We start from the raw sequence: 57,671 nt of genomic DNA on the forward strand, positions 1-57,671 counted from the left end.
GCATACCTTTGTGACTATTTTCTTCACGTGTACCGGGATTCTTATAATCCCCTTTATTATAGTCTATACAGCAACAATTACCGACTATGAATATGTGTATCCGGTCTTTGGTATCCTGCTGGTTGTTGCACATGCGCTCTATTGTATTCGGCTTCCATACAACCAACTTGTGCTTGCTGCAGGGCATTTCAAAGAGACCCAGACAAGTGCAATTATTGAAGCCAGTATAAACATTGTAATCTCGATTGTATTAGTACAAGCATATGGCTTGATTGGTGTTGCATTAGGAACTCTTGTTGCAATGCTTTACCGAACAGTCTATCTGGCCTGGTATCTCTCAAAAAATATTATAAAGCGCACATTAAGGCATTTCTATCTTCACATAGTTGTAGATGCTATATCTGTAGTGACAATGGTATGTGCTACCCAATGGATTACTCTTTCAAGTATTTCCTTCTTTGCTTGGTTTGTTATGGCTCTCAAAGTAGTCCTAATTTGTTCAATTGTTTCTTTCTTGGTAAATGCGGTGTTTTACCCACGATTACTTAAAGCAATACCGAAGGGAATTATGCGTTGATCTTTCTAAATACTGCAGTTTTAAGACATTCCCATACTGTCGCCAATGGTGATGGAATATGATAAGCTCAGACGAAACATGCAAGAGTTTGTGTAGTCGATAAAGAGGTTTGTTGTGACGTCATTTTTATATACTGTTATCGTATATCCGATAGAATTACTTGTTGAATTGCTTTTTGTCTTCTTCTTTAAAGCTTTTGATAGTACCGGGTTTGCCATAGCTGGAATCAGTCTGATGGTAAGCTTGCTTTCTCTTCCCCTCTATCATATTGCCGATCAATTGCAGAAGAAAGAGCGGGACATGCGCATACAAATGCAGAATGGAATCCAGAGAATCAAATCAACCTTTAAGGGCGATGAGCAATACATGATTCTCTCTACTTTCTACAGGCAACACCATTATCATCCTGCATATGCTCTTCGTAGTTCTGTCAGCCTTCTCATTCAGGTTCCATTCTTTATTGCTGCCTATCAGTTTCTTTCTCATCTTCCCCATTTGCAGGCTGAAAGCTTTCTTTTCATCAAGGATCTGGGGCAACCTGATCATATGTTCATGCTCGGTTCTCTTCCAATAAATGTACTTCCATTGATAATGACCCTAATCAACATAGCAGCCGGTGCAATCTATACAAAAGGATTCCCTCTGCGAGATAAAGTTCAGTTGTATGGTATGGCTGGGTTATTTCTTATACTTCTGTATCAGTCTCCAGCGGGGTTGGTTTTCTACTGGACCCTGAACAATGTTTTCTCATTGGTAAAAAATATCTTTTATAAAATGAAGCAACCCTTGAAGGTGTTGTATGTTACGGCTGTCGTTGCAAGTGTTGGATTAACAGTAGCCATACTTGTTATAAAATCAAATTTCCCTCTTAGCAAACAGCTGGTACTTTTTGCAGGTTGTGGAGGGATAATTTCCCTTCCATTTCTTGTAAAAATCGTGGGATTTATTGAGAAAAGGTATCTCTCTACCTTCTCAATGAAAAGATCAAGCGTTTTCAATGTCTATATTTTATCAATCCTGCTTCTATGGTTCCTTAGTGGCATTGTGGTGCCATCAAGCCTGATACTTTCTTCTCCTATCGAATTTGCATTCACTGGAACCGTTGAGAATCCTCTTTCCTACATGTACCATACTGCCTCATTTTTCTTGGGTTTATGTGTGGTCTGGCCTTTGTTTTTGTATGCAATGGCCAGTAGAAAAATGAGAGGGTTCTTTTCAATTATCTTTTTTATACTTTCTCTAACAGCAATAATTAATCTTTTCATCTTCAAGGGCGACTATGGCCTTGTAAGCAAAGTATTATTGTACGATGAGCCGGCACGTCTTTCCGCTTCCTTGATCCAAACGGTACTTCCCATTTTCATAACTATTATTCTATCAATCGGCACATTTGCTTGTATTCGAAACGGGTGGTCAAAGGTGCTTACCAGTATACTCACGATTCTCATCCTTACTTCTGCGGGAATGGGTGTATATGCTGCAGTGAATATCCAAATAGCTTATACTGCCCATGCTAAGAATGTGGCAGAGAATGTGGATAAGAGTACTCTTCATGAGATCAATCCAGTGATTCCTCTCAGCAAAACTGAAAAGAATGTAGTCGTCCTCTTTCTTGATAGAGCTATCAACTCTTTCTTGCCAATCGTATTCGAACAGTTTCCCGAGCTCACTGAGCAGTATAGAGGATTTGTCTATTATCCCAATACTGTTTCTCCTGGAAGGGTAACGCTTTCTGGTTCTCCTCCAGTTATGGGAGGATATGAGTACACTCCGGATGCAATGAACCTGCGTAGTACCGAACGTTTGGTAGACAAGCACAACGAAGCTTCATTGGTGCTTCCAAGAATTTTTTCCGAAGCGGGATACCGTGCTTCTGTATTTGATCCTCCAATGCCTAACCATAAATGGTCAAATGACTTTACAGCCTTTCGTCCGTATCCAGAAGTACAGGTTCGTGGCTTGAATGGTGTATATTCCTATAAGTATAAAATGGAGCATCCTGAGAACGAATTATGGGGACCTGACTACGAGAGCAGAATCATCAAGCGTCGTCTTCCTATGTTTTCATTTCTAAGAACCATTTATCCTGCAGTTCGAAGTCTTTTGTATTACGAGGGCACATACTTCCTGATGGATGAGAATACGCAAAACACCAACAGTTTTATTAATGCATATTCTGTGCTGTATTACCTTCCCCAGCTTACTGCGATTGATAGCGCAAAAGGATCATATGTCTTTCTTGTCAATGATACTCCACACGAACCAATTTTCTTACAAGCCCCAGAATATGTGCCAGTTGTAAAAGTAACAGATATATCGAACCCTCTCCAAGCTGATACGTATTACGATCAGAAAGCTCAGATACATTATCATGCCAATGTAGCGGCACTACGAAAGGTAGGTGAATGGTTGGAATTTCTCAAACAAGAGGGAGTATACGACAACACGAGAATTATCATTGTTGCTGATCATGGGAATAATTTGAAAGCACCGGTTTTCAAAGATTTTGAGCAACTAAAAGAGGTCCTTGCGGCATACCACCCATTGTTCATGGCTAAGGATTTCTATGCATCCGAAGAATTTTCTACTGACACTCAGTTTATGACAACTGCGGACGTTCCTGCCATGGCTATCAAGGATCTACCCGTTTCAACCATAAATCCTTTCACTAAAAATGACTTGTTTTCTGTTATTGAGAAAGATGTAGTTAATGTGTACTCATCCTCTTCAGAGCCAAACAACAATAGGGGTAACACATTTAGTTTTAATTATTCAGAGAGCTTTTCTGTACATGATTCAGTGTTTGATGAGGCTAATTGGAAGCACATTAGTCCAAAATGAGCAAAGGAGACTTAAGTAGATGATACTTTTCTATATAGACCCCGGTACAGGGAGCATGCTTTTTTCCATAGTCATTGGTTTGGTGACTATGCTCTATTTTCTTGGAAAAGCAGCATTCATTAAGGTAAAGTTTATTCTCTCTGGAGGAAAAGCAACCACTTCGAAAAATCATTATCCTTTGGTCATTTATTCTGAAAGCAAGCGGTATTGGAATGTTTTTAAGCCAGTTCTAGATGCATTGGAAAGAAAAGCTATTCCAACTGTGTATTACGCATCATCAGAAGACGACCCAGTCTTCTCAGTAGCATATAAACATATTACAAGTGAGTTTATTGGGGAAGGCAACAAAGCTTTCACTCGATTGAATTTCCTTGAGGCAGATGTGTGCTTGATGACTACTCCTGGTCTGGATGTCTATCAGCTCAAGCGCTCAAGAGGCGTTAAGCACTATGCCCATATCCTGCACTCAGTTGATGACGCAACAGGATATCGACTTTTTGGGTTAGACTATTTTGATTCTGTACTCCTTTCTGGCGAATATCAAAAAGCGCATATTCGGCTTTTGGAAACACAAAGAGGTATCAAAGAAAAAGAGTTGGTAGTTGTTGGATGTCCCTACCTTGATGAGCTGCAAAAGAAAGTAGCAGATCTGCCTAAACGAAAGAATGAATCCTTTACGGTACTCGTGGCTCCTTCATGGGGAAAAAGTGGGATTCTGAGTAGATATGGAGCATCTCTTCTTGATTCCTTGGTACAAACAGGATTCTCAATTATTGTGAGACCTCACCCACAATCGAAACAATCAGAAAAAGAGATACTTGAAGCTCTAGAAATGCGATACAAGGCCGCTCAGAATCTCGAGTGGGATTATTCTAATGAGAATCTGAATGTCCTTTCTCGGTCGGACATCATGATATCTGACTTTTCAGGAGTTATCTTTGATTATGCGTTTCTCTTTAATAAACCGTTTCTTTACGTGAATAGTAATTTTGATGCTCGACCGTATGATGCATACGATCTAGAAGAACAGCCGTGGAAATTCCGGGTCCTTCCTGAAATTGGAGTTGAACTTCAAGAAAACGACTTTGGGAGAATCGGTCAACTTATTCTTGAAACAAGCAAGAGTTCGATACTTGAGGAAAAAAGAAAGAATGCCAATGCTACAGCATGGCAATACAAAGGGAAGAGCGGCGAGATGGTTGCCGATTTCTTGGTTGGTGTTCTTGCTGGACTGAAAGAAAGCAAGGATATGTAATAAGTGTAGCCGTGCACTATACTGCTTATAGACTTGGAAGTATAAATAGTAATAGAGGTTGTAAAGAGCTCTGTTTCTTGTAATACTCTCCTATACTTAGGGGAGTATTTTTATGTCTAATTCTCGTTCTATGGACCTCTTTGACCATATATGTGATGCCTCACTGTTAATCTTTTTTCCTGTTTTGGTAGTTCTTGGAACAAATGCCAAGAAGTTTTTTATACCGGTAGAGATTCTGTTCTTGTCGGTTTTTACCATTAGGTTCTTTGTAAAACGGTCTACACTCTCTTTATATACTATTTGGACAATAGGGCTTTCGCTGTTGGCGCTAGTCTCTACAACGTATGCACCAAACCAAACAGCTGCTATGCGTTGGGCTATTTCTGTTATACAAGTTGTAATCTTTGGCAATTTGCTGGTCCCCTATTTTCGAGACGATAAAAGAAATGTCCATGTTTTCTTCCTTTCGTTTATACTTTCTGCTGTCGGATTAGGATTTCGCTTGTGGATGTCAGCTCCTCCTGAGCAATTGATGAATACTCGTCTGGGTGAATCAATTGGTTTTAACGCAAATTTTGTGGGTTTCATATTTGCCATTGCGGCACTTATAAACTTGTATTACGTTATTCTGGAAAAACGCTGGATAGCTCTTCCTTTGTTTTTTGTGTTAAGTGTAATTGGTTTGTTCTCAGGTTCACGTAAAACCATGATAATTCTTTTTGTTGGTATAGTTCTCTTGTCAATTTTATCATCTCGAAAACCACATACAATTTTCATATCGATGATTCTTAGCTTGTTATTTGTTGCTGGGTTTCTCCTGATATCCTTTCAATGGGAGCCATTGAAAAATATAATTGGATATAGAATTCAAATTTTCTTAACAACTTTTACAGGCCAATCGATTGATGCGAGTGCAAATGAACGAATAGAGATGATTCGCCTCGGGATTGATATGATCAAGCAAAAACCATTTTTTGGTTGGGGCTTGCATGCATTTTCAGACTTAGAGAAATTTGGAGTATATTCTCATAATAATTATATAGAAATTGCTGTCTCTTGGGGCATGTTTGGCCTAATTTGGTACTATCTATTTTTGGGTTATGTAATTATAAAAGGAATCGGGATTCTGCTTTCTCGACATCGTACTAGCCTTGTGGTTTTCTCTGTGATGATGCTACTCATTCTTTGCTTGGATGATTTCGGTCGTGTTCGTTTTTATGATGAGGTTTCACACATATTATATGCACTTTGTTATGCAATTATTGTTATGCATCTTCCACTTAGAGGTATCGATATCATTAGCTTGTTGATCAAACCTTTCCAGCGGTTTATTCATATAAAATCCCTCAGACAAGAGTAATTTACTCAAATTCCCGTCCCAGTTATATCTAGGGATTAGATAATTCTTTTAAATAGTTGCAGATAATGTCGGAAAGTGCGTGACAAAAGCTCCAAACATAGGTATAATTGTATCTATGATAGATGCCAATGCAAAACCGATGAAAATCATCCGTGTCACCAACAAGAAGAACGGTGTCACCTACCTCTACGAGGACCAGGCCTTCTGGAACAGCGAGAAGAAGCGCGGCGAGCACAAGCGAAAGTGCATCGGCCGACTCGGTCCGGATGGAAGCGAGATATACAACGATTTCTACCTGGCCAGGAAGGAAGCCTCCAAGGCCGAGAATCCGCTTGTCTCGAAAACCACCCTGATGGGACAGAACCTCATCCTGGACAAGGTGGTCAAGGACGTCGGCATACAGCCTGTTCTGAAGGAAGCCTTCGGAGCCGACGATGCCGATGCCATCCTTCAGCTTGCACGGTACAGCGTCTGCGAGGGCAAGGCCCTCAGCAGAGCCGAGGACTGGCTGAACGATCGTGGTTTCAACGGCAACGCTCTTTGCTCGCAGCGGATCAGCGAGCTGCTTGCCTCCCTGTCCGACGACAGGCGCAACACCTTCTTCAAGCTTTGGATTGCCAAGCAGGCGAAGAAAAAGGCACTGCTTTTCGATATAACCTCGATTTCGTCCTATGGAAAAAACAACACCTATGTGGAGCGGGGGTACAACCGGGACCACGAGAACCTGAGGCAGATAAACCTCGGCCTGCTCAGCGCCCACTCGTCGAACGTCCCTCTCTGGTACTCGGAATTGCCCGGGAGCATGTCCGATTCACTCGTCCTCGACCATGTGCTGCGCAGCCTGGAAAAGCTCGATGTGAAGGACATCAACCTGGTCGGCGACCGGGGCTTCTACAGCGAGGCGAACCTCAGGAACATAGCGGATAAGGGACAGAAGTTCACCATCCCCGTCCCCTCCAGCCTCAAGTGGCAGAAGGAATTGATCGACAAGGTCAGGCCCTCAATCCGAAGACCCGCCAACATCATCCGCAATCCCGAGGACGACAAGTCCTACATCTATGGCGTCACCGACTACAAGACCGAGTCCTACGGCAGGACCTGGAGGCATGTCTACTTCGACCCCGTCAGGAAGGAGCAGGACATCGCATCGCTGATGCTCAAGCTGAGAAAGTGCGAGGAGGAGCTTGCAGGCGGGGATGCCTTCGAGAAGCACAGGAACCTGTACGACACCTACTTCACCGTCAAGGATACCCCCAAGCGGGGAAGGAAGGTCAGCCTGAACGAGGAGGCCGTCAATGCCTACATCGACGGCTACAGCGGGTTCTGGATCATCCTCACCAATGCACAGAAGGATGCATCCAAGGCCCTGGGGCACTACAACCGCAGGTGCGACATCGAGCTGCACTTCGACGACATGAAGAACCTCTTGGACTGCAACAGGCTCAACGTGCACACAGAGAAGACCATGAAGGGCAGGCTTTTCGTCAACTTCATCACCCTCATCCTGCTCAACGACCTGAGAGGCAAGGTCTCGGCCATCAAGCCCAGGAACAGGAAGTACTGGGATTTCAAGGACATGCTGAACAAGGTGTCGACCTATTCCAGAATCCACTTCACCGGCACCTACAAGGACCTGTGGACGGTGCCCACCAAGGCCCAGAGGCTGATCTTCAGCCTCTTAAAGATAGAGTACCATTGGAAGGGAAAGATAGTGAATCTTGAGAAGCCAATGGAGTCTGAAGAAGATGACGAACAGGAAGACGAGGAGGCCTAGATATAATTAGGTCGGGAATTTGAGTAATTTACAACAAAGTAATAGAATGCCGAGGTGTAATACGTTCGTTATTAAAAATGAATCAAATATTTCACATTTGTGTATAATGCATGTATGGATGACTCATGTCCGAGTTGTAAATTGATAGCAAGGAGATATAGTCAATCAACAATTTCTGTTGTACGACTGGTGATGTATGCAAGGTATTTCTATTCTGATTCTCTCCAACGACGTTGACTATCTCTATACGCTGCGTTTGGAGACCATTGAAAGACTTCTTCAATCAGGGGCTTCCGTTGCTCTCTCCGCACCATACAACGACCGTGTTGAGTTCTTTGAGAAGTTGGGATGTACGTTTCATCCTGTTGAATTTACTCCAAGAGGGAAGAACCCTTTCTCCAATCTTGGAGTTTTGCTCAAATACTTCAGGCTGATTAAACAGACTAAGCCTGATGTTGTACTGACCTATACCATTAAGTCCAATATCTACGGTGGCTTGGTTTGTAGAATACTGAAGGTTCCTCAGATAGCTAACATGACAGGTCTTGGTAAAGCTCTGATGGATGAGAATCTCGTCCAGAAAGTAGTGTTAACATTGCTTCGTGTTGCATTTAAAAAGGCACGGACTGTATTTTTGCAGAATGCAAGAGACCTGCAGTATTTTCTTGACCACCGCATCACCACCAAAGAGCAGTCGGTTCTTATCCCAGGTTCAGGCGTCAATCTCGCCCGCCATCCGTTGGAACCGTATCCAGAAGATGATGGGTCGATTCGTCTCATCTATATTGCCCGTATAATTAAGGACAAAGGGATTGAGGAGATGATGGCAGCGGCAAAGGCCATTCATCAGAAGTATCCTTACTTCAGCTGCGATATAGCAGGTTTTATTGGAGAGGCAGTGTATGAACCTCAATTGGCTGACTACTCAGCCTCAGAGGCTGGAAAGTACTTAGGATTTCAGAAGGACATTCATAGTCTGATCAAGAAAAGTCATGCAGTGGTACTGCCTTCCTATCACTTGGAAGGTATTGCCAATGTTCTCTTGGAAGGAGCTTCTGCAGGAAGACCTGTGTTGTCAACAGACCATATAGGCTGTCGTGATACATTCGATGATGGAGTATCGGGCATTATGTTTGCCCCGCGCTCTGTAGAAGCCTTGGTTGAGGCGATTGAGAAGTTCATTCATCTTCCCTACGACCAGAAACAAGCTATGGGTCTGGCTGGAAGGAAGAAAGTTGAACGAGAATTTGACCGCGAGATTATTGTGAATGAGTATATGAAGGCTGTAGCGAAGATTGTAGGGCAGAAGGCGGAATGATGTGAACAAAAGCCAAATGAGTAATCAACCCATTCGAGTCCTTCAGGTACTAGGCGGCCTGTTTCACGGTGGTGCCGAAGCCATGATTATGAATCTGTATCGCAATGTCGATACCCGGGTTGTGCAATTCGATTTCCTTGTCCACACAGATCAAGAAGGCGTCTTTGACAAAGAAATACTTGATCGCGGAGGGGTGGTCCATCATGCTCCAGCATATAAGGGAATCAATCATTTTGCTTATAAGGCATGGTGGAAGACATTCTTAAGACAACATCCAGAATATGGGTGTATTCATTTCCATATCCGCGGTACTTCGGCCATTGCAATTCCGATTTGCAAGCGATTAGGTAGAACTACAATCATTCATGCCCACAGTACTTCAAATGGGAAGAGTTTAGTTTCGTTCATAAAAGGGCTTTTCCAATTGTCCTTACGAAGAGATGCCGATTACCTCTTTGCCTGTTCCGAACCCGCAGGAAGATGGTTGTTTGGGCAAAAGACCTTGCAAGCTCCCAATTTCCATCTATGGAAGAACGCGATTGATACAAGTAGGTATCAATTCTCCCAAGCCACTCGAAATCGAGTTCGTTCAGAACTCGGACTGGAAGATTCCTTTGTTGTAGGACATATTGGACGTTTTATCGATGCAAAGAATCATGGATTTCTCCTGGAGATCTTTCAGGAGGTTCTCAAGCGAGAGCCTCATGCCAGGTTATTGTTAATCGGTGACGGCCCAAACCGCAAAGCGATTGAGGATAAAGTGGAACTACTGAGATTGGGCCAGGCGGTTATCTTTGCCGGATTCCGATCTGATGTTCCTGAAATGCTTCAGGCAATGGATGTATTTTTGTTTCCTTCTCTGTATGAAGGGTTACCAGTTACTTTGATTGAGGCTCAAGCAAGTGGATTGCCAAGTGTTGTATCAGATACGATTGCAAAAGAAATTGAAGTGACCGATTTGATTCAATTCGTTTCACTTGAAAGTGTTGCAAAAGCATGGGCTGATATAATTTTTACGATATCGAGAGACAATATTCGCAAAGATACCAGTAAGTCAATTATTGAAGCAGGGTATGATATCAAGCAATCGGCGAAGGAATTGCAAGCTTTCTACCTTTCGTGTGACATTTGTTAATAAGATATTCCGTAGATATTTTTCGCAAGACTTTGAGATGCTAGTAGGTATATATCAAGAATGAGAGAATCTAGAGTATGTTTGACGTATTACCTTGAGGAATGCGAATAGGAGGAGTGGGTGATGCAAGCAATAATCTTGGCTGCTGGAATGGGTAAGCGATTAAAAGAGTTAACCAAGGATAATACAAAATGTATGATAGAGGTGAATGGAGAGACACTCATTGAGAGAATACTCACCCAGCTTGATAGTTTGAATCTCGAACGTATTGTGCTTGTGATTGGATATAAAGGTGAAAAATTAGCATCGTACGTAAAATCTCTTCCCATCAAAACTGAAATAATTTTCATCACCAACCCGATTTATGATAAGACCAATAATATCTATTCTCTTTACTTGGCCAAAGAATATCTTCTTGAACAGGACACCTTGCTACTTGAGTCGGATCTTATTATTGAGGATGGAATTCTTAATGTGTTGATTCAGAACCCAGATCCCAATATTGTTCTGGTGGCGAAGTATGAAAGTTGGATGGATGGTACTGTCGTCACGCTGGATGAAAGTCAACAGATTAAAAGTTTCCTTGGTAAGAAGGATTTTCATTTTTGCGATACCATGACTTATTACAAAACAGTTAACATTTATAAATTCAGCAGAGCTTTTTCTATGACTCATTATGTCCCATTCTTGGAAGCATATTGCAAAGCTTTGGGGAACAACGAGTACTATGAGCAAGTGCTAAAAGTCATTGCACTGCTGGACAATCCTGGAATCAAGGCATTGGTTTTGGATACGGAAAAATGGTATGAGATTGATGATATCCAAGACCTTGATATCGCCCAGACCCTGTTCGAAAAGAACAAGAATACAAGATTTGAGAAAATGAACGCACGGTATGGAGGATTTTGGAGATTTCCTCGACTTTTAGATTACTGCTATCTGGTGAATCCGTATTATCCTCCTACCAAGTTGATTGACGAAATGCAGGCGAGTTTCACTAGTTTGATAACACAATATCCATCGGGACAAAAAGTAAACAATCTTCTTGCAGCCAATTATTATGGACTTCATAGAGAGAATGTAATTGTCGGTAATGGTGCCGCTGAGCTGATCAAAGCAATTATGGAAAACACTGAAGGAATCATCGGAATACTTTCACCTTCGTTTGATGAGTATAGAAATCGTGTATCAGGAAATAGAATCTCACTGTTTACCGTACAATCAGATGATTTCTCGTATACTGCCGATCAGATTATTTCTCACTTTCAGAATAAACCAATCTCAACCTTGCTACTGATAAATCCCGATAACCCATCTGGAAACTACATAGAACAGCATGATGTATTGAAACTCGCTTCTTGGACACAAGAGCGAGGTATCATATTCTTGGTCGATGAATCGTTCAGCGATTTTGCCTTGGCAAAAGAACCAAGCTCACTCTTGGACCAATCTACTCTAGAAAGGTACACAAATTTAGTTGTAATAAAGAGTATTTCCAAATCATTTGGAGTTCCTGGCGTTCGTCTCGGCCTTTTGGCAACAACGAATAAGACTATTCTCTCAAGTGTGTCTAAAAATGTCTCCATCTGGAATATCAATTCCTTTGGAGAATTCTATATGCAGATTTGGGGAAAATATCGTGCAACCTATGAGCATGCATTGGTGATGCTCAAGGATGAACGAGATCGTTTAGCAACAGCATTGAATCAAATTGATTATCTTACGGTGTTTCCTTCACAAGCCAACTATATTATGTGTGAGGTAAAAGGCCCGAAGAAGGCCTATGACTTGGCAGTAGAATTATTGGATTCTCATAATATTCTTATTAAGGACTTATCGAGCAAACGTGGAATCTCGCCACGGCAGTGTATTCGAATTGCTGTTCGCAACAAGGAAGATAATGATGCATTGATTAATGCTTTGAGAAGTCTTGTCTAAAATATTCCTGTTCATAATCGAATATTTCTACGGGGGGAATCTGTCATCAGGTTCCCCTTTCCTGTCTTCAACCCTTACTACTCTTTCGGGGAATCAACTTCGACTGCAGTACATGTTGGCTCTTGGAGTAGATGCCGGTGTGGATCACCTGCTTGAGAAGGCTTACCCCCAGCATACCCATCTCCTGTAGCGGTAATTCAAAGGTGGTGATGGGCGTATTCCAGAACTCTGAGAAGTCGCGGTTGTCAAAACCAACCACTCGTACCTGGTTCGGAATATGGATGTTCATTTTTTGGAGTGCTGAAATAGCACCGGCTGCAATATAGTCATTGGCGCAGAATATGCCATCGGTTTGGGGATGGTCGTTCATCAGTATTTGGGCAGCCTCAAAGCCATGATCGAAGTCATAGTTGCCGTAATAGTTGTTTTGTGGCATCTCAAGCTTCAGTTCTTTCGTTCTCTGAGAGAATCCCTTCAGACGATCCTGTACACTCAATCGATCCTCAGGACCACAAATCATCGCAGGGTGGCGCATTCCGCATCCATACAAGTGTTCCGCCGCCTGATAACCCCCCGTAGTATTGTCTACTACCACGCTGATCATCTCCTGGGCCGCCATATTGATTGAAACAATCGGAATGTCTGAGTTCTGCGTATCGAGATTGAACTCCTTCCAAATAGGAATATGGTGACAGAATAGAATTCCCTCGACCTTATGGCTCTTTAGGAAGTTGTACGCCTTCTTCAAGTCATTGCCAAACTCAACACCGCTGACGAAGAACAAGGAGTACTGGCCACCGGACAGGCCATGCTCGATACCCCGCACTATCTGGTTTACGAAGGTCTCGGTGATATCGGCTGCCAAGCACCCAATAATCCCGGAGTTCCCCCGCTTCATGCGTGACGCACTCCAGGAAGGAACATAGCCAAGCTGCTCGATTGCCTCGAGCACCTTCTTGCGGGTGGCTTCACCGACCGGGCGCTTGCCGTTGAGGGTATGCGTAACCGTAGCAGGGGAAACCCCGGCAGCTTTCGCTACATCTACGATTGTCACTACATCACGCATACGCCCTCCTCTTGGCAAGTGTAAAGCCTCTAACAGCCTTTGTCACCCGCTTATTGCAACTACCATACTTTCGCCTACCTTGAGAGAGTCAGGATCGAACGAGGGCTGTGAGACGGTATACCCTTCAGGCACCTTGATGGTAAAGACTCGTTGCTTTTTAATGGCATCAACCTTCTTGGTAATCACCAGGGATTGGTCGGTTACTTGGAACTCCCAAAGGTTATATTGCTTTCCGGCAAGCTCACTGCTTCCATCATCCTCAAAGTAGGAGGAATGTATCTCTTTCCCTGTTGTTTTACAGGGATGGACTAGAAGCTCCACCTTCTCAAACACACCGCTTTGGAGGTGTGTCAGCCCAGGAGCGGTCGGGATCACCGACCCCTCCTTGGCAAACCAGAGGCTCTCACCGTCAGGGGGATAGGGGAGTTCCAGGTTTATTCCTCCCTCGAACGCTGTTCCATCCTTGCTGTACCACCACAAGCCCTGAGGGAGGTAAACATCAGCGTTGGTTTTTCCCTTTTCGGTAACCAAGACCTTCAGAATATGCGGTCCGAACAGACTATTGATCTCATCACCCTTGATATTGTTATCATCGGGAAACTCCAACAAGAGAGAGCGTTCGATCGGCGTACCCTCGGCAGCCGCCTCAAAAGCACAGGTATAGATATAGGGCATGAACCGGTAGTGCTCGAGAATGAGAGAGCGGATGTGAGGCAAAGCACTCTCATACGACCACGGCTCGGTGGGATTACCGTCCTCACGCCAGGAGTGAATCACAAAGCGACCCTGAAACACCGCCGACTGGGCTGAGCGTACCAACAGCTCTTCCTCGGGAAACGCCCCGAAGAACCCACCCAAGTCATGGCCGAAGTAAGGCAGTCCTGAAAGACTGAACCCCTGACCCATATACTGGTTGTACTTCAGTGTCTTCCAATCGCTCACATTGTCTCCCGACCACGTCCTGGCAAACCGTTGCATGCCTGCATAACCGCTTCGGCTGTAGATCCAAGGACGCTTCCGTGGTTGCTCCTGCTTGAACGCCTCGTAGGAAGCCTCTGCCATCCGAATAGGGTAGAGGGTCTTCGTCTTGAAAGCCTCGAGCTCAACATCCTCAAGTTCCAGTTCATTGTTGTCATTCCAAATCCCGGTGCATCCGTGGTCGAGATACTGAGCCTTGAGCTGGCTCTTCCACCACTCTTTAGCCTCGGGGTTGTTGAAGTCGATGAAGGAGGCCTCCCCTCCCCAGAAGAACTCCTGATACGGCCGGCCGCTCTGGTCCTTGATGAAGTACCCCTTCTCTGCCAACTCTGTATACCACGGATGGCTGGTCAGGATTCCCGGCTTGATGTTCATGCACAAATTATATCCACGCGCCGAGAGGGAAGTCAGAAACGCCTTGTGGTCGGGAAACTTCTGCTTGTTCCAGAGAAACGCATACCGCTTGCCCTCGGCACTCTTCAAATAGCCTGAGGAGACATACATCCCCTCACAGGGAATCTGGTGCTCCTCAATGGTGGCAAAGTAGTTCAGGATTCTCTGTTCTGCATCATCGGGTTCGGCATAGTTCATGGAAGAGCCGAAGAACCCAAAGCTGAACAGCGGTGGGAAGGCGGGAAAACCTGTAACCTTGAAGTAATTCTTGAGAACCTGGTGGTAGGAATCGCCCAAAAAGGTTACATAGCTGTACGGCCCGCCTTCCACCTCAACGGAGAAGAAAAACGGACTCTCCCGACCCAGGTCGAAGAGCTTGATCAAGCTCTGGTCGAAGAGCAGCCCGCACATGGCGCCGGTTTGCGCATTACGCTTGATCATAAAGGGAATGGACTTATACAGCGGATCGGAATTGGAAGCATCGTAGCCGAGGGAGTCGCGGTTGTACATGGAGAATCGTCTTCCCCTTCTGTTGGGTAAGCCGCTCTTATCCCCGAGGCCGTAGAACTCATCCGCCTCTGAAAGCGGGAAGTTGAACCTGCTGAAGGATTCCTGTGAACCTTCCTTGGTAAAGCAGCGCACCTGGTAGGAGGGCAGCACCGTGTCAGCGGTTCCCACCCGGCCACCGTGCTGCAGGATTCCCGCATACCAGATGCTGATAAGGGCGTACCGCTTCTCAAGTACCACCCTACTCAGACCGCAGGTGAGAATAAAGGCCTCGCTCTCTTCCTTTATGCTGATCTGCTCGTCCAATTGCAGAGACTTGGAAGGGCTGGTGATGTACTGGCTCGCCTTGGCGAACGTCTCATGGATGGATACGTGGTCGAACTGATAGCTGACCTTCACAATCTCGGAGGTGAAGAACTGTATATGTATTTCACCACCGACGCCCTTGGCGATAACCAAGGAAGGGGAGTGAAAACGACATGCAGACAGAGAGTGAATGATATGTTTCATGCGTTCAACCTTTAACCGATCCTGCAGCGATGCCAGAGAAGAAGAACCTCTGGAAAGCCAGGAAGACTATGATGACGGGAATTATGGCGATGGTGGTCATGGCAAGCAGGTCCGACCAGTTGATCTGCAGCTGACCGACGAAGTTCGCCAACGCCTGCTGGATGGTCTGCTTGCGGTTGTCGGTGATGACGATCAAGGGCCAGAGGTAGTCGTTCCAACGCCACATGAAGCTGAAAATGGCGATGGTGGCGACAATGGGCTTGCTCATGGGAAGAATGAGGCGGAAGAAAATGGTATGTTCTCTTGCCCCGTCGATGCGGGCAGCCTCGATCAGTGAGTTAGGCAGTGTCACCAAATACTGACGGGCAAGGAATACCCCTGTAGGAGTAGCTGCCGGTGGAATGATGATTCCCCACAGCGAATTCAGCATTCCAAGGCTTTTCAGCTGAAGGAAAATCGGGATCATGATGACCTGCAACGGAATCATGAGGGTTGCGATCATCACCGTGAAGATGATGTCCCTGCCGGTGAAAATGTATTTGGCCAAGGCATAACCTGCCATCAGGTTTATCAATACCGTAAGAGCGGTGGAAACAACCGCAACGAAGACCGTATTTGAGAAGTATACCGGAAAGTTTCCTGCCGCAAGGCTGGAAACATAGTTCTCAAGCGTCCAATCCTGGGGGATGAAGGTCAGAGGAACCCGGAACAGCTCGCTCTGGGGCTTGAAGGAGGAGAGAACGACCCAAAGCACCGGTAGCAGGGTTATAAGGGAGAGCAGGATTAACACGGTGTAGTGCAGTGTTTTGGAAATAGGTTGCTTATTCATGTGATGCCTCCCTTCCGCTGAGTTTGAACTGCAGGACGGTGAAAAGGGAGATGATGAGCATCAACACGATCGACATGGCGCTTGCATAGCCCATGCGATCCTCCAGGAAGGCCACCTGATAGACCTGTTGGACGATGAACTTGGTAGCATAGCCAGGTCCTCCCTTGGTCATCACCGAAATCAACTCATATGCCTTGAAGGAGGCGATGGTGGCAAGCACCAACACCACCAGCAGGGTGCTGCGCAGTAGCGGCAGTGTGATGGATGTAAAGGTCTTGGGAGCCGAGGCCCCATCAATTTTTGCAGCCTCGTAGAGCTCGATGGGAATGGCCTGCAGTCCCGCGATGAGGACGACCATATAGTACCCGGCCTGTGCCCAGATTGAGACGCCGATAATGGAAACCATGGCCAGCTTGCTGTCGGTCAGCCAACGGACTCCGTTGCCTCCAGCGGCGCGAAGCAGATAGTTGATGATTCCCATCTCATCACCAAGGATGAAGCGCCAGGCAATACCAACGGTTATCATGCTCAAGAGCGACGGTATGTAGAAGAGGGAGCGAAAGAGTTTCTCGCCCTTGATGGTATTCTTATAGAGCAGCAAGGCCAAGGCCAATGCATAGACCATGATCAAGGCAACGGTGAAGAATGAGTAGACAATTGTATTGCTGAAGGTTTTCCAGAAGACTTCATCACCAATGAGTTCGATGAAGTTATCAAAACCGATGAAAACCGGAGTGGTGAACACACCCCACTCGGTGAAGGACATCCTCAGACCTTGGATGGCTGGGATAATGATGAATGTCCCGAAAATGAGAATGTTGGGAAGCAGAAAGAGCAGCGGGGCTGCTGTCTGATGAAAGTTTCCCTTGGTATGTCGTTTCATAGGAATCCTGAAAGGCAGGCAGCCCTGCCGGTCTGAAGGATCGGGCTCCTCCTTGGTGGAGGAGCCGATATCCATAGTGCAGGTTACTTAAAGAACGTTGCGCCTCTGTTGTCAACATTGGCCACAGCCTGTTCGGCGGTGATGTTGCCAAGCAGCACTTCCACGATCTGCTCGCGGATGTAGGTGGTGACCTTGCTCAGGTTGGTATTCTTCCACTCGTTTGCGGTGTAGGCCGGGGTGACCTTCAGCTCTTCGAGGAAGACCTCAAAGTCTCCGCTGTTGGAAGGATAGGTGACCTGTGCATCGTTGCGTGAAGGGATGTTGAAGGTGTCGCGGCTGTACATCTCGTTGTGAGACTTGTCAGCAAAAGCGGCCATGAATTTGAATGCCTCTTCCTGGTTCTTTGCTCCCTTGAAGGAGGCAACGAACTTTCCACCGGGAACGGAGGAGTTGATCGCGCCCTTGGGCATGCGTACAGCCTTCCATTCAAAGTCCTTCACGTTCTTGTTGTAGGTGTTGATGTTCCAGCTGCCGCCGATATGACCGGCAACAAGTCCTGCTTGGAAGAGCTCGGCAGGGTTCTCGGAGCCGAGCCATACGCTCTTGGGCACCAGACCTTCGTCGTGCAGATGCTTGAACCACTTCAATGTTGCAATGGTACCGGGGTTGTTGAACTTGATGTTCGACTGGTCCTCATTGAGGAAACGACCGTTCCACTGGTACATGAGCGTAGAGAAGCGGTGCGGGGTGAAGTCAACGGCAAGACCGTACTTCATTGCAGGATTGGCTGCGATGACCTTTTTGACGATGGTTTCCCATTCACTCCATGTCCATGTCTTGCTGACCTCATCCACATCGATGCCGGCCTTGTCGAATGCAGTCTTGTTGACCAGCATGCCGTTGGCTGTTGCTTCGGTGGGGTAGGCGATGAACTTGCCTTCCTTGTTGGTGGCGAATGCCACCATGGAGGGCAGGTACTGCTTCTTCACCGCCTCGACATCGGCGACGTGATTCTCGATTGGCTCCAGGCTGTCGACAACCACCGACAAAGTGTTGGTGGTGATACGTGCAAGGTCGGGAGGGTTGCCGCCGCTGATCATCAGCTTGAGTTTCTGGTCATACTCGTTGTAGGCGACAATCTGGAGGTCCAACTTCACATGCGGGTTGGCCTTCAGGTACTCATCCATGGTCTTCAGAAAGACATCGGACTCATTGGCGTCATTGAACCACAATACCGAAAGGGTCACATCTTTTTTCGCACCCTCTTCCTTGGTTCCCGCTGCAAACATAGCCGTAGTGGCGAGCAACAGGATCATCAATGTCACGATTACTTTTTTCATGCAGATCCTCCTTATTTGGATTAGCAAATTTACGCAAAACGTTTTTACTTTTTTAGTATAGGTCCACGTTTCTTCATTTGTCAAGGATTGGTTGTACAAGAAGAACACGATGAACGCATGGAAATATCGGATGATTGCAACAAAGGGGAAGCCTCATCAGCTTCCCCTTTGTCATGTAAACACACAAAGAATACGGTTGCAAATCCTAGATTAATTCCAATGTGGCCTCAAACTCCTTGTCCAGCGGATACATCGGCCTGGGAAGGTTCTTGTAGGGAAGCCGCTCGAATAGCTCGTCGGAGGAACCTGTGGTAAGTGCCATCATCGAGCGCTTTGCGATGGCGCGGATCTCCGGCTCAAGGTACCCAAGCTTCACCACGATCGCCTTCCTCTGCTTGGGCTCGGCTCCCAGGACCCTCATCATCTCGGGGTCGTAGCAGCCCACATGCTTGCTCGCCACCACCACATCGACACCCTCTACATCAAGAAGGGCGAGGTCGGCGCCGTTGGCCCCCTCCCACTGTTCTTTCAGTGCTTTTACGGTTGCCTTCGCTCTGACTGGTTTACTCTTGACGGTGTCGAACTTCGCTCCGAGCAAACACTCAAAGCTTGCACCCACGCCTTTCTCGAAAGCTTCCCTGACCACCTGCGGGTCGTAGAAACCCTGGTAGAGCAGGGGTGGGTCGAGCTTGGAGAGGACGGGGTCGGAAAGAATGAGTGAAAGGAAATTGGTGACATCGCCGCTGCTTCCTGCAGTGGGGTTGTCCCCGCTGTCGCTGATGACCACCGGGTATACACCGCTCTCAATCGATTCTCTGGTTGCCTTCAGGGCATCGGAAGGCATCCTCGTCTCGTTGTAGAAGCCGAACTCCTTCTTTCTGGACCAGAAGATCTGTGCAAGCTCCTTTGCAAGGCGGTCTGCTTTGTCTTGGTCGTCCTGGGTCACCACCACCGCATGCACCGCGTTCTCCTTCCCGTCGGCCCAGGGGAAGCCCAAAAGGTAGGAGCAGGCGAGTACGCCTTGCTGTTGTTCCCTTGATCGGAGTTCTTTGATCAGGCTCTTCATCGGCTCGACCGAGGTCTCGCTCTGCTCGCCTGCGATGAGCATGGGGATGCGCACCGCCGCCATCGTCGGCTTCTTTCCCATCTCCAGGGTGCGGATGACCATCAGGGCTGCATGGATGCCCGTCTCGTAGGTGTCGGTGTGGGGGGCGCACTTATAGCCGACGAAGCCGTCTGCTGCATGGCGCATCCGCTTGGTCAGGGTCGCATGCATGTCCAGGCTGGTGAACAAGGGGGTGGCCGGATGCACTTCTCTTATGGCCTGGAGCAGGTCCTGCTCGGCCTCCCCGAGATTCTGCACGCGCATGCTGCCGTGCAGCGACAGGCAGATGGCATCGATCGAGCCGGCTTCCTTGAGCTTCTGCAACAACTCAGCTTTCAATTCCTGGTAGTAGTCATGGTCCCACACCCCGTTGGGCACCGCACGGGCGACCAGACTGGGGATTACCTCATATCCAGCAGCCACGAGGGTGTTGATGATGCCGCTGTACGAGCTCTCTCTTTTAGTGAACAAGTCCGCTCCCCTGGTGACCCAGATCTCGTCCCTGCCGGTGATGATGGGGTTGAAGGTGTCGCTCTCGTGGTGGAGCCCTCCTACGAATACTCGCTTTTTCATCGCTTTGCCCCCACGATGGCTCCCACCCGGCCGGCATCGGTGTGGCTGATGCTGAACTCGGCCTGTCTGAGCATGCCGCCCATGTAGATGTGCTCGGGGCGGTAGGTCATCTTCGACTCGTAGGCGCCCGGGACGAACACGTGGTACTCCTTGGCCCCCACCTGCTGCTGCAGGTAGGCGAAGTTGCGCTCGGTGATGCCGCAGCCGGGCATGACAATGATCCTGTCCCCGGCCTGCCTCACCAGCATCTTCAGCGTTTCGAGTCCCTCGATGACCGTGGCCTCAAGACCGCTGGTCAGAAGGCGGTCGACTCCCAGGTCGATGAGCGTCTCAAGAGAACGACTGGCGTTGGGAGTCATATCAAAGGCACGGTGGAAGGTGACCGAACAGGGCCTGGCAAGGGCGATGATCTCCTTGCTCCTCTGTACATCAATCTCACCATCGGGGGTGAGGATGCCGAAGACGATGCCGTCTGCCCCCGCCTCCCTGAAGAGCCTGACATCCTCCTTCATCGCCTCGAACTCGAGGTCGCTGTAGCAGAAGTCGCCTCCACGCGGCCTGATCATGACGTTCATGGCAATCTTGCTGTGCTTTCGGGCTGTCTTGAAGGCCCCAAGAGACGGGGTGGTGCCACCCTCGAAGAGGTCGGCGCAGAACTCGACGCGGTCGGCTCCGCCGGCTTCGGCTGCCAGTACGCTCTCAATCGATTCCAGACAAATCTCAATCTTCATAGTGTTTCTTCCTTTCTCAGTACCAGTCGTATGGTGGTATCGACAAGCTCGCTTCTCTTCAGCTCATCGCCGATTGTATGCAAACAAATTTCATGAGTTCCTTTCTTCAGCTGTAAACCAGTGATGAAAAAATCAGAAGTGCGGCTCTTTTGGAGGGAACTGCAGTAACGATTTCCTCCAACCTCAAGGCAGAGCTTTTGCTCCTTGGCAATGCCTTGCTCACTCAGCCACCCGATGGAAAGCCTGGTGTCCTCATCCTGCTCAAGGGTCCAGCAAAGGGTGGTGGGGATGGGGCGGTAGGAGTAGTACTCTGTTCCCGTATAACGATGAAGCATCAAGGGCTTGGGACAGGCTTGGTCTGGGAGTACTCTTGGAAGGGTTCTCTTCATCGTCTCTCTTCTCAGCGGCTCTTTGGCAAGCTCGTCTCCAATCCCCTCAAGCACCTCCTGCTCAAAGCCCTGGATGGCGCCATTTCCCATCAGACCGATGTTGAGCAGGTAATTGCCACCTTCCTTCACGACACTGCGGGCAGTATTGGTTAGTTCCTTGATTTTCTCATCCCTGTTTCCACGAACCTGCCAGCTGCGGTATCCCCACGTCTCCTTATAGATGGATGCCGGGGTCTGCCACGGACAATTCAAAGGGACGGTGGGTAGCTGGTTGTCTCCCATCGTCAAGAAATCCTGCTTGTCGTTCCAGATTCTCCCATTGACCATGCAGGTGGGCTGCAATCTCTGTACCAGATCGTAGACTTCCTGGCTTTGCTCGTCTGTGGGAGCTCCCATATCCATCCACAGCTCACAGATGGATCCGTAGTTGGAAAGAAGCTCGGTAAGCTGGGCGATGTTCAGCTTCTGGTGAGATTCAGGGATTTGGTCGCTGTTATGACTGCTGATGGGCAGGGCATCGGCGAAGTGCCAATCGATCCAGGAAAAGTAAATTCCGAAGGCAAGCCCTTGTTTCCGACACTCGTCGCTGAGGTCCTTCACGATATCGCGCCTGCAGGCGGCTTTGGTGCTGTTGTAGTCGGTGGTGGCGGTGTCGAACAAACAGAATCCATCATGGTGCTTGCTTGTAATAACCAGATACTTCATTCCAGCCCGCTTTGCCGTAGCAACAATATGCTTTGGATCAAACTCCGGAAGGTTGAACTGGCTGGTCAAAGCCTCATAGTCGGCCTGGGGCAGGTAGCCGTGGGAGAGTATCTGCTCGGAGTAGCCCCGGGTGATGGGTTTTCCCTTCCACACCCCGCCGGGAAGAGAGTAGAGCCCGAAATGAATGAAGAGGCCGAACTGAAGGTCGAGCCACTGTTGTACTGCTTCGCGTTTCATCGCTGTGTCTCCTTGATGACAGCTTAGCGTGAGCCGGGGCGGTACAACAGGGTCAAAGTTTCCAAGGACCTTCTTGTATTGCGTCATTTTTTCAAAGTTCGACCTCTCTTGCAAAAAATGACGCCTGAGTGTGAAGCTAAGCTGACCGAGCTTTGGAAACTTGACTCTTATGCATATCTGACTTCCATGCGACGATTTTGTCATGAAGAACGCACTCAACCAACCACGACAGCTCAGCCTGGGAAGAAAGATGGGCAGACACTGGCAGTTCTATGTCATTGTTGCTCTTCCCATGCTCTACTTCATCATCTTCAAGTACGTTCCCATGTATGGCGTCCTGCTTGCATTCAAGCGGTACCGCGTCAGCCAAGGGATCTGGAACAGCCCCTGGGTGGGCTTCTATCAGTTTGAGAAGTTCTTTACGAACCCCTCGAGCCTGAAGATCATGTTCAACACCTTCTCGCTGAGCATGTACGCCCTGGTCTCATCCATTCCGCTGGCGGTAATTCTAGCCATAGCCCTCAACGAGACCGGCTCGAAAATCTGGCGCAAGAGCGTGCAGATGGTCACCTATGCCCCCTACTTCATCTCCACCGTAGTCATGGTAGCCATCCTGATGCAGTTCCTCGACCCCGCCTTGGGCCTGTTCAATGCGATCAGGGCGGCATTCGGCAAGGATTCGATCAACTTCATGGGTGAAGCCCATATGTTCAAGCACATCTACGTCTGGTCGGCCCTCTGGCAGAACACCGGCTACAACGCGATTATCTACCTGGCCGCCCTCACCGGCATAAACCCCGAGCTTTACGAAGCTGCGAAGGTCGACGGAGTGAACAAGTTCCAGAAAATCTGGTACGTGGACCTGCCCTGCATCAAGAATACCATCGTCATCATGTTCATCATGAACATGGGCTTTGTCATGAGCCTGGGTTTTGAAAAGGCCTTCCTCATGCAGAATCCTCTCAATTTGCAGACCGCCGAGATCATGTCCACCTACGTCTACAAGATGGGCTTGATCAACAGTGACTTCAGCTACTCAACCGCCATCGATGTGGTCAACTCAATCATTAACATCGTCCTGATTTTGACTTTCAACCGCATTGCCAAGAGTAAAAACAAGGAAGGAGGGCTGTGGTAATGCACTACAAACGAAAAGAACTTGCAACAGACCGAGTGTTTTCATTGGTAGTGAACAGCTTTCTGTTCATAAGCCTGGTCATCGTCCTCTATCCGCTGCTGTATATCGTCGCCTGCTCGTTCAGTGAGCCGCAGGCAGTGATGGCCAAGAAGGTGTGGCTCTTTCCCGTCAATTTTGATTTGGTAAGCTACAAGGCAGTCTTTACCAACAAGCAGATTGGAACCGGCTATATGAACAGCCTCTACTATATGGTGACAGGGACTGTGGTCAGCGTGCTGCTTACCATGTTGCTCGCCTATCCGCTTTCGCGCAAGGAGTTCTACGGGCGCTCGGTGGTGACCAAGCTCATCCTCTTTACCATGCTCTTCACCGGTGGAACCATCCCCCTGTACCTGGTGGTGCGCAACCTCGGCATCTACGACTCCAGGTGGGCGATCATCCTTCCCAACGCCATTACCGTTTGGAACGTCATTATAGCCCGCACCTTCCTGCAGGAGAACATCTCCGATGAGCTGTACGAAGCAGCCGAAATCGATGGCTGCTCGGACATTCGCTTCCTTATCTCGTTCGTCTTCCCCCTAAGCGGTGCGATAGTGGCCGTCCTTGCCCTTTTCTATGCAGTAGGGCAGTGGAACAAGTACTTCGATGCCCTGTTGTATCTGCAGAAGCAGGCCCTCTATCCCCTGCAGATTGTGCTGCGCAATATTCTGATCATCAACCGCAACACTCCCTCAATGACCGTCGATGTCGAGGCCGCCATCAGGGCTCAGGGCCTCAGCGAGACGATCCGCTATGCAGTCATCGTTGTAGCCAGTGTTCCGCTTCTGGTAATCTACCCGTTCGTGCAAAGGTTTTTCGTCAAGGGAGTCATGATCGGCTCCGTCAAAGGTTAGGAGTACACAGCTTCCCTGTGGAGGCTGCATACAATAGGAGGAATCCATGAAGAAAACGTTGTGTATCGTATTGCTGGTCGCTCTTTTGCTGCCGGCCTCGCTGGTTGCCCAAGGCTCGAAGGAGAGTGCTACGGCAAAATCTACTGTTGAGTATACCCCTGTCGGGACCTTCCCGATCGTGAAGACCCCCATTACGGTGGACATCATGGTCGCTCAGCCCCCCTGTGTCGAGGATTACAACACCAACCGGTTCACCAAGTACATGGAAGAACTGACCGGTATCAAGGTGAACTACATCATGATTCCCGAGCAGGCCGCAACCGAAAAGCTCGCCTTGGTTCTGGCAAGCGGCGATTACCCCGATGCCTTTCTTGGCTTTGGTGTAAACAATACTTTGGAAACCACCTATGGTGCTCAGGAAGGCCTCTTCATGCCGCTGAACAAGTTCTACTCCAAAGAGTGGATGCCCAACATGATGAAAGCTTTTGAAGAGTTCCCCGGCGGTATCGGGTTCATGACCAATATCGACGGAAACATCTACTCGCTTCCCCGCCTCGAAGGTTGCTACCACTGCTCCAACCAGGCAAAGCTGTTCGTCTACCAGCCCTTCCTTGACAAGCTTGGCATGAAGATGCCCACCACCACCGATGAGTTCTACCAGGTGCTGAAGGCCATGAAGGAACAGGACGCCAACGGCAACGGCAAGGCAGACGAAATTCCACTCGCCGGCTCCATCATCGGCTGGTCCGACCAAGTCGAGCGCTTCTTGCTCAACTCCTTCATCTACACCGACCTGGACACCAACATTAACGCCAACGCCGATGACAACGTAGGCTACATGATGAACAACGGCAAGGTCGACACCGCTGTGAACAAGCCGGCTTTCCGTGAGGGTCTTGCCTTCATCAATAAGCTGTACAAGGAAGGTCTGCTCTATAACGGATCCTTCACCCAGGATTCCAGCCAGCTGACCCAGCTCGTCGAGAGCTCAGCCCAGCCGGTCGTCGGTTTTGCAGCTGGTGGTTGGAGAGGCCAGTTCGCCACTATTGGTGGAGAGCGTTTCAACAACTTCCGCGCCATTGCCCCCCTGAAAGGACCCAAAGGCGCACAGTACTCGGTTGCTTTCTTCCAGAATCCTGAAATCGGTGAACTGGTGCTCAGCAGCGACACCAAGTATGCCGAAGCCATCATGCGCTACTTCGATTTCATGTACAGCCCCGAAGGCACTCTTCTGCAGCGCAACGGCTTCAAAGGTGAGGCTTGGGATTGGGCGAAGAGCGGCCAGGTCGGTCTCGATGGAAAGCCTGCCGTTTGGCAGCAGCTGAAACTTTGGAACGACAAGGATCCCCAGAACGACACCTGGATCCAGACCTACACCGCAGCCATGACTCCGTCCTTGAAGAACGGCTTGGCCTCCAAGCCCATGACTCAGGACAATCCCGAGTACTACCTGCCGGGCAACAATGAAAAGACCCTCTTTGACGAGACATTCAACCTGTACAAGCCCTACGAGGACACCTCGGTGGAAGTTCCCGTACTGAAGTATACAGCCGAAGAGAGTGAGAAGTTCTCAACCGTCAAGCGTGAGCTTGCCAATTACATCCGCCAGAGTGCCGTCAAGTTCATGGTTGGTTCGTTGGATGTCAACGACGACAAGGTATGGAACGAGTACGTTGCAAACCTGGAGAAGCTGCAGTTGAAGTCGGTTCTCGACCTCATGAACACTGCCTACGCTCGCCAGTACAAATAAGCATCACAACACTGCATAGGGCCCTTGAGGCCCTATGGTGTAGATAGGGAGGAGTGGACAGGTGCGAAAGAAGCCGAACATCGTCTATATACTTGCAGATGATCTGGGCTACGGTGATGTCTCATCACTGAATCCCGATTGTCCTTTCGTCACCTCCCACTTCGACCGTTTGGCACAACAGGGCATGTGCTTCACCGACGCCCATGCCACCAGTGCCGTCTGCACCCCCAGTCGATACAGCATCATCACCGGGCGCTATAACTGGCGTTCACAGCTGAAGAGCTATGTGCTGGGTGGGTTTTCTCCGCCCCTTATTGATGAAAACAGAAAAACTGTGGCCCAACTCCTCAAACGAGGCGGGTACGCCACCCATGCAGTAGGCAAGTGGCATCTTGGCATGGACCTTCCCAAACAGGAAGGGTTTGTTGAGGCCTCTGAGTTCGGTGACAGCCATCCCATCGACTATACCAAGCCCATCAAAGGCGGACCTATCAGCGTCGGCTTCGATTCCTATTACGGGATCAGCGGTTCACTGGATATGCCACCCTACGTCTATATCAAGGATGACATGTTCACTGCAGTTCCCACCAGGATCACCAGAGGCACAGGCAAGGGTTTTTGGCGCGAGGGTTTGACCGCCGATGATTTTGTCCATGAAGAGGTGCTTGACCATCTCACCGACAAGGCCTTGGAAGTGATCAGGGAGAACAGGCAGCGACCGTTCTTTCTCTACTTTGCCCTCCCGGCCCCCCATACTCCCATTCTTCCCCATCCAAGGTTCAGGGGAAAGTCGAACACCAATGCCTATGGGGATTTTGTCCTTCACTGCGATGATGTGGTGGGTAGGGTGCTCGATGAGCTCAAAGAGAACGGCATCGATGAGCACACCCTGGTCATCTTCACCAGCGACAACGGTTGCTCGCCGATGGCCGACTTTGCAGAGCTTGCACGGTTCGGGCACAACCCAAGCTACCACTTCAGGGGTATGAAATCGGACATTTTTGAAGGTGGACACCGGGTGCCGCTTCTGATGCGCTGGCCTGAGGTGATAGCGCCGCATTCAATTTCCAACCACCTTGTCTGCCTATCCGATTTCTATGCTACTGCCGCCGATATTCTTGGTTTCGGCTTGGCCGAGGATGAGGCGGTGGATAGTGTGAGCCTTCTGCCGTTGCTCTCAGACACTACTCACCCTGAAGTACGAGATTCATTGGTCCATCAGAGCCTTGACGGTTCGCTATCCCTGAGAAAAGGAGCATACAAGCTTGAGATGTGCAAAGGCTCGGGCGGGTGGTCATACCCTTCAAGCGGAAGCGAGGATGCACAGAATCTTCCTTCCGTGCAGTTGTACAACCTTGAGTGCGATATTGCAGAGACGGTGAATGTGCAGGCCGAGCACCCTGATCTGGTAGCTGCCATGAGACAAGAACTTGCCTGCCTCGTAAGGGAAGGCAGAAGTACATCCGGCCCCCGACAGCTCAACGACGGGGTTGCTGTTTGGGAGACGGTTGCCTGGCTTGACGACTGATACTTTTTCCCGTGAAAAGGGGTTTCCCTATGGTATACTGACTGCACCTATGAGAAAGCCTGAGCATAAAATTCCTGCATCCAGAACACTGCTGTTGTTCCTTCCCGCCCTCATACTCTGTTTTGTCATACTCATTCTCGCCCAAAACTGGATGTTGATGACCGTGCGCAGGGACAAGCAGGAGCAGACCTACTCGATGCTCCACCTCATTCGTTCCACCACCGACCTTTCGCTGGACCAGATGTACAAGCTCAGCCAGATGCTGCTCTTGGACAACGATATCGCCAAATTCATCTACCAGGGAGAGATCGAGAGCGGTTCGGTAGATATTCAGACCCTCATCGATGCAAAAGGCGTCCTGCCTACGGCAACAAACATCAATGCCATGCTGGCCGAGGTCTACATATACTCCAACCGCAGCGGCTATATCCTCTCTTCTCAGAATGCCTTCCTGGAACCTGAGAAAATGTACCCTTCCATGTTCGCCTTCGAGGGATTGAACTACCGTCAGTTCCGCAGCAAGTACCTGACACCCGCCTTCAACCGTTCCTTCTTTCCCCAAACCGATGCCTTGGTGCATGGGAGAAATCGGTCGGTCATTCCGTTGGTCCAGACGTTTCCTTTGAATAATCCCGCAGCCAATGCGGGCAAGATCATGCTGCTGCTCGACAGCAGCTACATCGTGGACTTGCTTTCGCAGCAGATAGAGGGGGCGAGCCCCACCGTCTATGTCACAGACAGCAAGGGAACCGTGATCACCTACTCGGGCGACCCCGCCTTCATCCTGGGGGATGGGTATGCCGACGGTCAGCATCGAGTGTCCATTGAAGGCCAGGAGTATGTGCTCTCGGCCCTTTCCTCGAACGCAAGCGGTCTGAGGTTTTTCAGCCTGCTCTCGCTCAAACAGATCAACGCCATGCTCAATCCCATGTGGCCTTTGCTGGTGATTCTCAGCATCGGGATGTTCCTGCTGCTCTCCTTCTTTGCCGTCTATATGCTTGCACGCAGCAACCGCCACTGGACCGAGCTGCTCGGCTTGGTCGATGTAAGCGGGAAACCGCTTCCCTATGAGCAGGCGGTCGGGTACATCAAGAATATCGTTGAGGAGGACCGAAGCAAGGTACGCCAAGCCGGTGGCACTCCCTTTATCACCGACACATTCTTTCGTCGATTGATTCACGGGAAAATGCTGGGGACAGCCGAGATTCAGGCGATGCTCAAGCAGGTCCAGAAGGATATCGATTTGAACTCTCCCAACACCTTCCAAATGGTGCATATCGCGATCCACGATGTGCAGGATTTTCTATCCAGTGATCGGCTGGAGGACATCGACTTCACCCGAATTGCGGCCCAAAAGCAGGCGATGCGTGCGTTCGGCCAGCAGTACTACCTCTACATGGACTTCTCATTCTCGATTTGGATCATGCTCTGGCATGGTGACGGCCGCTTTCTGGATACACAGATCGATCAGTTCTATAAGGAGTTCATCCAAGTCTCGCCTTGTATCACGAGCATGGCGGTCAGTTCGGCCAAGCACAGTCTTGATGAGATTTTCTCGGCGACCAATGAGTGCAGCGAGGTCCAGCAGAGTCTGCTCAGTGAGAAACAGGTGGAAATCATGCGCCGTTATACCGAGTTGAGCCTCAAGCGTGAGCCGTACCACTACAGCCTCGATATGGAGCGAAAGCTCTCCGTTGCCGTCATGAAAGGGGAGCGGCAGGCCTTGGAGGAGATCCTGAGGACCATCGAGCAGGATAACTTTGTTGCCAGGAATCTGGGGCCTGAAGAGCATGCCAATCTCATGAAGGTTCTCTATGCGACGGCGATCAAGCTCAGTCAGAGCCTCAGGCTGACACTCCACCAGTCGGTGTTTGAGTCGTATGCCGAGGTCAAGCAGTTCTTTCTCTCCCAGGCGTTGGCGATCAACAGGGCAAAGAGTGATAAGGATGAGGTGCTCGTCCAACGGATTATTGGCTATATACACGACCATTATGCCGACCCGGGCTTGAACCTCTCCAATATGGCGGGTGACTTCGGCTTGAAGGAGAGCTTTCTCTACCACTTCATGCAGACCCGCATGGAGACATCGTTTGCCCAGTATTTGGAGGCGTACCGCCTTGAGCGCGCTCTTGCCCTGTTTGCCGAGAAGCAGATGACGATCAGTGAGATCACCTCCTTCTGTGGGTACTCCAATGCCCAGACCTTCCGCAGGGCGTTCCAAAAGCGTTATGGCATGCTTCCCTCCGATTACCAGAAAACGGTTCTGTATCAGAAGAAGTAGGGGACTACAAATGGATATCATCAAGCTGTAGTGTGATATACTGATTAGCAATGAAGCATGGGAGCCCTCAATGATACCTGCCAAGTACATCTGCATGCATAGGGATGATGAGGTCGCCGTATTGGAATTCAATTCGGAGGACGGTTATCTTCTTCGTGTCTTGGAAATAAGAAATATACATTTGGTCCCCTACCGGGCACACATCAACGTTGAAAATTTTGCTGCATGGTGGCGAGATCGGGCGGTTCCTAAGACCCAAGGCTATATCCTGGAGGTTTTGCGGCAATACAATATCCCAACCACTCAGAGCTTCTTGCTTAGGAATCTAGGGTTGAGCTTGAACGACCATTACTGGGTCAAGCCGCTTGAGAGTTCTCTGCATTGGGATGAGGTCAGTCTATTTTCCAACAATTTCAGCGAGAGTTTCTCAGTATTGCAGGACACCAACCGGTTCAGGTCCTTTTCGCCTTCTGCCTCTACAGGGGGTGATCTTCCAAAGAAATGGGTGATCAAGGGTGGAATACGATACCTCATAAAGGATAGTGTAGGGCTTTCTGTTCAACAAAGTTTGAATGAGGTGTTTGCGACAGCTATTCACGCATCGCAGCAACAAAGTGGCAGGTATGTGCCTTATGAATTGATACAGGAGAAAACCAATGGTCGACTTGCCTGTTCGTGTGCCTGCTTTACTTCCAATGTTTTGGAGTTCATTCCCGCATGGGACTTGGTTGGCAGCGAATCCTTGGCCAAGAGCTCTCCTTTGTTTAGCCGGTTCATAGCCAAGGCAATTGAAGGTGGTTTGGGAGAGGATGTGGTGTATTCTTTTCTGGATTATCAGATTGTCACCGATTTCCTGCTTTCCAATGTCGACCGGCATTTGAATAACTTTGGTGTGCTAAGGGATACATATTCCTTGGATTTTGTTGGTATGGCTCCTATATTCGATTCAGGAAATTCAATGTTTTATCAGAATCCTCTTATGGCCAAGTCTGCAATAGAACTCTTGAAGTTGCAGACCCGTGGTTTTTTCACAACCGAACGACGACATGTCGAACATGTGAGAAATCTTGGCTGTGTCGATGTTTCTCTCTTGCCTATTGAAGAGGATGCGAAGCTTCTCTATGCGCAGGACAAGGTTCTTCATGCAACCGGGTATGACGCCATTATTGCTCAAGGATATCGCTGGAAAGTAGCATTTCTTGAGGAGCTGCAGAGTGGAGTCAGCTTTGGAACACTGTACCAGAGAATATGCTCAGAAGTAAGGAATGGGCGCATGTATTGAGTTTTCAGCTTTGAATGGTTTTCCCTTGTTTCACATTCCGTGCCCTATTTCAGACATGAAAACCTACAAATTTGTTGCTGGTTTGCAAAAAATCGTATAATCGTTGACCGCCCTATGTGAGCATGATACCTTCAAGTGAGGGGTTGTCCCCGAAAAGGAAGGTTTGCATGAAACACACACAACGTGCTTTGGGTTTTCTCTTGATTATGCTGCTTGTTCTCGGCTCAGTCTTTGCCGCCGGTTCGAAAGAAGCTGCAGCACCTGCCAGTACAGCCTTGGAGGACAAGGTCTCCATGTATGCCAGTATTACCTCCATTGAGCCGATCATCGAAGCATTTACTGCCGATACCGGGGTTGCTGCAGAGAACACCCGACTATCGACTGCACGCTTTGTCTCCACCGTGCTCACCGAGTTCGAAGCCGGCAAGCTTGCCGCCGACGTACTGCAGGGACCGCTTCCGGTGCTGGAAATCCTCAAGGAACAGGGCGTGATCGCCGACTACGTCTCCCCGATGGGCGAGACCTATCCCGAGTGGGCGAGAAGGGACGGCATCTACCTCTTTGGCATTGAATATGTCGCACTCATCTACAACACCGAGCTCGTTGCTCCGGCCGATGTTCCCAAGCGCTATGAAGATTTGACCGATCCCAAGTGGAAGGATCAGATTGTCATGGCAAACCCTGCCAGCCATGCAACGACCATCAGCTGGCTCGTAGGTTTGAAGGAACATGTCTTTGCCACCGAGAAAGAGTGGTATGACTTCCTGCGCGGTCTTGCTGCCAACAACCCGATGTTCGTCGCATCCTTCAGCCCGACTCCCGCCCCGATCGAGAGCGGTGAGAAGAAAATCGGCATTTCGATGCCCAAGTACATCGTAACCAAAGCTCCGGCTCCGCTGGCGTGGGCACAGGTATCGCAGCCGATGCTCGGCAGCCCCCGAGCCATTGCCATCACCAAGGACGCCCCCCATCCCAACGCTGCGAAAGCATTCATGGAGTACTGGCTTTCCAACAAGGCCATGGGCATGCTGGCAAACGAAGTCGGCGAGTATGTGCTGACTCCGGGTGTCTACCCCCCGATCAAGGATATCGAGAAGGCTGAGGTCATCGCCATTCGCGAGCTTTCCGACGAGGAACTGGTGAAGTGGGGTGCTGAGTTCGAAAAGATTTTCGAAAAGAAATAACCGATACGGAAAGCAGGAAGAAGCGGATGGAAATTCAGATCAGCGGCGTCAAGAAGTACTATCATTCCGAGGGGAAAATCATCAAGGCACTGGACGGGGTGAACCTCACCATTCCAGCGAATAAGATTTTTACCCTGCTTGGTCCCAGCGGTTGTGGTAAAACCACGCTGCTTCGGAGCATTGTCGGCCTGGAAACCCCTGATGAAGGGGAGATTCGTATCGGGGACACCATTGTGTGGTCAAGTGAGAAACGCATCGATGTCCCTACCGAGAAGCGGGGACTGGGTATGGTGTTCCAGACCTACGCAATCTGGCCGCACATGGATGTATTCAACAATGTTGCCTATCCGCTTCAGAACATGAAGCTTCCCAAGGATGAGATCGTGCGCAGGGTCGAGAAGACCCTGCAGTTCGTCCAGCTTGAGGGCTTCGGTAGTCGTCCTGCAACCCGTCTTTCGGGCGGTCAGCAGCAGCGTGTCGCCCTTGCGAGGGCGCTCGTTGCCGAGCCCAAGGTCATTTTGTTCGATGAGCCGCTCTCCAACCTTGATGCCAAGCTTCGTGAGGAGACCCGCAAGGAGCTGCGCAGCTTCCTCAGTGAGCTGCAGATTACCGCAGTGTATGTAACCCATGACCGCATTGAAGCGCTGGCTCTCAGCGACCAGATCGGTGTCATGCGGGCGGGCAATATTATTGAGATTGGAGACCCGAAGAAGATTTACTTCGACTCCGAGCATCAGTTTGTAGCCGATTTCATCGGTCGTTCCAACCTGCTTCCGGTGACCATCCAGGAGCAGGGGAAGGACTTCACCAAGGTTGTTTCCGCCATTGGAACGTTCACCTGCAGCAAACGGGAGTTTCCTGCAGGCAGTGAGATTACCCTCTGTATCAGGCCGGAGTTCGTCGACCTGATCGATCCGGCGGATAAGGGGAAGCATCAGAATACCTTGACCGGAAGAATGCACACCATGGTGTTTGTCGGAGAGGTGTATGAGAGTGAGATCATGGTCGGCGATCAACTGATAATGGTGAAAGTCGATCCCGATTCGAAGGTGAAGGAAGGGGATGAGGTGGTGGTTTCCATCGCAGCAGAGCACTGTCTATTGGTAGCAAGGTAGGGCTTCTATGGCAAAAACACGGCATACAAAGCTTACCTATCTATTGATTCTTATTCTCGTTCTGCTCACCATGGCCCCGGTGGTCATGTTGGTGATCGGAAGCTTTTCGAAAGGGCTGCGCAACGTAGGCGCCTTTACCTTCGACAAGTATATCTCCGTCTACACCGACCCCGCCTTGTTGGCGGTCCTTCTCAACACCGTGGTGTTCGTAGGCGGCTCTGCACTCTTTGCGACGGTTCTCTCACTTTTTCTGGCATACCTGAACAACCGGACGAACATCCATTGGAAGTTCTTGTTCAAGGTCCTTTCGGTAGTGCCGATGATGATCCCCCACGTATTGTTTGCCGTCAGTTGGGCGCTCTTGCTCAATCCCTCCAACGGGATTCTGAACCTGTGGCTTCAGCAGGCTTTTGGTTTGGCAAAGGCTCCTTTCAACATCTATTCTCTTCCGGGTATGATCATGGTGGAAGGCTTGCTGGACTTGCCGATTGCCTATCTGATCATCTCTCCCGCCATGGCCTCGTTTGACGTATCGCTTGAAGAATCCTCCAAGGTCTTCGGCGGAAGCAACATGAAGACACTCTTCAAGATCACCCTGCCTGTGTTACGTCCTGCCATCCTGGCCGCCTTCATTTTGTGCGTAGTGCGCTGTCTTGCCTCCTTTGCCGTTCCTTCGGTTTTGGGAATGCCAGGACGTGTATACGTTCTTGCGACCTACATCTACCGAACGGTCAACACAGGCTTTATCGCAGACTACGGCAAGGCTGCAGCAATCGGGATGAGCATTCTGGTACTCTCCATCTCCCTCATTTATGTCTACCGCTATTTCACCCGCAGCAGCGAGAAGTTCGTCACGGTCTCAAGCCGCGGCTTCAAACCGGTGGTAATCGAGCTCAAGAAGGCGAGGATTCCCTTGTTCATCGTCCTGCTGCTGGTCTCTTTCGTTTTGATCGTCCTTCCTGTTCTGGTCCTGCTCTATACCTCGTTCGTCCCGTATTCGATGGTCCCGAGCGCAAGAGCGTTCTCCATGATGAATCTTGAGCACTGGAAGACGGTCATGAAGGACCCGATTTCCCTGCTCTCCTTGAAGAACAGTCTGTTCCTCGGAATCGTGGGGGCGACCTTGGGTACGGTCCTTTCGCTTTTTGTCGCCTATGTCATCGTAAAGGTGAAGAGCAAGGCTGCTGGTGTGCTTGAGTCGCTTAGTTTCCTCTCCTTTTCCTTCCCTGGTATCGTCATCGGTATCGGGTTCATGTGGTTCTTCATCAAGACGCCGCTCTATGCAACCATCTGGGCTCTCTTGATCGGCTACATCGCCACCTACCTGCCGTATGGCATTCGCCCGTTGACCAGTGCATTTGTGCAGATTCACAGCCACTTGGAGGAGTCCTCGGCTGTGTGTGGTGCAAGCCTGCTGACCACCATGCGACGCATCGTGGTCCCTCTCCTGGTTCCAGGCATTGTCTCCGGCTGGGTGTTGATGGCTACGATGTTCCTGCGCGAACTTTCCCTTTCGGTGGTGCTCTCCCGTCCTGGTACGGAGGTTCTGGCAGTTCAGATTCTTCGTTTCAGCGAGGATGGGCTGTGGGGCAGGCTCTCTGCCTTGGGAATCATCATGATATTCTTCTCAACACTGTTGGTGGTGGCAGCCAACTTGGTGGGTAACCACTATAAGCCTGCTCATAACTAAGAACGTATATACTCAATACAGGCCCCTTCTTGCGGATGCAGGAAGGGGTTTTTACAATCAGGATACACAACTATCTGGGTGTCTCTGATCATTTCTTGAATAGGTATCACGAGAAGTGTCGGAAAATCACTTGAAATAATCCGATAATACTAGCTTTATCGGATAATATCGGATAATATCAGATATGGAGGATGCCATGCGATATGAATCAATCGAGTCAAAAATCCTGGAATTTAAGGAACGGTTAGATGACTACTCCCGACTGCTGGAGACAGTCACAGCCTTCGCAAACACGCAGGGAGGAACAATCATCATCGGTATCAGGGATAGTGATCGGCTGATTGTCGGTTTAGACAGGGACGATATTGAACGCTATAGCCAAGAACTACCTCAGGCTATCGTAGATGCCGTATCACCACAAATTGCGGTAGACTTGTACGAACAGCATATCGGAGGGAAGACCTGTGTAACAATCCGTGTATTTCCAGGCCCGCAGAAACCTTATTTTCTGAAAAGAGTAGGGTATCCCCTTGGGGTGTTCATCCGTTTTGGCGCTCATAACAGGGTTGCTGATACCTATGCAATCGAGCAATTCTCCCAGAGCCGTAGTGGGGTACGGTACGAACAGCAACCCTGTCCAGAGATTTCCTATGAGGATCTCTCGAAAGATTTGCTTGGGAATCTGTTCACCGACTATGACCAATCGATACTCATTGGAGCTGGATATGCTTTAGCAGAAGTATCGGGCAGGACCATCCCAAATGTTGCCGGAACGCTGTTATTCTACCCTAATCATCAAAAAATCATAGCAGAGTCAGGAATTGCGGTAAGTGTCTATGCAGATGATGATAAACGGTATTTGATCAAGAAAGAGGATTTTTCTGGTGGGCTCATTCCCATGGTTGAGCAAGTGTACGCTTTCATCATGAGTCTTCTGGGCTCACACTATGAGCTGGATGGATTGGTCAAGCGTCCGGTAGCGTATGACATACCGCAAACTGCCATTCGTGAAGCACTTGTCAATACAGTGGCACATAGGGCTTACGACTATGAGGCTCCTACGCGGATTACTCTTTTTCCGGATAGGATTGAATTCTTGAATCCGGGTACGTTCTATGCTCCCATCAATCCAGAGAATCTCAAGGAAGGCCTTTCTCGATACCGAAATCCCTTGATTTCCGATGCCTTGAGGAAGAAAGGATATATGGAAAAGCAAGGTATAGGTATCAACCTCATCATAGCAAGTTGCCTTGAAGCTGGTCTCGGGGAGCCTCAGTTCATCGAGCTTGAGCATCATGTGAAACTGGTCATGTTCAGAAGGCAATCAAGCGCCGATTATGTTTCTGATGCTCCAGAGTATCCCTACGACATTCCTGTCATGAAGCGATATTTCTCAGCAAAAGGATTCTTTTCCTCCAAGGAATTCGCCCAATACATTGGTAAATCACTATCTATGGCCAAGAAGGTACTGTTTGATTTACAACAGCAGAAGGTGGTTGAAATGGTTGGTAAAGGTCCTGCCACGAAGTATCGGTTTATCAACTAGATGAATCGGCCTGCAGGCACATCGAACAAGGATCCCAGCTTAAGGGCCATAGCCCTGCTTATGGGTTTGATCCCGTTCTCCATGTTGGATACAAACTGCTTGGAGATTCCCAGCTTGCTGCCAAGCTCGGTCTGATTCATATGGGCAAGCCTCCGGTAGAAACGCAAGTTGCCTCCTGGAGTCTCTTCGGCCTTCGACTCCTTGTACCAAGCCATTTCTTGAACTTCCATCAAGGTATCTTCTTCCTCCTCAAATTCTATATGCATATAGTTTTTATATTCAGAGGAGAGAGAATCCAGAAGATGTTTAGGAATTTTCCCCGAGACAGTGAAATTAATAGGGGGCTTTTTCACGACTACCAACATATAGTACCTCCACAATCCATGTGTCTTTTTCACATCGCCAACATGCTACCCAATGATACGCAAGATGGCAATGATACGTTTATTTTCCCAATGCACTAAAATTATGATACTTCGGTTGCACCGGGCCAGTCTCCTTAATATCGTCAATCAAATGCCGTAACGTTTCTTTGGCATTTTTTGGCATTTCCCTAATTACTTTGCTGAACTTGGATGACATTTTTATGATGTAGTTCACACATAGATAGTACTATAAAATATATTACATTGCAAGTGATTTCCCATAGCTTGACATATACCCTCAGGGAATGTCTTTTTTCACATCCTAAGATGAAAGCATATTTATAAATTCCCTATCGAGTACTTATCAGAAAGAAAATTGATTCCTTACATTGCTAAGAGTTAATGTATCATTCATAGTGGAATCTCACCGTTCTGGTATCCTCTTCCTTCCCTGTTTTCTCTGAGAGAGGGGAGTAGAGCTCGGGCCTGCGGGCCTTCATCCATCGTCTGCCATTGCTTGAGGGAAGCAATGAAGCATCCAACTCAGCAATAACCATATCCTGCTCGATCGCTTTTGACTCTGTAAGTATCTCTCCGTAGGGGTCGAGGATCATGGCATTGCCGGTACGTACCTCATCGTCATCCCTTCCAACCCCGTTGCTGAAGATTAGGAACATGCCGTTGTCATGGGCACGGGAGGGAAGCCAGCGCATCAACCACTGTCGGCCCTTAGGGCCTTGGAACTCAGAGAGGAGCTCTGCTTCTTTTGTTGAACGCTCCTCCCACAGTGCAACATCGATTCGCTTCATACCCTTCGGACTAGCAGAGTTGCACCCGCCTGTCTGGTGGGGGGCGAGCAGCACCTCAGCCCCCAGAAGGGCCGTGATGCGGGCATTCTCCACGATGTTGTTATCGTAGCAGGTAAGTACTCCCAACCTCACTCCCTCTGGAATGTCGAAGACGGTGTAGGAGGACCCGCTTTGCATATGGGCGCTGATGAAGGTATGCAGTTTTCTGTGTGTGTGGACAGTGCCGTCGCTGAGCGTCACGACATAGGAATTGTAGAGCTCGCCTTGCTCTGAAATTTCAATCAACCCCGCTCCGATGGTCATGCCATATTGCAGGGAAAGACTCCTCAGATAGTGGACCGATGAACCGGATGGAACTGGTTCTGCAAGGTCTATGATCTCTTCTTTGCTGAGATTGCGCACATGCCAGTAACCGGTGATGCACATCTCGGGAAAGACGATGAGGTTGACTCCTTTGTTTGCTGCCTGCTCTACAAAGTGTGTAATGGTCTTCAGGTTTGCCTGCTTGTCCCCCGCCTTATGCCGGAACTGTACGCTCGCTGCCTTGATGTTGTGCATGAAATCCTCCGCAAAAACTATACCACGGAATTGTTGCCACACTTCATTGTAAAATCCAAAGAAGGTGGTAGGCTGAAGGGCGGAGGTGAAAACACCATGCTTGGCAAATGTAATCTTCATTCTCTGGATACAAGAATCAAGGTCCCATCATACGATCGAACAACGCTCGAGCCGCATATCGTGCATCTGGGCCTCGGGCACTTTCATCGCTCGCACTTCTGTTACTATCTGCACCAACTTTTAGAGCAAGGAGTGACGGACTGGGGCATCGAGGAGATTGATCTTGTCCCCTCCCATACAGACGAGATTGCTAAAAAGCAGGAGTATCTGTACACCCTCTGCAGCAGAGACCCTGCCGGAGGCCGACAGATGACGGTCATCGAGTGCATCCTTGGCTATACCAAGGGGTGGGAGGACAAGAGACAAGCCATCGCTCTGATGAAGCGGCCTCAGACAAAACTCATCACACTCACCATCACTGAAAAGGGATATTGCTACGACAACCACACCCAGGCCCTGGACTGGCAGCACCCCCTGTTGCAGCACGACCTGCATAGTCCCCAGGATCCACAGTCGGCGATAGGATACCTTTCGCTCGCCCTGTTTGAGCGTTGCCAAGAGAACAGGGAGAAGCTCACCATCGCCTCGTGCGACAACATTCCCTCCAACGGGTATGTGTTGAAACGGTGCATCCTCCAATATTGCTCCAAGGCATTTCCATCCATTGTACCGTGGATTGAACAAAAGGTTGCTTTCCCTCTATCCATGGTGGATAGGATTACCCCCAGCACCAAGACCGAGGATATTCAGTTTGTAGAGAGGGAGTATGGTTTGAGGGATGAGTGGCTGGTGGTCAGTGAAGACTTCTTGCAGTGGGTGATCGAGCCAAGAGGCTTGGATGGGCTCCCTCCCTTTGAGAAGGCGGGTGCCTTGGTCACCAAGGATGTTGAGGCCTTTGAGACGATGAAGATCAGGCTGCTCAACGGCAGCCACTCCGCCTTGGCGTATCCGGCCCTCCTGTCGGGGTATGCCTATGTGGATGAGGCTCTCGCTGATGCAACGCTCCGGTCGTTCATCCGGGATCGCTACATGTGTGAAGTAGGGGATACGCTGCTTCCCATCCCCGGCTACGACTTCGAGGCATACAAGGACCAGCTGATCGAACGCTTTTCCAATCCGTATTGCAGCGATACGCTGCTGCGCCTTGCCCAGGACGGTTCCAAGAAATTCGCCAATGCCCTGGTTCCAGCACTCAGGATTGCTTTGGAGAAAGGCCTGCCTCACAAGGTGATGGTCTGTACGCTCGCCCTGTGGGCTCATTTCCTACGTAGGCATGCGTCGTTGGTTGATGACCAGGCTTGTGAAGCTCTTATAAAGGCCGTTTCACTGCTGGATTTAGACGTGAAACCGTTCTTTGGCCTCATCGGGCTTGCAGGTGAGCAGTATGATGTCCTTCAGCCTTTGTTTCAGTCATATCTTGCATTGATTGAAACCGAAGGAGTGAAGCATGTATTGACTCACTTTCAAAGTTAGTTTTGATTCGCTTGGAAGGTGTTGCAGAGAACCGGAAGCTGTGGGACAATCAAGGGAGTTTGGGGGGACAGACATGCATTTGACCATTGCGGGAACCGGGTATGTAGGATTGGTGGCAGGCGTGTGCTTTGCCAAGGTAGGGCACCATGTAACGTGTGTGGATATCGACGAGAAGAAGGTGGAGATGCTGAACAAAGGCCTCAGCCCCATCTACGAGACTGATTTGCAAGAGTATCTGCAGGAAGGTCTGGAGAAGGGCCTTTTGCACTTTACCACCAACTACCAAGAGGCGTATAGGAATCCCGATGTCATCTTCATCGGCGTCGGCACTCCCGAGCTTCCCGACGGATCGGCCAACCTGAGTTACGTAGCTTCAGTTGCCCGCCAGATTGCCGAAAACGTCGAACGAGACTGCCTGGTCGTTGTGAAGTCCACCGTTCCGGTTGGCACGAACGACAAGGTCGAGCAGTTCATCAAGGACTCCTTGGTCCATCCGGTGCGTATCGAAGTTGCCTCAAATCCTGAGTTCCTCGCCCAGGGCACCGCAGTGCATGACATGATGCATGCACAGCGCATCGTCATCGGGGTGGAGGACAAGCATGCAGAAGGATTCCTGCGTGAACTCTATAAGCCCTTCAACCTGCCTGTGGTTGCAGTCAGCAGACGCAGTGCCGAGATGACTAAGTATGCAGCCAACGACTTTCTTGCATTGAAAATTTCCTACATGAACGATTTGGCGAACCTTTGTGAACTCGTCGGAGCCAACATCGAGGACGTGGCATTGGGCATGTCCTATGACGAACGCATCGGCTCACGCTTCTTGAAAGCCGGCATCGGCTATGGCGGCAGTTGCTTCCCCAAGGACACCAAGGCGTTGCAGTATCTGGCAACCCAGTACGGCTACAACCTCAGGACCGTGAGTGCTGCAGTGGATGTGAACAACGAGCAGCGCTACAAGCTCTATCGCAAGGCCTGCAATCGTATGATCACCTTCAACGGCATCAAGGTGGCGGTGCTTGGTTTGGCCTTCAAGGCAGGTACCGATGACCTGAGGGAGTCGCCTTCCATCTATAATATCCCGCTTCTCTTGGATCAGGGCGCGTTAATCACTGCCTTCGACCCTGTTGCAGAGGAGAACTGCAAGCGCCAGTACCAATTTGAGATGCAGTATGCCTCGAGTGTCGAACAAGCGCTTACCGGTTCCCAGGTCTGCTTCATCTTTACCGATTGGCCTGAGATCCGAAGCCTTTCTCCCTCGGTCTTCAAACAGCTCATGCGCACACCTCTGGTCTACGACGGAAGGAACCTCTTCAACCCCAGGGCCATGTTGGAAGCCGGGGTGGAGTATTACAGCATCGGGCGCTGACATGAGTGAGAATACGCGACCCTTTCATGGAGTAATAAGCTCTATTCAACCAAGAATAAGGCTCAATCGGTCCTTTGACCAATCTTGGCACAGCTACCTTGGCTATGCCCTGACCATCGTTGAGGCAGAGGGAACTCCCTTGCTGGTAGGCATCAGTGAGAAGCTACAGGAAAAGCATCAGTTGAGGGTTGGCATGGCAGTATCAGGCTGTTGCAAGCCAGTGGAAGACAGCAAGTTGGAGAGCGTGGACTACTACCGGGTAACCGGCTTCAAGGTGTTTGAAGCCGAATCAGAGCAACCTGTTCCTCCGTCGTTGGAGAACTATCGCCAGCGGGGTCCTAGACGCCTTGCTGCCAAAACGTACGAAACGGCATGTACATCTTGTATGTGGGGTTGCAGGATGGCAGTTGAAATCATCGTCGACCAGTGGAAGCCCTGGATCCGCAAATATCGCACGGAGACCTTCTGTTATGGTCCCAAATCATGCAAAAACTACCGTCCCGGTCCCAATCGCCGTGTAACCGGAAGAAACAAAATGGTGTACATTGAAGAGGATTGGGTGGATGAGATGCTGACAGAACACAGAGGTGAGGACGAATGACAAAGAAAAGGGCCTCTCGCCTGTGCGAAAGACCCTTGTTTGTCACGTCTCTTGTATAGTGCATTATCGCAGTGCAAACTCCACCATGTGCTGTTTTGCTCCAGCGATATTTCCCTTGCTCATCGCCTTCTTCACCTTCAGAAGAATTTTCCTTCCTTCAGCTTCGGAGAGCGTGTTGCCCTCAAGCGTCTGTGCCAGATTGATGCTCAAGTCCAGTACGCCGTAGGCAGCTTCAATATTTCCCCGCTGGATGTTCTCGATCAAGGCTGAGTCGAGCATATCAAGCAGGAAAGGGGTGGTGACCAATGTGTGCTCTTCCTTGAGCAACGTTGCATCGTGTGGTGTATATCGTATCATAGGCTGGTATCCTTTATCAGGGGTTTCATTTTCCCTTTACGGTAATATCGCCATAAACGCTTATATTTTCAAGTAGTAGCAGTGCGTGTTGCTCTCCTCTCCGACCAGCGTAACCATTTCACTCTGTCCATCGCGGCTTTGGGAGTAGCTGATGGTAATCGGCAGCGCATCCCCCTCATAGTACATTGCAAAGCCTCCATCCTCGTCAAATACAAGTCTACCGAACAGGACGGCCCGATTGGTTGCCGTCAGGGTCATCTCAAGCTCACTAGCCTGTACAACGGCATTGCCGAATGAGATTTCCTTCAAAGAGAGGCCGAATAACTCCGGCAGGACCGGAATTCCCTCGGTGTCATCGATCTCCCATCGATTGCCCGCAAGACGGGAGACTACATCGATTGCCTCTTCGATGGTAGGCTCCTCGAAGACAGGTTGGTAGCTGCAGCCGTAGCACCCGAAGGTGAAAATAAAGAGCAACACCAAGGCAAACGTGGCCAGGATTGCAATCTTGGGTTTTGAGAGCTTCTCGTTCTGTTTCTTTTCTTCCATAGAGTCCTCCTATTCGACCAATCATCAGTATTTCTGCTTCGGGCGGGGTTCTCCAGTTGCAAAGCGAATCGATAAAAGACAGTTGCTCCGCTTGGCAAGGTCGTGGTAGGGTGGAGCCATCGGGAGATGCATGCCATGTATGAATTCGACGTCTCAACGCTGCTATTTGCCTTTGGGTTGACGGTGTTTGCAGGCCTTGGTACCGGTGTAGGTTCGTTGATGAGTTTCTTTTCCAAGAAATTCAATCCGAAGTTCCTCGCCGCCGCCCTCGGATTTTCTGCAGGCGTCATGATTTATGTCGCCATGATCGAGATTTTTGTGAAAGCACGGGAGTCATTGGAAGGTGCTTTGGGCGCAAAGGCCGGGTATACACTGACCACCGTAGCCTTCTTTGCCGGTATAGCCGTCATTGCCATCATCGACAAAGTCATACCCGACTACGAAAACCCCCACGAAATACAGGACCATGGCTCTGAGACCAAGCCCTATGTCGATTCCAATGACTCGAAGCTCATGCGCATGGGCTTTTTCAGTGCCCTGGCCATTGCCATCCATAACTTTCCCGAAGGCCTGGCCACCTTTATGGCCGCCATCAGTGAGCCGAAGTTGGGTATCAGCATCGCAGTGGCCATAGCCATCCACAATATTCCCGAAGGCGTAGCCGTCTCGGCTCCCATCTACTATGCCACCAAGAGCCGCAAGAAAGCATTCTGGTACAGCTTGCTGTCAGGCCTTGCTGAACCGGTAGGAGCCTTCATCGGCTTCTTTTTGCTCAGGCGCTGGTTCAACGACATTACCTTCGGGTTTGTTTTCGCCGCAGTTGCCGGCATTATGGTCTATATTTCCCTTGATGAACTGCTGCCCACCGCCGAGGAGTATGGCGAACACCATGTCGCCATCACCGGCGTCATTGCCGGCATGATCGTGATGGCGGTCAGCTTGGTCATGCTTTCATGAAGCATGTGATCGAAACCTCCAGATTATACCTCAGGGAACTCAATCAGGCAGACTATTCCTCTCTTGCGGCCATCGTCCAGGATGAACAGACCATGTATGCGTACGAGGGGCCCTTCAGTGATGCAGAGACCCAGGCATGGCTGGACAAGAACATTCTTAGGTACAAACAGGACGGATTCGGCCTGTGGGCTGTCATCCTGCGCGAGAGCGGGGCTATGATCGGGATGGCGGGCTTGACCTGGCAGTCCATCGAGCAAGCAACGGTGCTCGAGATCGGCTACCTGCTGAACCGACGGTACTGGGGGATGGGATTTGCTATAGAGGCGGCTAAAGCCTGCAAAGAGTATGCATTCTCTGTATTGGAAGCGAATGAAGTCTATTCGATCATCCGCGATACAAATATAGCCTCGATGAATGTAGCCATTCGCAACGGCATGCTTGTACGCGGTAGATTCGTCAAGCAGTATCGCGGTGTCTCGATGCCCCACCTGGTGTTCTCTGCCAAACGAACTACCTGATTCCCAAACAGTATTCTTTTCTCTCAGTTCCCATTCTCACCGGAATTTCTATTCCGATTCGTCAGGCTTCTCGTAAGAAGAATTTTTTTTGTTGACGGATTGTAGGCTAGGATATACGATACAGGTACTGATTAAATGATTAATCAAACAATTAAGGAGGAATGTATGAACTTGAAACACACCAAGGGGGTGGTCCGTGCCCTCGCCCTGTTGCTTGTTCTTGTGTTGAGTATGCCGATGGCATTTTCACAGGGAACTTCCGAGACAAAAGCCCCTGCAGGACCCGTAGCCATGACCATTGCCACCTGGACGAGCAACCCCGACCAGATTGCGCTGCTTGATTCCTTTGTCCAAGGCTTTGCCAAGGAGAAGGGCATCGAAATCAAGGCAACCTTTGAATCGATTCCGTTTGCAGAGTACAACACCAAGCTCTCCCTGGAGCTGCAAGGCTCAAGTGGTCCTGATTTGTTCTGGGTCTTGGAAACGGCAGCCCCGGCTTTCATTCAGAGCGGCCTGCTTGCCAAACTCAACGACGGGATGAAAGCCTACGACCCTGCCGACATCTCCGCCGATGCTCTTGAGCTGTGGAGCAAGGGCGGTGATGTCTACGCGATTCCCTTCTCGACTTCCCCGTTCTTCATCCTGTACAACAAGGATCTTTTTGCCAAGGCCGGCCTGAAAACTCCCGAACAGTATGCCGCCGAAGGCACCTGGAACTGGGATGCCTTCAGAACCGTCAGCAAGACGATCAAGGACAAGACCGGTGTGTGGGGCCTGCAGACCGTTGACGGACAGGGTTACGACGCACGCATTCTGCACAACCTCGCTCCGATGGTCCGCTCCTACGGCGGTGACTTCTGGACTGATGACGGAAAGGTTTTGATCAACAGTGCGGAATCGGTGGCAGCGGTAACCTTGTTCCATACCATGGTGTACAAGGATGCCTCGGTGGTACCTCCTGGAAACCAGAGCGACTTCTTTGCCGGCAATGCTGCGATGACCGTCGGACAGATTTCCCGCGTATCGAAGCTTAATGAGGCTGCATTCGCTTGGGGTCTTGCCCCGATGCCTGCAGGGCCCAAGGGAGAATCTCCTGTGATCGGACAGGCTGCCATTGGTGCAAATTCCAAGGGCAGGAATGTAGAGCTGGCAAGCGAACTTGTCGGCTACATGACCAACAAGAGCTCGGTAGCCGCCATGGCAGGCATTTGGCCGCCGGCCCGCAAGTCGGTGCTTGAGTCCGAAGCCTTCCTGACCTCCAATAAGAGTGTGACCAAGGAGCAGATGCAGAGAGCCGTCGCCGACTCAATCAAGAGCGGTCGCGTACTTCCCAGCCATGTGAAGTACCCCCAGATTGAAGTAGAATCGAAGATGGTCTTTGATAAGCTGTGGAACGCAAATGCCAACGTCAAGGCGATTCTCGACGAGGTGGCTGCAATCTACGCAAAGCACACTAAATAACTATTTTGATAGGAGAGGGGACGAATGAGGATGCAAACCCTGAAGGCGAGTCATCGAAGGGAAGCAGTCATCGGCTGGGCGTTCATCGCCCCGCAGATGGCAGGCTTTATCATCTTCGTCCTGCTCCCGTTGGCCTCGGTATTTGTGTACAGCATGCAGGAGAAGAATCTGCTGTTCGGCACCAGCCTGTTCACCGGACTTGAGAATTTCCGCCTGCTCGCCAAAGATCCGCTGTTCGCCAAGTCATTGGTCAATACCCTGATCTTCAGCGCCGGGGTCGTTCCCCTCAACTTGGTATTCAGCCTCCTGCTTGCCCTCTACCTCGGTGGGGGCAGGACCGGGACTCGGTTTGTCAGGGGAATCATCTTTCTGCCGGTGGTGACGTCGGGAGTTGCCTGGGCGATTGTATGGAAGTACCTGTTGCAGGGTGGGGACGCCGGCCCTGTCAATGCCTTTCTCTCGTTCTTCGGCATCACCGGGCCGAACTGGTTGTTCGAGAAGGGGTGGGCGATGAGCAGCGTCATCGTCACTCGGGTGATGAAGAACCTGGGCATGAACGTGCTGATTTTCATGGGAGCGGTTTTGAACATGCCCGGTGATGTCATCGAAGCCGCCCGCATCGATGGAGCCAAACGCTTCACCTTGTTTTTCAAGATCAAGCTGCCGCTCTTGATGCCCACCGTCATGATGGTGACCATCGTCACGATCATCGGCTCGATGAGGGTCTTCGATACCATCAAGCTTATGACCGATGGAGGTCCTGAAGGGTCGACCATGGTCATGGTTTATTACATCTACCACCAAGCCTTTCGGATGTTCGACACCGGCTTTGCCTCTGCCTTGGCCGTAGTACTCTTTTTGATCGTGCTGCTTTTAACGGTAATCCAATGGGTTACCCGTAAGAGGATCTCCTACTATGAAAACTAATACACACCTTAAACAGATCCCTTACTGGCTCTTGATGCTCATCCTGACCGTTCTCTTCGTCTATCCCTTCTGGTGGATGGTAGTGAACTCATTGAATGTAAGTGCCGAGATTTTCGGCGCTCCAAAGCTTCTGCCTACCTCGTGGGCGTTTTCAAACTATCGGGACATCTTCACCGTCCAGCCTTTTGCCCGCCACTACGCCAATACGCTGGCAGTGGCTCTGCTGGGGACATTCGGCAATGTGCTCTTGTCCGCCTTGGCGGGCTATGCCTTCGCCCGCATGCACTTTCCCTTCAGAAATGCGGCGTTTCTCTTGCTGCTTACGGCATTGATGATGCCCATCGAGGTCACCATCATCCCCCTGTTTTTCCAAATGCGCAGTTGGGGGGCGCATGATACCCTTACGCCCTTGATTCTGCTGGCGATCTTCGGCAGCCAGGGGGCTTTCTCCACCTTCATGCTCCGTCAGTTCTATGTGACGGTGCCCAACGAGCTTGAGGAAGCCGCCCGCATCGACGGGCTCAATCCGCTCGGGATCTTTGTGCGGATCATGCTGCCGGTCGCAGTTCCTGTACTGAGTTCGGTAGCCATCCTTGCCTTCATCGCCGTCTGGAACACCTATCTCGAACCTTTGGTATTTCTCAGCTCGCTGGAGAAATTCACTCTCCCGCTCTCGCTGACGAATTTCAACGATACCTACGGTCTTCCCCAGTGGCATCTGCAACTGGCGGCGACCACCTTATCCATTTTACCCATCATGGTTGTCTATCTCATTTTCCAACAGAAGGTTTCCGACTCCATGGTCAACTCTGGATTGAAATAAGAAGGAGCACTCTATGCAAAGCAGTACCCATACTCACTACGATCTGGTTGTTGTCGGAGGCGGTATCGCAGGATCGATGGCGGCCGTTGCCGCCGGCCGTGAAGGCCTTCGAGTCCTGCTCATCGAGGAGGAGGGCTACCTGGGGGGAAGTTTGACAGCCTGCGGAACGGGCCCGATGATGACCTTCCATGCCGGGGATAAGCAGGTCGTACGCGGCCTTGTCGATGAGATGATCCAGCGTTTGGTACAAAAAGGCTTGTCGGTCGGCCACATCATCGACTCAACCGGCTATACCTATACCGTCACACCGTTTGACAGCGAAGGAATGAAGCGTGAACTTGAGCTGATGTGCCTTGAGGCCGGGGTGCAATTGCTCTATCACACCTCGGTTGTAGTGGCGAAGGTAATTGATGGAAGGTTGGGTACGATTACCTGCCTGTGCGCAGGCAACCTCTTCAGCGTCGAGGGCACCTATTTCATCGATGCCTCCGGTGATGCCGACCTCATCGCCATGGCAGGCATTCCGTTCGAGCAGGGAAGGGAGAGCGATGGGAAAGACCAACCGCTTACCATGAACTTCAAGCTGGTGGATGTCGATCTCTCGGTTATCCGCAACCTTATGGACAGCGATGTAGAACTTTTCCCGTTCCTTGCCCCCAAGGCCGGCTTGCAGCATCAGGCGAGCCGGCTCTCCTTCTCAGGTTTCCAGCAAATCATGGGCGAAGGCATACAAAAGGGTGAGATTACCTTCGACCGCGACATCGTGCTCTGCTTTGAGACCAATGCAAAGAATGAAGTAATTGTGAATATGACGCGGGTGCTGGATAAGAATCCGGTCAAGCCGCTTGAGCTCACCGAAGCCGAGCTGGAGGGCAGGCGACAAGTCTGGGAGCTGTATGGCTTTCTCAAAACCCATATACCCGGCTTTGAGAAGGCCCGGATGACCTATAGCGGGCCCAGGATCGGGGTACGAAGTTCACGTCGACTGAAGGGTGCCTATAGGATCACTGCACAGGATTTGCTGAATGAGACCATCTTTGAAGATGCAATCTCAGCCTGTGGATATCCAATCGACATACACTCTCCCGATGGGGCTGAAACTGACTCGACCTTCCTTCGCGAAGGCGGCTACTATACCATACCACTGAGGAGCCTGCTCAACGAGCAGGTACCCAATGTACTGGCGGCGGGCAGGAACATCAGCTGCGAGTTTACAGCCCATGCAAGTCTTCGGGTAAGTCCGTCGGCTGGAGCCATCGGGCAGGGGGCCGGCGCCGCCGTCGCCCTGGCTATCCAGACAAACACAGACCTTTTACATCTTGATTTGGATGCACTCCATGCTACACTTCGCAATGCAGGAGCATTTGTAGGATGAAAGAGTTCAAGCGGGTAACCTTGCAGGATGTAGCCCGGGAGGCGAAAGTCTCCTACGCCTCGGTGTCCGCCGTACTCAACGGCAAGGACGGGCAGAGCATCCGGGTGGCCCAGAGGACGAAGGAGAAAATCCTGGAGTGTGCCGCCAGCCTAGGGTATGTGCCCAACATGGCGGCGCGCAAACTGAAGAACGGAACCAACTCCCTGATCGCCGTCTTCACCTATGAACAGATTTTCCCGGTTGAGTCGGAGAATGAGTACTACCGATTCTTCGTCGGTATCCAGGAAACTGCAGAGAAGTTGGGTTATGACATCCTGATTCTCAACAACCGACCCACCGAGGAGAACTCGAGTAGGATTGTGCTGGCCGACGGGGCTGTGATGATGGGTGTGAACCGGGACGACAAGGGCATCGAGCGGTTGGTGAAAGCCAACTATCCCTTGGTGTTTGTCGGACGGCGCGAGGTCGCCGAGGTTTCGACTCACTGGGTCACCTTCGACTACCAGAAAGTAATAATCCAGATGGTCGACCATCTCAGTGGTTTGTGTTTACAGCACAGTCTTGTGTATGTGGAGTCTTTCGAGCAGGAACGCGAACCACGCAAGGATAAGCGTCGATTCTTATTGGATGCCGCCCGGTCCCTTGGTCTGGAGGTGCTCATTGTTCAAGCCGATGAGCGAAATAGAATCAGCGAGGAAGCTTTCGCTCTCATCCAGCAGTGCAAGGTTGTAGTCTTTGACCGATTGTTCCTGTTGGAGCCCTTTGAGCGATTACTGGAGAGAAAGTATCTGAAGCTTGGCAGTGACATCAGGGGTGCGGTGCTGGAGGACGATTGGATGGGCTGCCATGAGCATTGGACGCGGTGGTCGAACCAACGCTTGGAACTAGGGTCGCTTGCAGTCGAGTATCTCTCACACCTTCTGCAGAAGGATTCGTTGGAGCAGCTTGATAGGCTTACTCCTTTGCACCTGGTGATCGCCGAGAGTTCAGCGTTCGCCGAATAGGTCGGGATCCTTTGCAAGCAGCTCATTGAGCAGCCGGGTCAGCGGTTGTGTCTTGTGATAGAGCACCTTTGCATCGCCAAGCTTCCCCTCACTGAGGATGCCCCGCTCCTTCAGTATGGTTTCAACACGGGGAAAGTTCTCTGCTACATGACCGACATGCCCGCTGTTCGGGCGGGGTACGAGCGTTCCATCGGCGAGGCGGATGAAGAGCATGCGCTTCTTCTCGTTGATGCGGTTGGGGATGTCCAGCCACTCTTCAACTCCGTGGATGAAGGTGTCACGGTTCAAGCCGACCCCGACCAGCAGGATGGTTGCGTTCCTGTCGAGCAGTTTGCCCCAGGCCCCTTCACGAGGACAGGGAGTGGTATACAATTGATCGCCATCGGTGAAGGCTTTTGCATCCTTGCCGAAGGCGACGACCGAATGCGTCGGATGTGCCGATCGTATGCCGTTGGGGGTTTTCCTGGCGAGCTCGGGTATGATGCCGATGCAGACCTCGGTCTCATTCACACTGTAATAGGGTTGGTCGTCGTTGACATTCGCCCACGTATGGGTGGGGAAGACCATCAAGCCGTCACGCATGTACTCGACCATTGCGTCTACTACGGTCTGCGCACCGCCTTCAACATCTCCTAAACTCTTATAGGAGAAGTGGGCGAGGGTGGTCCCTTTCGGGTCGAGGCCGAGGTTCTTCAAATCGGACAGCAAGCTTTGTTTGGTATGCATGCAAAGCATCATGCCATACCGGAGAGGCATAATCAAGGGAGTAAAACCGGTGACTAGGATGCACCAATTGGAGTATGATGGCTCGTATGTGAGGATTTGCAATGAAACAAACATCTGACCTGTTGTACCAGGAATATCGACACATGCTGGTGGACAACATTCTTCCATTCTGGCTTCGCTATGGACTGGATCGGGTGCATGGCGGCATGTATACTGCTTTGGACCGGGATGGTTCGATTCTCGATACCGACAAATCGGTCTGGTTCCAAGGCCGGGCGCTATGGACGTATGCCACTGCATATCGCCAGGTGGAGAAAAACGCCGAGTTCAAGACAGCATGCGACTCCTTGGTCTCGTTCATTGAGAAGCACTGCTTCGACCCTGCCGACGGGAGGATGTTCTTTCGGGTCAGCAAAGAAGGCAGGCCGGAGATCAAGCGCATCCGCTATGTTTTCAGCGAGACCTTTGCAATTCTGGGTTTTGCAGCCTACAGCAGGGCGTTCAACCGCCCCGACTATGCCCAAAAGGCCTACGACCTGCTTCTGAAGGTGGAGGGGTACCTCAACACACCGGGGGTTTTGGTTCCCAAATTCGAGACGGCTTCCATAGGCTTCGGCCTTCCCATGATACTTCTTAACACCGTACAGGAACTCCGTGCCGCCCTTCCCGATCGAGTTGTTGAATTCAACGCTCGCATCGATGGGTATCTTGAGCAGATCAAGACGCATTTTGTACGTCCTGAACTGCAGATTGTGGTCGAACAGTGCAATCCCGACGGGTCGCTGCAGCTCGACCACTTCGAGGGACGGCAACTGAATCCAGGTCACGCCATCGAGGGCGCCTGGTTCATCCTCAATGAGGCGCGCTACCGAAACAACGACCCCGATCTTATGAATCTGGGTACCACCATGCTTGATTGGATGTGGTCCAAGGGCTGGGATGCTGAGATGGGCGGAATCATCTACTTCCGCGATGCCCTGGGCCGTAGCGCCACCGAGTACTGGCACGACATGAAGTTCTGGTGGCCGCAGTGCGAAGCGACCATCGCCAACCTCATGGCCTACAGCATGACAGGTAAAGAATCCTACCTGACCCAATTCGATACGGTGCACCAGTACATCAAAGGCCACTTCATCGACCGGGAGTTCGGCGAGTGGTACGGTTATCTGCATCGCGACGGGAGCCTTTCAACGCCGCTTAAGGGCAACATGTACAAAGGGCCCTTCCATATTCCCAGAATGTATCTGGTCTGCTGCCAATTGCTCGATGAGCTCAGGCGCTAGAGCTGTCTGGGGACCTTTGCCCAGAGGTCCCCGATACATTCAGCCATCCGGTCTCCTTGTACGTCTCTTTTTTATACATAACATTTTTCCATGTATTCGTAACATTTCTACATTGTTTTCATGGAAAACCAGCATACGATAATATATGTCCAAGCAATTACTTATGTTTTCTCACCCTTTGGACGACAAAAGGAGTGTAGAGGTTTTTATGCCTCTAACAGATAAAAATCAGGAGGATATGTATGAAAAAGAGGATTCTTGTCTTGTTGCTCGTTGCTCTTACCGTAAGTGTGATGCTGTTTGCCGGTGGAGATGCTGAGAAAGCTAAAACCGCTGACGTTTCCAAGCCCTTGTCCGTCATGATTTGGGACTCCAACCAGGAGCCTGGCATCAGAAAGCTCATCGATGATTTTACTGCAAAGACCGGTGTAACTGCAGAAATTCAGGTTGTCGATTGGAACAACTATTGGACATTGCTCAGCGCAGGAGCCCAGGGTGGTTCTCTTCCCGATGTATTCTGGATGCACTCGAATGAGTCTCAGCGCTATATGTCCAACGATCTGCTGCTTGATGTGACCGACCGCATTGCCAAGAGCCCTATTATTGATCCTGAGAACTATCCTGCTGATATCTGGAGCCTGTATACCTACAACAAGAAGTATTATGCTGTTCCCAAGGACGTGGATACCATTGCCCTTTGGTACAACCGTGCCCTGTTCGACCAGGCCGGCGTAGCCTATCCGACTGATGACTGGACATGGGAGGACCTCTATGCTGCAGCGAAGAAGATTACCAAGGCTGATGGCAGCGTGTATGGATTCGCTTGTCCCAACAACAACAACCAGGCTGGTTGGTACAACCTGATTTATGGAAACAACGGCTATGTCATTTCTGAAGACAAGAAAAAGTCCGGAATGGACCTCCCTGCTTCCATTGAAGCCATGAAGTGGATGGAGAAGATGATCAATGAGAATCTGATGCCTCCGCAGACTGTCATGACCGAGAGTTCGGAAGACGTGCTTCTCCAGTCAGGAAAAATCGCCATGGCCATGCAGGGTTCTTGGATGCTTCCCGCCTTCAGGGACAATGAATACACCTTGAAGAATTGTGATATCGCCATGCTGCCGAAGAACAGCAAGACCGGCCGTCGTCCCTCCATTTACAACGGTCTTGGCTGGGCGATTGCAAAGAACTCTACACGAACCGATGATGCCTGGAAGCTTGTTGAGTACTTCGGTTCACAGGAAGGTCAGCTCAAGCAGGCTCAGTTGGGCATTACGATGTCCGCTTACAACAACACCAGCGATGCATGGAAGAACGGCGTACCGCAGTTCAATCTGCAGGCTTATCTGAACATGCAGGACGATATGGTTATCCGCCCGTTCTCCAGAAACACCGTCAAGTGGGAGAATGCAGTCCTTGACGTGATGCTGAGAGTCTGGAACAAGGAAATTTCAATGGAAGCTGGATGCAAGGAAGCAGCCGCCCAGATGAATGCAATTCTTGCCGAGGAGTAAGAACCATCTTTTCGAACCTAGGCAGGGAAACCCCTGCCTGGGATTTTTCCAAGGAATGATTCTGCATGAACAGACGTTCGTTACGTTCTACAACTAAAACCCAAATGTTTGTCTGGGGTTGGATTCTGGTCCTGCCCACCATTGTCGGTTTAATGGTTCTCAATATTATTCCCTTGATCAACACAATCAACCAAAGCTTTCACAAGACCGGGGATTTCGGCAGGGGAAATATTTTCATTGGATTGAAGAACTACCAAAAGCTGTTCTCAGACCAAGCTGTTTTGCAGTCGATCATCAATACGTTGAAATATACTATTGTCCAGGTACCCTTCTCGGTTTTCATCGCCTTGGTTCTCGCCGTCATGCTCAACAGGCAGGTCAAAGGCAGGGGAGCCTATCGAACCATTTTCTTTTTACCCATGGTTGTTGCTCCGGCAGCTATCTCCATGGTATGGCGATGGCTTTACCATACGGAATTCGGATTGATCAACAATCTCTTCAATCTCAAGATAAGCTGGATTTCCGATCCTGCGATTGCAGTATTTTCCATTGCCATTATCGGCATATGGTCGGATATCGGATACAATATGATCCTCTTCCTTGCAGGGCTGCAGGAGGTCCCCAAGGACTATTATGAGGCAGCAGACCTGGATGGGGCGAACGTCATCCAGACCTTTCGGCATATAACCGTCCCGATGATCTCCCCGATTCTCTTCTTTGTCATCGTTACCCGTATGATTGCCGCCATGCAGGTGTTCGACACCATTTTCATGGTGATGGAACAGCGGTCGAATCCAGCCATGTATAAAACCCAGTCTTTGGTGTATCTCTTCTACCAATCCTCCTTTGTGGAACGGGATTTTGGGTATGGTTCAACGATTGTAGTTGTTTTGTTGGTTCTCATCATGTGTATAACTGTAATACAGATGATCGCCCAGAAAAAATGGGTTCATTACAATTAGGAGGTGTGCATGAGAAAGAAAAGCCTTGTATATACCCTGTTGTTGCATGCAGTCCTGATTGTCGTATCACTGACCATGATCGTTCCATTTGTGTGGATGATTCTTACCGCATTCAAGACGGCAGGAGAAGCAATCCAGCTCGATCCGTATGTGTTCTTCCCCACAAGGTTCCAGTTCAATTCCTTTATCCGTGTCTTTACCACGAACAACTTCCTGAACTTGTATAAGAACACGCTTTTGCTCATTGCCTTCAGAATACTATGTGCCGTTATTACGGCCAGCATGGCTGGATTCGCTTTTGCCAGATTGAAATTCTTCGGCTCAGAACTGGCATTTTCCCTTGTTCTGGTCCAGATGATGATCCCTTCTCAGATCTTCATCATTCCCCAGTACTTGATGATCAGCAAGCTGGGAATGACAAATACCACGTTTGCCTTGGTCTTTCCAGGGCTGGTGACTGCCTTCGGTACCTTCTTGATGCGTCAGGCATACAAGATCCTGCCCAAGGACCTGGAGGATGCAGCCAAGATTGACGGCTTGAATATCGGCAAGACGTTTGTACTCGTGCTTGCTCCTTTGACAAAGTCCAGTTTGGTGGCATTGAGCGTATTTACTGCAGTGTTCGCCTATAAGGAGCTGATGTGGCCGATGATCGTCAATACAAGCAAGGACTCTCTGGTCCTGGCCTCTGCATTGGCAAAAATGAAGGGTCAGTATGTAGCCAACTATCCCGAGCTTATGGCAGCATCACTGATCGCCTGTGTACCGATGATTGTTCTCTACTTCATCTTCCAAAAGCAGTTCATTGAAGGAATTGCCACTTCTGGAGGAAAGTTGTAGCGCTTTGGTTGTGTAGTGTCTCAGCTGTTCTGGTCAGGCTCCCCTGTGGGGGATGTCGTGGTTGGTATAGCTTGGTACGATTGGATTTCTCATAAGAGGACCATAAGATAGGAGAGGGGAAGCGATGAAAATTACCTTTTTGGGAGCTGGTAGCACAGTGTTTGCACGCAATGTGCTGGGTGATTGCATGGGAACCGAAGCTCTGCGGGACGCAGAGATGGCTCTCTACGATATAAACGCGAAGAGGCTCGAGGAGTCGAAGCTGATTCTTCAGGCGATCAACGATACCATCAACGGGGGCCGCGCAAGCATTGTGGTCTATCATGGGCGTGAACAATTGGAAGCTGCCTTGCGTGGTGCCGTGTTTGTAGTCAATGCAATCCAGGTGGGGGGCTACGACCCGGCGACCATTACTGATTTTGAGATTCCTAAAAAGTACGGACTGAGGCAGACCATCGCCGATACCATCGGTATCGGGGGGGTGATGCGGGCCTTGAGGACCATCCCCGTTATGGAGGAGTTTGCCAAGGTGATGGAGAGGGTCTGCCCGAACGCACTGCTTCTCAACTACTCAAATCCCATGGCGATGCTTACCTCATACATGTTGCGTTACACCGATGTGAAAACCGTAGGGCTCTGCCACAGCGTGCAGATTTGCTCTGAGACCTTGCTCAAGGGCCTCGGTATGGAAGACAAGCTGGAAGGCAGGGTCGAGTATATTGCCGGCATAAACCACATGGCTTGGCTGTTGAGTCTGCATGACAAGGACGGCAATGACCTCTACCCGGAGATCAAGAAGAGGGCTGCGCACAAGAACGCAACTGAAAAGCACGATGACATGGTCCGCTATGAGTACATCAAGCATCTGGGATATTACTGCACCGAGTCGAGTGAACATAATGCCGAATACAATCCGTTCTTCCTCAAGAAGGGCTATCCAGAGTTGGTAGACCGGTTCAACATTCCCTTGGACGAGTATCCAAGGCGGTGCATCCGTCAGATCGCCGAGTGGGATGAGGAGTGGAAGAAAATCCACAACCAGGGCTCGATCGGCCATGAACGCTCGCTTGAGTATGCCTCCCATATCATGGAGGCGGTGGTAACCAATTCGGTGTACAAGATCAACGGCAATGTGCTCAATACTGATTTGATCGATAATCTTGACCGAGATGCGTGTGTCGAGGTTCCCTGCTTGGTGGACGGCAGCGGTGTTCACCCATGCAAGGTGGGCAAACTTCCTGCCCATCTGGCGGCGATGAACATGACCAACGTCAATACCCAGTTGCTCGCCGTCGAAGCGGCGGTAAGCAAAAAGAAAGAGGATGTCTATCATGCAGCAATGCTTGATCCTCATACGGCCGCCGAGCTTTCGATCGATGATATCGTTGCGATGTGCGACGAGATGATCGAGGAGCATGGTCCGCTGATGGAAATGTATCGATAAGTATGTGATGGTGCACACCCCGGATTCGTCCGGGGTGTTGTATACTGGACGGCAGGAGTAGAGCCATGGCCGAAGAAGAGTTGTTGATCAAGGCTGCCAGATTTGTTGGATTGGACGGGGTGAGGAAATCCGCCATCGATCTTGCGCTGTCGTACTGCGGCATCCAGCAGTGTTCGCCGCTTCACAACAATGGGCCTGAGGTTCGTGACACCAGCTTCATCCATATTGTGAGAAGCGGAAAGGGAGTGCTGAAGATGGATGGCAGGGAGTATGCTCTGCAGGCCGGCCATGCCTTTCTGATCCCTTCCGGAGTCAAGGCTCAGTACACCGCCGACAAGGACGATCCCTGGCACTACATGTGGGTGGGCTTTTCAGGTCTTATGAGTGAAGAGAGCATGGCGATGGCCGGCTTCAGTAGAGAGCATCCTGTGCGGTCAGTACTCAATGAGCAGCTTCTTTTGCAGGATATCGAAGGCATGATCGAGACCTATCACCTCACGTTCACCAATGAATTGCGCAGAAACGGCTGTTTTTTCCACTTCATTGCACATCTGGTCGAGGATTATCAGGCACAAGGAACGCTGGCCGGTGAGAGCAACCAGCAATGTGCCCAGTATGCCCGCAAGGCCTACCATTATATAATGGAGCGCTTCAGCGAGCCGATTAAGATCCAGGAGTTGGCCCGCCGGTTCGGAGTGAGCCGCAACTACTTGTACGCTTGTTTCAAGGAGGTGTACAAGGTCTCGCCGAAGCAGTTCCTCAACGCAGTGCGCATGGAGCATGCTTCAAGTTTGCTGCTTTCAAAGTACTTGTATATATCGCAGGTTGCCCATCAGGTGGGATTT

The 57,671-nt window shown here is 50.1% G+C and carries 47 protein-coding genes (2 of these 47 cut by a window edge); 34 read left to right on the forward strand and 13 right to left on the reverse strand.

All coding sequences use genetic code 11. From position 1 onward, the window contains the following. From MUG09_RS02140 to MUG09_RS02175, 8 genes are all read left to right on the forward strand, one after another. Positions 1–577 carry the 3' end of an MATE family efflux transporter gene (locus MUG09_RS02140; protein WP_244773048.1) on the forward strand. Its footprint begins 914 nt before the window's first position, so 577 of the gene's 1,491 nt are visible here — the last part of the coding sequence; its start codon lies off the left edge, out of view; its stop codon occupies positions 575–577. Positions 578–691: 114 nt separating this feature from the next. Further along, on the forward strand, positions 692–3,418 hold the full coding sequence (locus MUG09_RS02145) for a YidC/Oxa1 family membrane protein insertase (protein ID WP_244773050.1): 2,727 nt from the start codon (positions 692–694) through the stop codon (positions 3,416–3,418). A gap of 19 nt (positions 3,419–3,437) precedes the next feature. After that, the gene (locus tag MUG09_RS02150; protein ID WP_244773052.1) at positions 3,438–4,673 is read left to right on the forward strand and encodes a CDP-glycerol glycerophosphotransferase family protein; all 1,236 of its coding nucleotides are present in this window, start codon (positions 3,438–3,440) and stop codon (positions 4,671–4,673) included. Positions 4,674–4,803: 130 nt separating this feature from the next. Then, positions 4,804–6,033 carry an O-antigen ligase family protein gene (locus MUG09_RS02155; protein ID WP_244773054.1) on the forward strand — a complete coding sequence of 410 codons (1,230 nt, stop codon included), beginning with the start codon at positions 4,804–4,806 and terminating at the stop codon, positions 6,031–6,033. A 115-nt stretch (positions 6,034–6,148) separates the two neighbouring features. Then, positions 6,149–7,807 carry an IS1634 family transposase gene (locus MUG09_RS02160; protein ID WP_244773063.1) on the forward strand — a complete coding sequence of 553 codons (1,659 nt, stop codon included), beginning with the start codon at positions 6,149–6,151 and terminating at the stop codon, positions 7,805–7,807. Positions 7,808–8,003: 196 nt separating this feature from the next. Continuing rightward, entirely contained in the window at positions 8,004–9,125 is a 1,122-nt protein-coding gene (locus MUG09_RS02165) for a glycosyltransferase family 4 protein (RefSeq protein WP_244773065.1), read from the forward strand. Position 9,126: 1 nt separating this feature from the next. Further along, positions 9,127–10,260: a glycosyltransferase family 1 protein gene (locus tag MUG09_RS02170; protein WP_244773067.1), complete on the forward strand. Its 1,134-nt coding sequence runs from the start codon at positions 9,127–9,129 to the stop codon at positions 10,258–10,260. A 123-nt stretch (positions 10,261–10,383) separates the two neighbouring features. Next, positions 10,384–12,198 (forward strand): aminotransferase class I/II-fold pyridoxal phosphate-dependent enzyme, encoded by a 1,815-nt coding sequence (locus MUG09_RS02175; RefSeq protein ID WP_244773069.1) that lies wholly within the window; start codon positions 10,384–10,386, stop codon positions 12,196–12,198. Between the two features lie 67 nt (positions 12,199–12,265). On the opposite strand, the gene MUG09_RS02180 is transcribed toward MUG09_RS02175, so the two are convergent. The 8 genes from MUG09_RS02180 to MUG09_RS02215 form a co-directional block, all read right to left on the reverse strand. Beyond that, on the reverse strand, positions 12,266–13,264 hold the full coding sequence (locus MUG09_RS02180; RefSeq protein WP_244773071.1) for a LacI family DNA-binding transcriptional regulator: 999 nt from the start codon (positions 13,262–13,264) through the stop codon (positions 12,266–12,268). Between the two features lie 42 nt (positions 13,265–13,306). Continuing rightward, positions 13,307–15,652: a glycoside hydrolase family 31 protein gene (locus tag MUG09_RS02185; RefSeq protein ID WP_244773073.1), complete on the reverse strand. Its 2,346-nt coding sequence runs from the start codon at positions 15,650–15,652 to the stop codon at positions 13,307–13,309. A 4-nt stretch (positions 15,653–15,656) separates the two neighbouring features. Next, the gene (locus tag MUG09_RS02190) at positions 15,657–16,481 is read right to left on the reverse strand and encodes a carbohydrate ABC transporter permease (protein ID WP_244773075.1); all 825 of its coding nucleotides are present in this window, start codon (positions 16,479–16,481) and stop codon (positions 15,657–15,659) included. Then, a complete protein-coding gene (locus tag MUG09_RS02195; protein WP_244773076.1) occupies positions 16,474–17,364 on the reverse strand; it encodes a carbohydrate ABC transporter permease in 891 nt (296 codons plus the stop codon). Before MUG09_RS02195 ends, MUG09_RS02190 begins: the two co-directional genes overlap by 8 nt. An 83-nt stretch (positions 17,365–17,447) precedes the next feature. Continuing rightward, complete coding sequence (locus MUG09_RS02200) at positions 17,448–18,704, reverse strand: ABC transporter substrate-binding protein (RefSeq protein WP_244773077.1); 1,257 nt, start codon at positions 18,702–18,704, stop codon at positions 17,448–17,450. A 205-nt stretch (positions 18,705–18,909) separates the two neighbouring features. After that, entirely contained in the window at positions 18,910–20,382 is a 1,473-nt protein-coding gene (locus MUG09_RS02205) for a M81 family metallopeptidase (RefSeq protein ID WP_244773078.1), read from the reverse strand. Next, positions 20,379–21,113: a copper homeostasis protein CutC gene (locus MUG09_RS02210; RefSeq protein WP_244773079.1), complete on the reverse strand. Its 735-nt coding sequence runs from the start codon at positions 21,111–21,113 to the stop codon at positions 20,379–20,381. The genes MUG09_RS02205 and MUG09_RS02210 overlap by 4 nt, the downstream gene beginning before the upstream one ends. Next, positions 21,110–22,444: an alpha-L-fucosidase gene (locus tag MUG09_RS02215; protein ID WP_244773080.1), complete on the reverse strand. Its 1,335-nt coding sequence runs from the start codon at positions 22,442–22,444 to the stop codon at positions 21,110–21,112. The genes MUG09_RS02210 and MUG09_RS02215 overlap by 4 nt, the downstream gene beginning before the upstream one ends. Positions 22,445–22,646: 202 nt before the next feature. Here MUG09_RS02215 and MUG09_RS02220 point away from each other — a divergent pair, with 202 nt between their 5' ends. From MUG09_RS02220 to MUG09_RS02265, 10 genes are all read left to right on the forward strand, one after another. Beyond that, the gene (locus tag MUG09_RS02220) at positions 22,647–23,582 is read left to right on the forward strand and encodes an ABC transporter permease (protein ID WP_244773081.1); all 936 of its coding nucleotides are present in this window, start codon (positions 22,647–22,649) and stop codon (positions 23,580–23,582) included. Next, entirely contained in the window at positions 23,582–24,475 is an 894-nt protein-coding gene (locus MUG09_RS02225) for a carbohydrate ABC transporter permease (RefSeq protein ID WP_244773084.1), read from the forward strand. Before MUG09_RS02220 ends, MUG09_RS02225 begins: the two co-directional genes overlap by 1 nt. 46 nt (positions 24,476–24,521) lie before the next feature. Further along, the gene (locus tag MUG09_RS02230; RefSeq protein ID WP_244773086.1) at positions 24,522–26,225 is read left to right on the forward strand and encodes an ABC transporter substrate-binding protein; all 1,704 of its coding nucleotides are present in this window, start codon (positions 24,522–24,524) and stop codon (positions 26,223–26,225) included. Positions 26,226–26,286: 61 nt separating this feature from the next. After that, a complete protein-coding gene (locus tag MUG09_RS02235; RefSeq protein ID WP_244773088.1) occupies positions 26,287–27,753 on the forward strand; it encodes a sulfatase family protein in 1,467 nt (488 codons plus the stop codon). A 49-nt stretch (positions 27,754–27,802) separates the two neighbouring features. Then, positions 27,803–30,034, forward strand: coding sequence for a helix-turn-helix transcriptional regulator (locus MUG09_RS02240; RefSeq protein WP_244773090.1), 2,232 nt, complete (start codon positions 27,803–27,805; stop codon positions 30,032–30,034). A gap of 70 nt (positions 30,035–30,104) precedes the next feature. After that, positions 30,105–31,316: an excisionase gene (locus MUG09_RS02245; RefSeq protein WP_244773092.1), complete on the forward strand. Its 1,212-nt coding sequence runs from the start codon at positions 30,105–30,107 to the stop codon at positions 31,314–31,316. 167 nt (positions 31,317–31,483) lie between these two features. Then, positions 31,484–32,500, forward strand: a complete 1,017-nt coding sequence (locus tag MUG09_RS02250) for an ABC transporter substrate-binding protein (RefSeq protein WP_013606100.1) — start codon at positions 31,484–31,486, stop codon at positions 32,498–32,500. A 26-nt stretch (positions 32,501–32,526) separates the two neighbouring features. After that, positions 32,527–33,615 carry an ABC transporter ATP-binding protein gene (locus MUG09_RS02255; protein ID WP_244773094.1) on the forward strand — a complete coding sequence of 363 codons (1,089 nt, stop codon included), beginning with the start codon at positions 32,527–32,529 and terminating at the stop codon, positions 33,613–33,615. A gap of 7 nt (positions 33,616–33,622) precedes the next feature. Beyond that, positions 33,623–35,305, forward strand: a complete 1,683-nt coding sequence (locus MUG09_RS02260) for an ABC transporter permease (protein WP_013606102.1) — start codon at positions 33,623–33,625, stop codon at positions 35,303–35,305. A 196-nt stretch (positions 35,306–35,501) separates the two neighbouring features. Then, positions 35,502–36,851, forward strand: a complete 1,350-nt coding sequence (locus MUG09_RS02265) for an RNA-binding domain-containing protein (RefSeq protein WP_244773096.1) — start codon at positions 35,502–35,504, stop codon at positions 36,849–36,851. On the opposite strand, the gene MUG09_RS02270 is transcribed toward MUG09_RS02265, so the two are convergent. Further along, a complete protein-coding gene (locus MUG09_RS02270) occupies positions 36,848–37,117 on the reverse strand; it encodes a helix-turn-helix domain-containing protein (RefSeq protein ID WP_244773098.1) in 270 nt (89 codons plus the stop codon). The genes MUG09_RS02265 and MUG09_RS02270 overlap by 4 nt on opposite strands. A gap of 506 nt (positions 37,118–37,623) precedes the next feature. Then, positions 37,624–38,583, reverse strand: a complete 960-nt coding sequence (locus MUG09_RS02275; protein WP_244773100.1) for a nitrilase family protein — start codon at positions 38,581–38,583, stop codon at positions 37,624–37,626. A 96-nt stretch (positions 38,584–38,679) separates the two neighbouring features. Here MUG09_RS02275 and MUG09_RS02280 point away from each other — a divergent pair, with 96 nt between their 5' ends. The 3 genes from MUG09_RS02280 (at position 38,680) to MUG09_RS02290 (ending at position 42,083) form a co-directional block, all read left to right on the forward strand. Further along, positions 38,680–40,116, forward strand: a complete 1,437-nt coding sequence (locus MUG09_RS02280; RefSeq protein WP_244773102.1) for a mannitol dehydrogenase family protein — start codon at positions 38,680–38,682, stop codon at positions 40,114–40,116. Between the two features lie 73 nt (positions 40,117–40,189). After that, positions 40,190–41,482 carry a UDP-glucose dehydrogenase family protein gene (locus MUG09_RS02285; protein ID WP_244773103.1) on the forward strand — a complete coding sequence of 431 codons (1,293 nt, stop codon included), beginning with the start codon at positions 40,190–40,192 and terminating at the stop codon, positions 41,480–41,482. A 1-nt stretch (position 41,483) separates the two neighbouring features. Next, positions 41,484–42,083, forward strand: a complete 600-nt coding sequence (locus MUG09_RS02290; RefSeq protein ID WP_244773105.1) for a hypothetical protein — start codon at positions 41,484–41,486, stop codon at positions 42,081–42,083. Between the two features lie 63 nt (positions 42,084–42,146). Here MUG09_RS02290 and MUG09_RS02295 read toward each other — a convergent pair whose 3' ends face one another. Both MUG09_RS02295 and MUG09_RS02300 read right to left on the reverse strand, forming a co-directional pair. After that, positions 42,147–42,440, reverse strand: coding sequence for a hypothetical protein (locus MUG09_RS02295; RefSeq protein ID WP_244773107.1), 294 nt, complete (start codon positions 42,438–42,440; stop codon positions 42,147–42,149). A gap of 60 nt (positions 42,441–42,500) precedes the next feature. After that, on the reverse strand, positions 42,501–42,989 hold the full coding sequence (locus MUG09_RS02300; RefSeq protein WP_244773109.1) for a hypothetical protein: 489 nt from the start codon (positions 42,987–42,989) through the stop codon (positions 42,501–42,503). A 135-nt stretch (positions 42,990–43,124) separates the two neighbouring features. On the opposite strand from MUG09_RS02300, the gene zupT reads away from it, so the two are divergent. From zupT to MUG09_RS02335, 7 genes are all read left to right on the forward strand, one after another. Then, positions 43,125–43,946, forward strand: coding sequence for a zinc transporter ZupT (gene zupT / locus MUG09_RS02305; RefSeq protein ID WP_244773111.1), 822 nt, complete (start codon positions 43,125–43,127; stop codon positions 43,944–43,946). After that, positions 43,943–44,464, forward strand: coding sequence for a GNAT family N-acetyltransferase (locus tag MUG09_RS02310; RefSeq protein WP_244773113.1), 522 nt, complete (start codon positions 43,943–43,945; stop codon positions 44,462–44,464). The genes zupT and MUG09_RS02310 overlap by 4 nt, the downstream gene beginning before the upstream one ends. A 165-nt stretch (positions 44,465–44,629) precedes the next feature. Then, positions 44,630–45,925 (forward strand): ABC transporter substrate-binding protein, encoded by a 1,296-nt coding sequence (locus tag MUG09_RS02315; RefSeq protein ID WP_244773115.1) that lies wholly within the window; start codon positions 44,630–44,632, stop codon positions 45,923–45,925. Positions 45,926–45,949: 24 nt separating this feature from the next. Continuing rightward, complete coding sequence (locus MUG09_RS02320; RefSeq protein WP_244773117.1) at positions 45,950–46,852, forward strand: carbohydrate ABC transporter permease; 903 nt, start codon at positions 45,950–45,952, stop codon at positions 46,850–46,852. Then, on the forward strand, positions 46,842–47,675 hold the full coding sequence (locus MUG09_RS02325; RefSeq protein ID WP_244773119.1) for a carbohydrate ABC transporter permease: 834 nt from the start codon (positions 46,842–46,844) through the stop codon (positions 47,673–47,675). The genes MUG09_RS02320 and MUG09_RS02325 overlap by 11 nt, the downstream gene beginning before the upstream one ends. A 13-nt stretch (positions 47,676–47,688) precedes the next feature. Then, on the forward strand, positions 47,689–49,050 hold the full coding sequence (locus MUG09_RS02330; protein ID WP_244773121.1) for an FAD-dependent oxidoreductase: 1,362 nt from the start codon (positions 47,689–47,691) through the stop codon (positions 49,048–49,050). After that, positions 49,047–50,054, forward strand: coding sequence for a LacI family DNA-binding transcriptional regulator (locus MUG09_RS02335; RefSeq protein ID WP_244773123.1), 1,008 nt, complete (start codon positions 49,047–49,049; stop codon positions 50,052–50,054). Before MUG09_RS02330 ends, MUG09_RS02335 begins: the two co-directional genes overlap by 4 nt. Here MUG09_RS02335 and MUG09_RS02340 read toward each other — a convergent pair. After that, positions 50,037–50,780, reverse strand: a complete 744-nt coding sequence (locus tag MUG09_RS02340; protein WP_244773124.1) for an AAC(3) family N-acetyltransferase — start codon at positions 50,778–50,780, stop codon at positions 50,037–50,039. The genes MUG09_RS02335 and MUG09_RS02340 overlap by 18 nt on opposite strands. Positions 50,781–50,881: 101 nt before the next feature. On the opposite strand from MUG09_RS02340, the gene MUG09_RS02345 reads away from it, so the two are divergent. From MUG09_RS02345 to MUG09_RS02370, 6 genes are all read left to right on the forward strand, one after another. After that, positions 50,882–52,063 (forward strand): AGE family epimerase/isomerase, encoded by a 1,182-nt coding sequence (locus tag MUG09_RS02345; RefSeq protein ID WP_244773132.1) that lies wholly within the window; start codon positions 50,882–50,884, stop codon positions 52,061–52,063. 242 nt (positions 52,064–52,305) lie between these two features. After that, the gene (locus MUG09_RS02350; protein WP_244773134.1) at positions 52,306–53,580 is read left to right on the forward strand and encodes an ABC transporter substrate-binding protein; all 1,275 of its coding nucleotides are present in this window, start codon (positions 52,306–52,308) and stop codon (positions 53,578–53,580) included. A gap of 65 nt (positions 53,581–53,645) precedes the next feature. Further along, positions 53,646–54,542 (forward strand): carbohydrate ABC transporter permease, encoded by an 897-nt coding sequence (locus MUG09_RS02355; protein ID WP_244773136.1) that lies wholly within the window; start codon positions 53,646–53,648, stop codon positions 54,540–54,542. A 9-nt stretch (positions 54,543–54,551) separates the two neighbouring features. After that, positions 54,552–55,382 (forward strand): carbohydrate ABC transporter permease, encoded by an 831-nt coding sequence (locus tag MUG09_RS02360; protein WP_244773138.1) that lies wholly within the window; start codon positions 54,552–54,554, stop codon positions 55,380–55,382. Between the two features lie 124 nt (positions 55,383–55,506). Next, positions 55,507–56,826 carry an alpha-glucosidase/alpha-galactosidase gene (melA, locus tag MUG09_RS02365; protein WP_244773140.1) on the forward strand — a complete coding sequence of 440 codons (1,320 nt, stop codon included), beginning with the start codon at positions 55,507–55,509 and terminating at the stop codon, positions 56,824–56,826. 65 nt (positions 56,827–56,891) lie between these two features. Beyond that, positions 56,892–57,671 carry the 5' portion of an AraC family transcriptional regulator gene (locus MUG09_RS02370; protein ID WP_244773142.1) on the forward strand. Its footprint extends 111 nt past the window's final position, so 780 of the gene's 891 nt are visible here — the first part of the coding sequence; its start codon is at positions 56,892–56,894; its stop codon lies off the right edge, out of view.

It is taken from the genome of Sphaerochaeta associata, from assembly GCF_022869165.1.
In the GTDB taxonomy this organism is placed as follows: Bacteria; Spirochaetota; Spirochaetia; order Sphaerochaetales; family Sphaerochaetaceae; genus Sphaerochaeta; species Sphaerochaeta associata.

What these genes read in the sequence shown, in the direction of transcription:
- MUG09_RS02265 (WP_244773096.1), top strand. Translation starts at nt 35,502, where the DNA reads ATGCGATATGAATCAATCGAGTCAAAAATCCTGGAATTTAAGGAACGG.
- MUG09_RS02245 (WP_244773092.1), top strand. Translation starts at nt 30,105, where the DNA reads ATGATACCTGCCAAGTACATCTGCATGCATAGGGATGATGAGGTCGCC.
- MUG09_RS02345 (WP_244773132.1), top strand. Translation starts at nt 50,882, where the DNA reads ATGAAACAAACATCTGACCTGTTGTACCAGGAATATCGACACATGCTG.
- MUG09_RS02250 (WP_013606100.1), top strand. Translation starts at nt 31,484, where the DNA reads ATGAAACACACACAACGTGCTTTGGGTTTTCTCTTGATTATGCTGCTT.
- MUG09_RS02205 (WP_244773078.1), bottom strand. Translation starts at nt 20,382, where the DNA reads ATGAAAAAGCGAGTATTCGTAGGAGGGCTCCACCACGAGAGCGACACC.
- zupT (WP_244773111.1), top strand. Translation starts at nt 43,125, where the DNA reads ATGTATGAATTCGACGTCTCAACGCTGCTATTTGCCTTTGGGTTGACG.
- MUG09_RS02290 (WP_244773105.1), top strand. Translation starts at nt 41,484, where the DNA reads ATGAGTGAGAATACGCGACCCTTTCATGGAGTAATAAGCTCTATTCAA.
- MUG09_RS02230 (WP_244773086.1), top strand. Translation starts at nt 24,522, where the DNA reads ATGAAGAAAACGTTGTGTATCGTATTGCTGGTCGCTCTTTTGCTGCCG.
- MUG09_RS02210 (WP_244773079.1), bottom strand. Translation starts at nt 21,113, where the DNA reads ATGAAGATTGAGATTTGTCTGGAATCGATTGAGAGCGTACTGGCAGCC.
- MUG09_RS02285 (WP_244773103.1), top strand. Translation starts at nt 40,190, where the DNA reads ATGCATTTGACCATTGCGGGAACCGGGTATGTAGGATTGGTGGCAGGC.
- MUG09_RS02325 (WP_244773119.1), top strand. Translation starts at nt 46,842, where the DNA reads ATGAAAACTAATACACACCTTAAACAGATCCCTTACTGGCTCTTGATG.
- MUG09_RS02200 (WP_244773077.1), bottom strand. Translation starts at nt 18,704, where the DNA reads ATGAAAAAAGTAATCGTGACATTGATGATCCTGTTGCTCGCCACTACG.
- MUG09_RS02260 (WP_013606102.1), top strand. Translation starts at nt 33,623, where the DNA reads ATGGCAAAAACACGGCATACAAAGCTTACCTATCTATTGATTCTTATT.
- MUG09_RS02355 (WP_244773136.1), top strand. Translation starts at nt 53,646, where the DNA reads ATGAACAGACGTTCGTTACGTTCTACAACTAAAACCCAAATGTTTGTC.
- MUG09_RS02255 (WP_244773094.1), top strand. Translation starts at nt 32,527, where the DNA reads ATGGAAATTCAGATCAGCGGCGTCAAGAAGTACTATCATTCCGAGGGG.
- MUG09_RS02225 (WP_244773084.1), top strand. Translation starts at nt 23,582, where the DNA reads ATGCACTACAAACGAAAAGAACTTGCAACAGACCGAGTGTTTTCATTG.
- MUG09_RS02310 (WP_244773113.1), top strand. Translation starts at nt 43,943, where the DNA reads ATGAAGCATGTGATCGAAACCTCCAGATTATACCTCAGGGAACTCAAT.
- MUG09_RS02335 (WP_244773123.1), top strand. Translation starts at nt 49,047, where the DNA reads ATGAAAGAGTTCAAGCGGGTAACCTTGCAGGATGTAGCCCGGGAGGCG.
- MUG09_RS02220 (WP_244773081.1), top strand. Translation starts at nt 22,647, where the DNA reads ATGAAGAACGCACTCAACCAACCACGACAGCTCAGCCTGGGAAGAAAG.
- MUG09_RS02155 (WP_244773054.1), top strand. Translation starts at nt 4,804, where the DNA reads ATGGACCTCTTTGACCATATATGTGATGCCTCACTGTTAATCTTTTTT.
- MUG09_RS02315 (WP_244773115.1), top strand. Translation starts at nt 44,630, where the DNA reads ATGAACTTGAAACACACCAAGGGGGTGGTCCGTGCCCTCGCCCTGTTG.
- MUG09_RS02360 (WP_244773138.1), top strand. Translation starts at nt 54,552, where the DNA reads ATGAGAAAGAAAAGCCTTGTATATACCCTGTTGTTGCATGCAGTCCTG.
- MUG09_RS02300 (WP_244773109.1), bottom strand. Translation starts at nt 42,989, where the DNA reads ATGGAAGAAAAGAAACAGAACGAGAAGCTCTCAAAACCCAAGATTGCA.
- MUG09_RS02320 (WP_244773117.1), top strand. Translation starts at nt 45,950, where the DNA reads ATGAGGATGCAAACCCTGAAGGCGAGTCATCGAAGGGAAGCAGTCATC.
- MUG09_RS02350 (WP_244773134.1), top strand. Translation starts at nt 52,306, where the DNA reads ATGAAAAAGAGGATTCTTGTCTTGTTGCTCGTTGCTCTTACCGTAAGT.
- MUG09_RS02165 (WP_244773065.1), top strand. Translation starts at nt 8,004, where the DNA reads ATGCAAGGTATTTCTATTCTGATTCTCTCCAACGACGTTGACTATCTC.
- MUG09_RS02185 (WP_244773073.1), bottom strand. Translation starts at nt 15,652, where the DNA reads ATGAAACATATCATTCACTCTCTGTCTGCATGTCGTTTTCACTCCCCT.
- MUG09_RS02270 (WP_244773098.1), bottom strand. Translation starts at nt 37,117, where the DNA reads ATGCATATAGAATTTGAGGAGGAAGAAGATACCTTGATGGAAGTTCAA.
- MUG09_RS02175 (WP_244773069.1), top strand. Translation starts at nt 10,384, where the DNA reads ATGCAAGCAATAATCTTGGCTGCTGGAATGGGTAAGCGATTAAAAGAG.
- MUG09_RS02215 (WP_244773080.1), bottom strand. Translation starts at nt 22,444, where the DNA reads ATGAAACGCGAAGCAGTACAACAGTGGCTCGACCTTCAGTTCGGCCTC.
- MUG09_RS02280 (WP_244773102.1), top strand. Translation starts at nt 38,680, where the DNA reads ATGCTTGGCAAATGTAATCTTCATTCTCTGGATACAAGAATCAAGGTC.
- MUG09_RS02275 (WP_244773100.1), bottom strand. Translation starts at nt 38,583, where the DNA reads ATGCACAACATCAAGGCAGCGAGCGTACAGTTCCGGCATAAGGCGGGG.
- MUG09_RS02160 (WP_244773063.1), top strand. Translation starts at nt 6,149, where the DNA reads ATGATAGATGCCAATGCAAAACCGATGAAAATCATCCGTGTCACCAAC.
- MUG09_RS02190 (WP_244773075.1), bottom strand. Translation starts at nt 16,481, where the DNA reads ATGAATAAGCAACCTATTTCCAAAACACTGCACTACACCGTGTTAATC.
- MUG09_RS02240 (WP_244773090.1), top strand. Translation starts at nt 27,803, where the DNA reads ATGAGAAAGCCTGAGCATAAAATTCCTGCATCCAGAACACTGCTGTTG.
- melA (WP_244773140.1), top strand. Translation starts at nt 55,507, where the DNA reads ATGAAAATTACCTTTTTGGGAGCTGGTAGCACAGTGTTTGCACGCAAT.
- MUG09_RS02195 (WP_244773076.1), bottom strand. Translation starts at nt 17,364, where the DNA reads ATGAAACGACATACCAAGGGAAACTTTCATCAGACAGCAGCCCCGCTG.
- MUG09_RS02340 (WP_244773124.1), bottom strand. Translation starts at nt 50,780, where the DNA reads ATGCATACCAAACAAAGCTTGCTGTCCGATTTGAAGAACCTCGGCCTC.
- MUG09_RS02150 (WP_244773052.1), top strand. Translation starts at nt 3,438, where the DNA reads ATGATACTTTTCTATATAGACCCCGGTACAGGGAGCATGCTTTTTTCC.
- MUG09_RS02180 (WP_244773071.1), bottom strand. Translation starts at nt 13,264, where the DNA reads ATGCGTGATGTAGTGACAATCGTAGATGTAGCGAAAGCTGCCGGGGTT.
- MUG09_RS02330 (WP_244773121.1), top strand. Translation starts at nt 47,689, where the DNA reads ATGCAAAGCAGTACCCATACTCACTACGATCTGGTTGTTGTCGGAGGC.
- MUG09_RS02295 (WP_244773107.1), bottom strand. Translation starts at nt 42,440, where the DNA reads ATGATACGATATACACCACACGATGCAACGTTGCTCAAGGAAGAGCAC.